This window comes from Streptomyces sp. NPDC056503 (assembly GCF_042794995.1).
Taxonomy (GTDB): domain Bacteria; phylum Actinomycetota; class Actinomycetes; order Streptomycetales; family Streptomycetaceae; genus Streptomyces.
Genome location: NZ_JBHTST010000012.1, coordinates 1 through 57,671, shown reverse-complemented (window position 1 = coordinate 57,671; position 57,671 = coordinate 1). Strand labels below are relative to the sequence as shown.

At 72.4% G+C, this 57,671-nt stretch carries 44 protein-coding genes and 1 riboswitch; of the genes, 23 read left to right on the top strand and 21 right to left on the bottom strand.

The features are described 5' to 3' along the window. Positions 1–24: 24 nt before the first annotated feature. Positions 25–3,333, bottom strand: coding sequence for a right-handed parallel beta-helix repeat-containing protein (locus ACFQ8C_RS06005; protein ID WP_383452712.1), 3,309 nt, complete (start codon positions 3,331–3,333; stop codon positions 25–27). Between the two features lie 468 nt (positions 3,334–3,801). On the opposite strand from ACFQ8C_RS06005, the gene ACFQ8C_RS06000 reads away from it, so the two are divergent. Next, on the top strand, positions 3,802–4,686 hold the full coding sequence (locus tag ACFQ8C_RS06000) for a DUF4436 family protein (protein WP_383452710.1): 885 nt from the start codon (positions 3,802–3,804) through the stop codon (positions 4,684–4,686). A gap of 6 nt (positions 4,687–4,692) precedes the next feature. Here the strand turns inward: ACFQ8C_RS06000 and ACFQ8C_RS05995 are convergent, their stop codons facing one another. Beyond that, complete coding sequence (locus ACFQ8C_RS05995; RefSeq protein ID WP_383452708.1) at positions 4,693–6,285, bottom strand: alpha/beta fold hydrolase; 1,593 nt, start codon at positions 6,283–6,285, stop codon at positions 4,693–4,695. Beyond that, the gene (locus ACFQ8C_RS05990) at positions 6,282–7,640 is read right to left on the bottom strand and encodes an alpha/beta fold hydrolase (RefSeq protein ID WP_383452706.1); all 1,359 of its coding nucleotides are present in this window, start codon (positions 7,638–7,640) and stop codon (positions 6,282–6,284) included. Before ACFQ8C_RS05990 ends, ACFQ8C_RS05995 begins: the two co-directional genes overlap by 4 nt. Before the next feature lie 1,911 nt (positions 7,641–9,551). Between ACFQ8C_RS05990 and ACFQ8C_RS05985 the strand changes: the two genes are divergently transcribed. Then, a complete protein-coding gene (locus ACFQ8C_RS05985; protein ID WP_383452704.1) occupies positions 9,552–12,014 on the top strand; it encodes a SpoIIE family protein phosphatase in 2,463 nt (820 codons plus the stop codon). A gap of 91 nt (positions 12,015–12,105) precedes the next feature. Here the strand turns inward: ACFQ8C_RS05985 and ACFQ8C_RS05980 are convergent, their stop codons facing one another. The 6 genes from ACFQ8C_RS05980 to ACFQ8C_RS05955 all read right to left on the bottom strand — a co-directional run bounded on the left by ACFQ8C_RS05980 (position 12,106) and on the right by ACFQ8C_RS05955 (position 19,044). After that, positions 12,106–12,822: a DUF2993 domain-containing protein gene (locus ACFQ8C_RS05980; protein ID WP_383452702.1), complete on the bottom strand. Its 717-nt coding sequence runs from the start codon at positions 12,820–12,822 to the stop codon at positions 12,106–12,108. 123 nt (positions 12,823–12,945) lie between these two features. Beyond that, positions 12,946–14,493 carry a protein kinase gene (locus ACFQ8C_RS05975; RefSeq protein ID WP_383452700.1) on the bottom strand — a complete coding sequence of 516 codons (1,548 nt, stop codon included), beginning with the start codon at positions 14,491–14,493 and terminating at the stop codon, positions 12,946–12,948. A 276-nt stretch (positions 14,494–14,769) separates the two neighbouring features. Further along, positions 14,770–16,329 carry an MFS transporter gene (locus ACFQ8C_RS05970; protein ID WP_383452698.1) on the bottom strand — a complete coding sequence of 520 codons (1,560 nt, stop codon included), beginning with the start codon at positions 16,327–16,329 and terminating at the stop codon, positions 14,770–14,772. Between the two features lie 12 nt (positions 16,330–16,341). Next, a complete protein-coding gene (locus ACFQ8C_RS05965) occupies positions 16,342–17,391 on the bottom strand; it encodes an amidohydrolase family protein (protein ID WP_383452696.1) in 1,050 nt (349 codons plus the stop codon). A gap of 232 nt (positions 17,392–17,623) precedes the next feature. Then, entirely contained in the window at positions 17,624–18,415 is a 792-nt protein-coding gene (locus ACFQ8C_RS05960; RefSeq protein ID WP_383452694.1) for a 2-keto-4-pentenoate hydratase, read from the bottom strand. Next, a complete protein-coding gene (locus ACFQ8C_RS05955) occupies positions 18,412–19,044 on the bottom strand; it encodes a TetR/AcrR family transcriptional regulator (protein ID WP_383452692.1) in 633 nt (210 codons plus the stop codon). The genes ACFQ8C_RS05960 and ACFQ8C_RS05955 overlap by 4 nt, the downstream gene beginning before the upstream one ends. A gap of 137 nt (positions 19,045–19,181) precedes the next feature. Here ACFQ8C_RS05955 and ACFQ8C_RS05950 point away from each other — a divergent pair, with 137 nt between their 5' ends. From ACFQ8C_RS05950 to ACFQ8C_RS05930, 5 genes are all read left to right on the top strand, one after another. Continuing rightward, on the top strand, positions 19,182–20,783 hold the full coding sequence (locus ACFQ8C_RS05950; protein ID WP_383452690.1) for a bifunctional 3-(3-hydroxy-phenyl)propionate/3-hydroxycinnamic acid hydroxylase: 1,602 nt from the start codon (positions 19,182–19,184) through the stop codon (positions 20,781–20,783). 8 nt (positions 20,784–20,791) lie between these two features. Then, positions 20,792–21,655: an alpha/beta fold hydrolase gene (locus ACFQ8C_RS05945; protein ID WP_383452688.1), complete on the top strand. Its 864-nt coding sequence runs from the start codon at positions 20,792–20,794 to the stop codon at positions 21,653–21,655. Beyond that, positions 21,652–22,659, top strand: a complete 1,008-nt coding sequence (locus ACFQ8C_RS05940) for a VOC family protein (protein WP_383452686.1) — start codon at positions 21,652–21,654, stop codon at positions 22,657–22,659. Before ACFQ8C_RS05945 ends, ACFQ8C_RS05940 begins: the two co-directional genes overlap by 4 nt. A 416-nt stretch (positions 22,660–23,075) precedes the next feature. Further along, positions 23,076–23,408, top strand: a complete 333-nt coding sequence (locus ACFQ8C_RS05935) for a DUF485 domain-containing protein (RefSeq protein WP_383452684.1) — start codon at positions 23,076–23,078, stop codon at positions 23,406–23,408. Beyond that, positions 23,405–25,045: a cation acetate symporter gene (locus ACFQ8C_RS05930; RefSeq protein WP_383452682.1), complete on the top strand. Its 1,641-nt coding sequence runs from the start codon at positions 23,405–23,407 to the stop codon at positions 25,043–25,045. The genes ACFQ8C_RS05935 and ACFQ8C_RS05930 overlap by 4 nt, the downstream gene beginning before the upstream one ends. Before the next feature lie 92 nt (positions 25,046–25,137). Here ACFQ8C_RS05930 and ACFQ8C_RS05925 read toward each other — a convergent pair whose 3' ends face one another. Beyond that, entirely contained in the window at positions 25,138–26,265 is a 1,128-nt protein-coding gene (locus ACFQ8C_RS05925) for an amidohydrolase family protein (protein ID WP_383452680.1), read from the bottom strand. Between the two features lie 293 nt (positions 26,266–26,558). Beyond that, positions 26,559–27,305 carry an IclR family transcriptional regulator gene (locus tag ACFQ8C_RS05920; protein ID WP_383452738.1) on the bottom strand — a complete coding sequence of 249 codons (747 nt, stop codon included), beginning with the start codon at positions 27,303–27,305 and terminating at the stop codon, positions 26,559–26,561. Between the two features lie 136 nt (positions 27,306–27,441). Here ACFQ8C_RS05920 and mhpD point away from each other — a divergent pair, with 136 nt between their 5' ends. The 3 genes from mhpD to dmpG are packed head-to-tail and all read left to right on the top strand — an operon-like array spanning position 27,442 to position 30,277. Then, on the top strand, positions 27,442–28,302 hold the full coding sequence (mhpD, locus tag ACFQ8C_RS05915; protein WP_383452677.1) for a 2-keto-4-pentenoate hydratase: 861 nt from the start codon (positions 27,442–27,444) through the stop codon (positions 28,300–28,302). Next, complete coding sequence (locus tag ACFQ8C_RS05910; protein ID WP_383452675.1) at positions 28,299–29,249, top strand: acetaldehyde dehydrogenase (acetylating); 951 nt, start codon at positions 28,299–28,301, stop codon at positions 29,247–29,249. The genes mhpD and ACFQ8C_RS05910 overlap by 4 nt, the downstream gene beginning before the upstream one ends. Further along, positions 29,246–30,277 (top strand): 4-hydroxy-2-oxovalerate aldolase, encoded by a 1,032-nt coding sequence (gene dmpG, locus ACFQ8C_RS05905; RefSeq protein ID WP_383452673.1) that lies wholly within the window; start codon positions 29,246–29,248, stop codon positions 30,275–30,277. The genes ACFQ8C_RS05910 and dmpG overlap by 4 nt, the downstream gene beginning before the upstream one ends. A 252-nt stretch (positions 30,278–30,529) precedes the next feature. Beyond that, positions 30,530–30,680, bottom strand: a riboswitch (cobalamin riboswitch). Positions 30,681–30,822: 142 nt separating this feature from the next. Here dmpG and ACFQ8C_RS05900 read toward each other — a convergent pair. Both ACFQ8C_RS05900 and ACFQ8C_RS05895 read right to left on the bottom strand, forming a co-directional pair. Then, a complete protein-coding gene (locus tag ACFQ8C_RS05900; RefSeq protein WP_383452671.1) occupies positions 30,823–32,346 on the bottom strand; it encodes an aldehyde dehydrogenase family protein in 1,524 nt (507 codons plus the stop codon). A gap of 112 nt (positions 32,347–32,458) precedes the next feature. After that, positions 32,459–33,688 carry a GAF domain-containing protein gene (locus ACFQ8C_RS05895; RefSeq protein WP_383452669.1) on the bottom strand — a complete coding sequence of 410 codons (1,230 nt, stop codon included), beginning with the start codon at positions 33,686–33,688 and terminating at the stop codon, positions 32,459–32,461. 350 nt (positions 33,689–34,038) lie between these two features. Between ACFQ8C_RS05895 and ACFQ8C_RS05890 the strand changes: the two genes are divergently transcribed. Then, complete coding sequence (locus tag ACFQ8C_RS05890) at positions 34,039–38,358, top strand: molybdopterin-dependent oxidoreductase (protein WP_383452667.1); 4,320 nt, start codon at positions 34,039–34,041, stop codon at positions 38,356–38,358. A 175-nt stretch (positions 38,359–38,533) separates the two neighbouring features. Here ACFQ8C_RS05890 and ACFQ8C_RS05885 read toward each other — a convergent pair whose 3' ends face one another. Further along, a complete protein-coding gene (locus ACFQ8C_RS05885; protein WP_383452665.1) occupies positions 38,534–40,483 on the bottom strand; it encodes a calcium-binding protein in 1,950 nt (649 codons plus the stop codon). Positions 40,484–40,969: 486 nt separating this feature from the next. Between ACFQ8C_RS05885 and ACFQ8C_RS05880 the strand changes: the two genes are divergently transcribed. The 4 genes from ACFQ8C_RS05880 to ACFQ8C_RS05865 all read left to right on the top strand — a co-directional run bounded on the left by ACFQ8C_RS05880 (position 40,970) and on the right by ACFQ8C_RS05865 (position 44,035). Next, on the top strand, positions 40,970–41,887 hold the full coding sequence (locus tag ACFQ8C_RS05880; RefSeq protein ID WP_383452663.1) for an ion transporter: 918 nt from the start codon (positions 40,970–40,972) through the stop codon (positions 41,885–41,887). Positions 41,888–41,980: 93 nt separating this feature from the next. After that, positions 41,981–42,709, top strand: a complete 729-nt coding sequence (locus tag ACFQ8C_RS05875; protein WP_383452661.1) for a helix-turn-helix transcriptional regulator — start codon at positions 41,981–41,983, stop codon at positions 42,707–42,709. Positions 42,710–42,741: 32 nt separating this feature from the next. Continuing rightward, positions 42,742–43,236, top strand: a complete 495-nt coding sequence (locus tag ACFQ8C_RS05870; protein WP_383452659.1) for a DUF3291 domain-containing protein — start codon at positions 42,742–42,744, stop codon at positions 43,234–43,236. Between the two features lie 10 nt (positions 43,237–43,246). Then, positions 43,247–44,035 carry a tetratricopeptide repeat protein gene (locus ACFQ8C_RS05865; protein ID WP_383452658.1) on the top strand — a complete coding sequence of 263 codons (789 nt, stop codon included), beginning with the start codon at positions 43,247–43,249 and terminating at the stop codon, positions 44,033–44,035. Positions 44,036–44,049: 14 nt separating this feature from the next. On the opposite strand, the gene ACFQ8C_RS05860 is transcribed toward ACFQ8C_RS05865, so the two are convergent. Both ACFQ8C_RS05860 and ACFQ8C_RS05855 read right to left on the bottom strand, forming a co-directional pair. Next, complete coding sequence (locus ACFQ8C_RS05860) at positions 44,050–44,508, bottom strand: hypothetical protein (protein WP_383452656.1); 459 nt, start codon at positions 44,506–44,508, stop codon at positions 44,050–44,052. A 268-nt stretch (positions 44,509–44,776) separates the two neighbouring features. After that, entirely contained in the window at positions 44,777–45,286 is a 510-nt protein-coding gene (locus ACFQ8C_RS05855; RefSeq protein ID WP_383452654.1) for a cupin domain-containing protein, read from the bottom strand. Between the two features lie 157 nt (positions 45,287–45,443). Here ACFQ8C_RS05855 and ACFQ8C_RS05850 point away from each other — a divergent pair, with 157 nt between their 5' ends. Continuing rightward, positions 45,444–46,199, top strand: coding sequence for an SDR family NAD(P)-dependent oxidoreductase (locus tag ACFQ8C_RS05850; protein WP_383452652.1), 756 nt, complete (start codon positions 45,444–45,446; stop codon positions 46,197–46,199). A 106-nt stretch (positions 46,200–46,305) separates the two neighbouring features. Then, positions 46,306–46,599, top strand: a complete 294-nt coding sequence (locus ACFQ8C_RS05845; protein ID WP_383452650.1) for a hypothetical protein — start codon at positions 46,306–46,308, stop codon at positions 46,597–46,599. Positions 46,600–46,771: 172 nt separating this feature from the next. Here ACFQ8C_RS05845 and ACFQ8C_RS05840 read toward each other — a convergent pair whose 3' ends face one another. Next, positions 46,772–47,395, bottom strand: coding sequence for a LysE/ArgO family amino acid transporter (locus tag ACFQ8C_RS05840; RefSeq protein ID WP_383452648.1), 624 nt, complete (start codon positions 47,393–47,395; stop codon positions 46,772–46,774). Between the two features lie 70 nt (positions 47,396–47,465). Here ACFQ8C_RS05840 and ACFQ8C_RS05835 point away from each other — a divergent pair, with 70 nt between their 5' ends. Then, a complete protein-coding gene (locus ACFQ8C_RS05835) occupies positions 47,466–48,377 on the top strand; it encodes a LysR family transcriptional regulator ArgP (protein ID WP_383452646.1) in 912 nt (303 codons plus the stop codon). Between the two features lie 77 nt (positions 48,378–48,454). Here the strand turns inward: ACFQ8C_RS05835 and ACFQ8C_RS05830 are convergent, their stop codons facing one another. After that, positions 48,455–49,258, bottom strand: coding sequence for an MBL fold metallo-hydrolase (locus ACFQ8C_RS05830; RefSeq protein ID WP_383452644.1), 804 nt, complete (start codon positions 49,256–49,258; stop codon positions 48,455–48,457). A 313-nt stretch (positions 49,259–49,571) separates the two neighbouring features. Here ACFQ8C_RS05830 and ACFQ8C_RS05825 point away from each other — a divergent pair, with 313 nt between their 5' ends. Then, positions 49,572–50,015, top strand: a complete 444-nt coding sequence (locus tag ACFQ8C_RS05825; protein ID WP_383452642.1) for a pyridoxamine 5'-phosphate oxidase family protein — start codon at positions 49,572–49,574, stop codon at positions 50,013–50,015. A gap of 9 nt (positions 50,016–50,024) precedes the next feature. Here ACFQ8C_RS05825 and ACFQ8C_RS05820 read toward each other — a convergent pair whose 3' ends face one another. Continuing rightward, positions 50,025–50,960 carry an aminoglycoside phosphotransferase family protein gene (locus tag ACFQ8C_RS05820; RefSeq protein WP_383452641.1) on the bottom strand — a complete coding sequence of 312 codons (936 nt, stop codon included), beginning with the start codon at positions 50,958–50,960 and terminating at the stop codon, positions 50,025–50,027. 140 nt (positions 50,961–51,100) lie between these two features. On the opposite strand from ACFQ8C_RS05820, the gene ACFQ8C_RS05815 reads away from it, so the two are divergent. Continuing rightward, entirely contained in the window at positions 51,101–51,838 is a 738-nt protein-coding gene (locus ACFQ8C_RS05815) for a VOC family protein (RefSeq protein WP_383452639.1), read from the top strand. A gap of 142 nt (positions 51,839–51,980) precedes the next feature. On the opposite strand, the gene ACFQ8C_RS05810 is transcribed toward ACFQ8C_RS05815, so the two are convergent. Then, positions 51,981–52,646 carry a 3-oxoacid CoA-transferase subunit B gene (locus ACFQ8C_RS05810; RefSeq protein ID WP_383452637.1) on the bottom strand — a complete coding sequence of 222 codons (666 nt, stop codon included), beginning with the start codon at positions 52,644–52,646 and terminating at the stop codon, positions 51,981–51,983. Continuing rightward, the gene (locus ACFQ8C_RS05805; protein WP_383452634.1) at positions 52,646–53,422 is read right to left on the bottom strand and encodes a CoA transferase subunit A; all 777 of its coding nucleotides are present in this window, start codon (positions 53,420–53,422) and stop codon (positions 52,646–52,648) included. Before ACFQ8C_RS05805 ends, ACFQ8C_RS05810 begins: the two co-directional genes overlap by 1 nt. A 363-nt stretch (positions 53,423–53,785) precedes the next feature. On the opposite strand from ACFQ8C_RS05805, the gene ACFQ8C_RS05800 reads away from it, so the two are divergent. The 3 genes from ACFQ8C_RS05800 to ACFQ8C_RS05790 all read left to right on the top strand — a co-directional run bounded on the left by ACFQ8C_RS05800 (position 53,786) and on the right by ACFQ8C_RS05790 (position 57,625). Continuing rightward, entirely contained in the window at positions 53,786–55,243 is a 1,458-nt protein-coding gene (locus tag ACFQ8C_RS05800; protein ID WP_383452632.1) for a 3-hydroxybutyrate oligomer hydrolase family protein, read from the top strand. Between the two features lie 115 nt (positions 55,244–55,358). After that, positions 55,359–56,153 (top strand): 3-hydroxybutyrate dehydrogenase, encoded by a 795-nt coding sequence (locus ACFQ8C_RS05795; protein ID WP_383452631.1) that lies wholly within the window; start codon positions 55,359–55,361, stop codon positions 56,151–56,153. Between the two features lie 101 nt (positions 56,154–56,254). Then, on the top strand, positions 56,255–57,625 hold the full coding sequence (locus tag ACFQ8C_RS05790) for an MFS transporter (protein ID WP_383452629.1): 1,371 nt from the start codon (positions 56,255–56,257) through the stop codon (positions 57,623–57,625). Positions 57,626–57,671: the final 46 nt, after the last annotated feature.

Sequence of the window (57,671 nt, the reverse complement as noted above, 5' to 3'; positions counted from 1 at the left end):
CGACCCCGGGGCGGCTCCCCCGGGTCAGGGCTCCCTGAGGTCCTGCGGCAGCAGCAGTCGCAGGTCGTCCAGGCTCGGTGCCGCCACCGAGCTGAGCCGACGGGCCTGCCGGGTCATCATGGCCTCGAGCGTCTGGCGCGCCAGACGGGCGTTGCCGAAGGTACGGCCGCGCGGGATCGCCTCGAAGTGGTCCCGCAGCTCGGAGGCCGTACCGGGAGCGCACTCGTACCCGTTGTCGACGGCGTGCCGGCGCACGATGGTGACCAGCTCGTCGGAGGAGTAGTTCGGGAACTCGACGTGCCGGGTGAAACGGGAGGCCAGACCGGGGTTGGAACCGAGGAAACGGTCCATCTCCTCCGTATAGCCGGCGACGATCACCACCACCTCGTCGCGGTGGTCCTCCATCAGCTTCAGCAGCGTGTCCACCGCCTCCTGGCCGAAGTCGGAGGATCCCCCGGCACCGCCGGGCGTCAGCGTGTACGCCTCGTCGACGAACAGCACCCCGCCGAGCGCCCGCTGGAAGACCTCCTTCGTCAGCTGCGCCGTGTGTCCCACGTACCGCCCGACGAGATCCGGCCTGGCCACCTCGACGAGCTGGCCGCGCGGGAGGACCCCGAGGGACGCGAGGAGTTCGCCGTACAGCCGGGCCACCGTGGTCTTTCCGGTGCCGGGCGGCCCGGCGAAGACCAGGTGGTTGCTGATGCGGGGCGCGGGAAGTCCCGCCGCGGCCCGGCGACGGGCCGTCGCCAGCAGGTTGACGAGGTCGCTCACCTCGCGCTTGACCGCCGTCAGACCGGTCAGCGCGTCCAGCCGCAGCAGCGGATCCTGTTCGCCGCCCTCCGCCGCCGCGGCCGGCGTGAGACCCACGTCCTCGGAGGTCAGCAGCGTCAGCTCCCGCTCGTCGACGTCACCGCGCGCGGCGAGCCGGGACGCCTGCCGGTCCACCATCTCCTCGAACACCTTCCGCGCGGTCCGGCCGTTGCCGAACCCGGCGTCGCGCGGCATCCGCTCGAAATGGGTGTGCAGCGCCGAACGCGCCTCGCCGTCCAGCTCGTAGCGGTGGGCGGCACACATCCGCTCCACGATGGTGACCAGTTCCTCCGACGTGTAGTCGGAGAACTCCACACTGCGGGTGAAACGGGAGGCCAGGCCGGGGTTGGAGGCCAGGAAGCCCGTCATCTCCTGCGGATACCCGGCCGCCACCACCACCACGTCCTCGCGGTGGTCCTCCATCAGCTTCACCAGCGTGTCGATGGCCTCACGGCCGAAGTCCGCGCCCGAACCGGCGGAGTCGGACAGCAGCGTGTACGCCTCGTCGACGAACAGCACCCCGCCCAGCGCCTTCTTGAACGTCTCCGTCGTCTTGATCGCCGTACCGCCGACGATCTGCGCGACGAGATCCGCCCGCGACACCTCCACCAGATGGCCGGAGCGCAGCACCCCGAGCGAGGCGAGGATCGACCCGTACAGGCGGGCCACCGTGGTCTTTCCGGTGCCGGGCGGACCCGCGAACACCAGGTGCCGGCTCATCGGCGGCGCCGGCATCCCCAGACCGGCCCGACGTTGCGCCATCCGGTTCAGGTTGATCAGCGTCAGGACCTGCTCCTTGACGTCGGCGAGACCGATCAGCGACTGGAGTTCGGCGACCGCGCCGCCCTCCGCGTCCTCGCCGCCGCCCACCACCACCGCCCCGCCCGGAAGCCGCCCGTCGCCCGCCGCCTTCGCGTCGGCGACACTGCCCCAGGCGTCCGGCGCGCCGTTGTCGACGCTGGTCAGCTGCTCCACCGCGAGCCGGTCCCCGGCCACCGACTGGCGCAGCCCGCTGCCCTTGTTGTCCCGTACGACACAGCCGATCACCGACACCGGATCGGCCCCCTCCACCCGTACCCCGTCGGCTCCCGAACCGGTCACCTCGCAGGAGTTGAGCGAGGCCCTGGCGCCCGCCGCGATCAGCACCCCGTACTCGCCCGAGTCCCCCACGCGCGACCGGGCCGCCGTCAGATCACCCTGCTCCTCGACCCGCACGCCCACCGCCGGGCAGTCGCTCACCTCGGTGTCGCGGAGGGTCACCGCGCCGAGCGCGCCCACCACCACCCCGGCGTCCTTCGCGGCCCGCACCCTGCCCTGGCCGACGTACAGGTTCGCGTGCCCGGACACGTGCAGGCCCGCGCCCTCGCACTCCTCGACCCGGCACTCCTCGAGACGGCCGCGACCGTCCGCGACGACCTCCACCCCGTGCCCCGCCGAACGCGCCACGGTCACGCGGCGCAGCAGCGGATTCGCGCTCGCCCTGACCAGCACACCGCTGCCGCCGCTGCCGCTCACCTCCAGGCGGTCGATCTCCGCGACGGAGTTCTCCTCCAGAAGCACCCCGATCCGCTCAGGGTCGCGGACGGTCGTCCCGGTGAGCACCGGGGAGGAGAAGTCGGTCACGCGGATCGCCGCGTCCCGGGCGGAGTCGAACACGCACTCCTCGAACAGGCCGCGGCTCCGCTCCGTCACCAGGAGCCCGTGCCCCGCGGTCCGGTCCGTACGGCAGCGGCGCAGGGTGGGCGCGGAACCGGAACCGACGACGAAGCCGTGCCCGGTGGTGTTCCGTACGGTCACCTCCTCCAGCAGGGTCGTACCCGTGGTGTTCACGAAGACGCCCACCACCGAGTCCGCCACCGTCGCACGCGCCACGGTGACGCTGCTCTCCTCCTCGGCGGCGACCCCCGGCTTGTCGGCGGCCGAGATCTCGCACTCCTCCACGCGCACGTGCGCGCGCCCGTTGGCCAGGACGCCGTTGCCGCGCGCGTCACGGAGACGGCTCGACCGCACCGACACCCGGCCCTGCTCGCCGGCGACGACGGCGGAGGTGCCGAGGTGCTCGACGACGCACTCCTCCAGGAGGCTCTCCGTCGCCGAAGTGCTCACCACGCCGGCGCCCTTGGGGTTCTCGACCCGGCACTGCCGCACCGCGAGCGAACCGGAACCACGCGCGAACAGGGCGGCCCACGAAGTCCCGTACACGTCGCACCGGTCGAGCAGGAGCTGCCCGTGCGGTACGTCCACCACCGGGAGTTCGTCGTCGTGGCCGCGCAGCACCAGGGAGTTCACCATGGCGGAGTCGCAGGCCAGGATCAGCGCCGAGCCGCGCCGGGGGGCCAGCTCGACGGTGCCCCGGCCCTCCGTCGTGGTCAGCGTCAGGGAGGTGGCGAGGGTCAGGTTCTCCTCGTAGCGCCCGGGAGCGACACTGATGACGGCTCCGGTGCGGGCCACCCGGAGGGCCTCCGAGATGGTGCGGCAGTCGCCCGTCCCGTCCTGGGCGACGGTGAGCAGCTGGCGTGACACGTTCTGACCTCCAGGGCGCCCCGATGTCGTTCCGCCGTGCAGCGTCCGTTCGCTCCGGGACATGTGGAACTGATGTGCCCATCATGCCTGTCGGGGCGGACGGCCCGCCAGCGCCTCCGGTCGTCAGGGGCGCCTCCCGGCGCGACGCGAGGGGAAGCCGGGCGGATGCCCAGGGCGTGAGCGTGGACGCCGTCCTGGGGCCGGGACGTCGTGTCGGCCGGCGTGCCCGGTGGCGGGCGCCCTGCCCGGCGCTGTCCGCTGCGACATCGACCTGGTGGAGCGATCCGACACACCCGCCCGGATGCGGGGGTTCACCGGCCGGGTCGGCGAGGATCGCCCTGCGGCCACCGCCCGCGTACCGGAGCATGCGGCTGCCCGCGACGATCGTGCCGGGCTTCGGCCGACCGGGCCGCGTCCCGGCGTCGGGCCGGACCAGGCCGTTCCCGTTCCCAGCCCGTCGGAGTCACCATGGCCCCACCCCCGGACCCGCCCCGCCCGCGCCGCTTCGGGACCTCGATCCTGCCGGTCCTGATCCCCCTCGCGATCCTGATGGTGGTGGCGGTGGGCGTGGGGTCGTGGCTGCAGTTCTCCGAGCGGCAGGCGATGGACACGGTCCACACGGTGGGCTCCCGAGCCGCCGACCGTGTGGACGTGGAGGCCACCGTCCAGCGCGTCGACGCCGCGGCCCGGGAGCTGGTGCTGCGGGTCCGGGTCACCCCACGGGGGACCCTCGCCGAGGAGGACGGGACCGCACCGGTGGCCGATCTCGTCCTCCAGACCTCCACGGCGACCCTCGGCGACCTGGCGTTCGAGGCGCACGAGCGGCTCACGACCAGGGACGTACAGGTCGCGATCACGGGGGGATCGATCAGCGACTACCCGTTCGACACCTACGAGACCGACGTCGAGTTCTGGGCGCTGCTGGGCGGCGAACAGGTCCCGGTGCGGATGCTGTTCTCCAACAACGACACGCTCTTCTCGGTCTCCGCGACCCCCACGGCCTCCCGGCAGGAGGCCGCCGTGGGGCTGTGGGTGTCGCGATCGGGCAGCCTGACCGTCTTCGCGGTCTTCATGATGATGGTGATGTGGGCGCTGGCGGCGTCCGTGGTCATCGGAGCCTGGTACCTGACGACCCGTCGCAAGGGCCTGGTCTGGCCCGCCCTCGCCTGGATGGCCGCCACGCTGTTCGCCCTTTCGGCGTTCCGCAACACCGCGCCCGGCACGCCTCCGATCGGCTGTGTGCTGGACTGGTTCGCGTTCCTGTGGGCCGAGACGATCATCGCGCTGTGCCTGATCGTCGTGGTGACCACCGGCGTCCGCACCACTCTCCGGACGGACGACGCCCCCACCTAGGACGGCCTACGGCGCGATCTCGAACGTGGGCGGCCGGAGCCCCGCGAGGCAACGCGTGTCCGGCGCGTCCGGACGGTCGAAGAACGAGACGGTCATCGTCTGCGCGCACGTCGAGTCGGCGAAGACCACGTGCGCGACGTACGGAACCGTCACGGCGATGGACCGGCTCAGCGTCCGGGCGGCGTACGGCCCGCTGCTCGGCGCGGTCTGGGAGTCGAAGCCGCCGGACAGGACGAGTGTCGGGATGTCGCTGCGCGTCACCTTCCGGATCGAGCGCGGCGCCGCAGGGATGTCCCAGGCACGGCAGTCCGCGTGCATCCAGCTGAGAAGCGGCGCGTTGGCCAGCACCGAGCGGGGGAACGACGGGAACGCGCGCCGCCCTGCCCGGATCACGTCGGCCTCACTCTCGAACGGCGTCCACTCGCTGCAGAAGACTCCGAAGACGAGACCGTGAGAGACCCTCCCGATGGCCTGCGGGCTGAGCTTTCCGCCCGCGTACTGCTCCGCGATCCGCTGCGGGTTGCCGTGGGCCAGTTCGTCGATGGAGCGGGGCACTCCGGCCGCGAGATGGCTGGCGAAGGTCAGCCAGTTCACCAGAAGTCCGCCGTCCAGCGTGACCTCCACCGGCTCCGGCCGGCCGGGAACCGTGACGGTGGTGGTGAGGGGTCGGGCTTCGAGCTCGACCACGAGGCGCTCGAAGGTGTCCTTGAGGTTGGGGTAGCGAGTGTTGCAGGCGGGCTGCTCCGCGCAGGTCTTGAAGATGCTGTCGAAGCCCTCTCGTGCGGCCTTCCAGGTCACGGCCCCGCCGGCCAGGGACGGCGGCAGGACGCCGTCGATACCGACCGAACGGATGCCCTTCGGGTGCAGGCGCATGTACTGGAGCGCCAGGTCGGTGCCGTACGAGATGCCGAACACGTTCCACTGCTTGATGCCCAGCGCCTTGCGCAGGTCGTCGTAGTCAGCGGAGCTCTCGGTGCCGTTGTAGGCGCCGAGGTCGGCCCCGCGGCTCACCAGCTGGTCGCGGCATCTCCGCGTCTCCTGGACGTGCAGACGCCCGGTCGACGGCGCGCCGAAGACGAGATCGAGGGAGTTCGCGACGAACTCGTCGACGTTCCGGCAGGTGAGCTGCGGGTCGGCCGAGTAGGTTCCGCGCTGGGACATGAAGATCACGTCGCGGTCGCGGTTCAGGCCGCCGGCGACCGCCATCGGGATCTCGGAGACCGCGTCGTCCCCCGGCCCGCCGGCGAGCCACACGATCGGGTCGGACGCGGGTCTCCTGCCGACCGCGGGGATGATCGCGACCGCGAGGCTGATCTTTCGCCCGTGGCGCCGGGAACGGTTCTCGGGCACGGTGAGCGTTCCGCAGTGGGCGCGCGCCAGATCGGGGATCGGGTCCGCCGTCCTCGGGCAGGGGCCCGGCTCGAAGTGGGCGCCGCCCGACGTCCGGGCAACCGTGCCGAGCGGCGCTCCGGTGCCGGACTCGGCCCGGGCGGGGAGCGCGGCGAGGCCGAGGACGAGGGCGCCGGCCGTGGCTCCGGCCAGCGCGGCCGGGAGCCGGCGCGCGGGGCGCCCGTGTCGGGGTGGGGTGGGGGACGTCATCGGGTCTCCGGTTCGGGGGTGAGGGTGAAGGGTGCCGGCGTGAGTCCTGCCACGCAGCCGGTGTCGGGCGCGGTCGGACGGGCGAGGAAGGACGCCAGGACGCGCTGCGCGCAGGGCGACTGCGGGACCACGAAGTGGCCGATCCCGGGGATCCGCACGGCGGTCGAGCGGGGCAGCGTACGGCCGGTGTACGGGCCCCAGCTCGCCCCCGTCTTCGCGTCGAAGGTTCCGGAGATGATCAGGGTCGGCACCGTGCTGGAGGTGGCCGTCCGCTGGATCGCGGTGCGGTCCGGGACGTTCCAGACGCGGCACAGGTCGTACTCGAAGGGGAGCTGCGGCGCGTGGGCTAGGACCGTGTCCGGCCAGCCGGGGAACGCCCGGCGCCCGGCCTCCAGGACGTCGGCCTTCGTGAAGCCCGGCGCCCATTCGCTGCACGCCACCGAGTGCGTCAGACCGTGGGCGAACTCGCCGATGGCGGGCGTCGCGCCGGCCGCCTGGGCCCGGGCGAAGCGCTCCGGGTTTCCGTGGGCGAGTTCGTCGAGTGCCGCGGGGACGTCGACGGACGGCAGGGCGCCGCCGTCGGTGACCAGCAGGTTGATCAGCGTGCCGCCGTCGAGGACGACCTTCACCGGGCTGCCGCCTCCGGGCGGCTGCACCGTCAGCCTCAGGGGGTTCGCCTCAAGGCGCCGGACCTGCTCGGTCAGCGTGCGGGAGAGGTCCGGGTAGCGGTTCTTGCAGGCCGGCTGGGCCTCGCATGCCGCGAAGATCGCGTGGACTCCCTCCTGCGCGCTGTCCCAGGCCCAGGGCAGGCTCACGATCTGCGGCGGCACGACCGAGTCGATCGTCACCGAGCGGATCCCCTCGGGGTGCCGGCGCAGATAGGTGAGGGCCAGGTCGGTCCCGTAGGAGTAGCCGTAGACGTTCCACTTCCTGATGCCGAGCGCCTTGCGCAGGTCGGCGAAGTCCGCGGCGTTCTCGGTGGTGTTGTAGTTGCTCAGCCGGATTCCGTCGGCCGTCAGACGGTCCCGGCACTCCTTCGCGGCGCGCACCAGGAGCCGCCCGGTCGAGGGCGCGTCGTAGGGCAGCCCGACGGCCTTCGCGTTGAACCGGTCCATCTCCGGGCAGGCCAGGTTCGGCTGCGAGTAGAGCGCGCCGCGCTGGGTCATGACGATCAGGTCGCGGTCCCGGTTCACGCCGGAGTCGATCAGGAAGGGGATGGCACTGATCGCCTCGCCGCCGGGGCCTCCCTCCATGAACACCACCGGGTCCCGCGCCGGATTCGTCGACGCGGCCGGAATGACGGCGACCGTGAGCTTGACGGTCCGTCCGCCGCGGTGGGACCGGCTCTCGGGCACCTCCAGGGTTCCGCAGTGCCCGGGGATCGGGTCGGGCGTGGTCGGGCAGGGACCGGGGACGAACCGTGCCGGACCTCCGGGACGGGGTTCGCCGGGGGGAGGTGACACGGCACCGCTCGGTGCCGTGCCGACCGCGCCCAGGAGTGCCAGACCGGCCGCGACGACCGCCATCCTGGCGGGCGACCGCCGGGCGAGTCGTGGTGCGCGGGACCGCGGCCTCCGCTTTCGTACGAGCCTGCCGCTCCCGCGAGCGAACGGCAGGCAGCCTGTTCCGATGTCGTGTTCCGCCATGTGGTCCCGTCTTTCTGAGGACCTCGGCCGCGCCGAGACCCGACGACGATGCAGCGCGGCTCCGCGCGTCCCGTTCGTCGGATGGCGGCCACCGCCAGGCCAGCGTCAGCCGCCGTCAGGACGTCCACCACCGGGGAGCGCCAGTCGGAGCAGTCCGTCCCGGCCAGGTCAGGGCCTGACGCGGCTCAGGAGCGGGAGCAGGCGATTCCCGTGGCGCTTCGGTCCGGAGGCGCTGAAGGCGTCGGTGCCGGACAGGGCGAAACCGTGGACGGCGCCGGGGCGGATCCCGGAGGCGCGGCCGACACCCGCGGCATCCAGGTCCCGGCCGCGCGAGGCGGGCCGGGCCCTGGAAGAGGTGCCCGAAGCGGAACCCGACGGGCATCCCCGCGCGGACCACGCGGCGATGCGGCCGGCGGAGGTCGTTCACCTCCGGCTTGGGCGGTGCCATCGCCCCGGACCGGGTGGGGCATGCCCAACTCCCGGACGGCGTACGGGAACAGGCCAACCGCCTCATCGAGCAGTCCGTGGAGGAGTGGGACCGCGGCGGCCGGGACCAGGCGCCTGTGCGGTGAGTCCGGAGTCCAGCGTCCGGCGTCCGGAGTCCGTTCCGCGACTGGTCCGGAAGTGCCGACCAGGCGTGGGATGCCGGCGGGACGAACGGGGAGCTTCGGCGTGAGGGCGACTCCTCCTCGCACGGGGCGAGCGAGAGGCGCCTGACGGGCGGAAGCCCGGGTCAGGCGCCTCTTCTTGTGCCCCTAGAAGAAGCCGAGCTCCTTCGGCGAGTAGCTCACCAGCAGATTCTTGGTCTGCTGGTGGTACAGGAGTTGCGAGGTGCTGGCCTGCGGAGATGTTGCCACTGACGCTCCCAGGCAGTGACGTGGTCCGGGAATGGTCCGGATCTTTGGGTGTGCTCGAAGATCCTTGGCGTCGTCGCGGAGCCGACGAGGCATCAGGCACCTCGAGAGGGCGACGCAGGTTGGGAGGAAGCCGACCAGCTCAGGGAGCCCTCCATTGCCCGTGACGTATCCGGACTCCAGTCGACGACTTGCGCGCTGCGCCCGGAGCGGGCGGAAGCGCACCGCTTCGAGCCGTAGGCTCTGCCGAATGGCCGCGTCTCGCCGAGGAGCATGACGTGGGGTGCGCCTGCGCTCACATGGGGTCACGTGGGCTGTCCGTGAGGCGCACGAGGTCGCGGGAGCACGCGCGACGCCGTAACGGCCGCTCCTGTCGCGGCGGCGGCCCCGTCGGATGCGGTGGGAGAAGAATCCGAGGGGGTTCGGTGCTCCACGGCACGTGGACCGCGCGCCGAAGGCGCGGTGCTGGATGACTCGGCCGGCGCGGCGACGGCTGGTCCTTCGGCCGACGTGACGGAAAGGCGGCCGCTGGCCGGCGCCCCCACGCTGCTGAACGTGGTTGTTCGTTCTGAGCCGACCTTCCGGCCTGGTCGCACCGCCGGTGCGATCCAAGGGGACCGCTCCCGCCCGGCCGTCGCTGACAGCGCGCCGGAGGCGAGTGTCGCAGCCCTCTCGTGGACCTCGGCCCACTGGGCGTGCAAGACGTGCTGAATGTCCGCTTCTCTTATGATGGCCAGAGGGTGAGGCCAGAAGTGGACTGATGCCGATGAGCGGACCCGTGAATGCCGAGGGGGCCAGTGCGGGAGAGGAAGGCCCGCCGCCGGATCCCTGTCCCGCCACCGCCTGGGTGGACCGGGTGGGCACCGTCCAGCTGTGGAGCGCGGAGGCGGAAGCCCTCCTTGGATACCCGGCGAAGGAAGTCTGCGGCACGCCGGCGGTGGAGCTGCTGACCACCCGCGGGGACCGCGAAGCGGCGCTGGCCGGGCGCGACCGACCTGAGGTCGGCCAGAGCTGGGACGGCATTCTCGGCCTGCGGCACCGCGACGGGCACGAGGTGAGGGTCGCGCTGCGCGTGCGCCCGCTCACGGACCGGGAAGGCCGGGCGGGATGGTCGGTCTCCGCAGGAGACGCTCGGCGGATCGAGCGGGAGGACGTCGACCGGGCGATGATGCGGGCCCTGTTCCAGCAGTATCCCGCCCCCATCGCCATCATGGACGACGAGTTGCGGTACCGGTTGCTGAACGGAGCGGCGGAGCGAGCCCTCAGCCACCCCGGGAACCGGCTCATCGGCCGGCACGTCGGCGCGGACACCTCCCACGTCGACTCCGGAACGATCGACCGGGTTCTGCGGCAGGTGCGAGAGACCGGTGAGCCCGTCCTCGGCCTTCCGGTGCGCGGAAGTCCCTCGTCCGGTCCGGACCGCGACCGGATGTGGTCGCTGTCCACGTTCCGGCTGACCGACCCGACCGACCGTCCCCTCGGCACGTGCCAGACGTACGTCGACATCACGGACGGGTACCGGGCCGAGCGGCGCCTGGAACTGCTGACCAAGGCCGGAGCGGGCATCGGTGCCAGACTGGACGTGACACGCACCGCCCAGGAGCTGGCGGACGTCCTCGTGCCGGCCCTCGGCGACGTCGCCTGGGTAGCCCTGTCCGAGGCCGTGCTCGAGGGGGACGAGCCCCCGAAGATGCTCGGCCCGGGGCAGTGGAATCTGCGCCGGATCGGCGTGGCCCCGCCGGGTGACGACTGGCCCACCGGTCTCCCTGCCGTGGGCGCGGTTCCGCCCGCGCTGCCGAACCACCCGCTTCTACGGAGAATCGGACAGGGCGAGACCGTCCTGCTGCCTGACCGGGACAGCGTGATCGCCGCAGCCGAGGGGCACTCGGAGCTGGCTCCTCTGTTCGTCCCCGAGCACGGCCACTCGGCGATCGCGGCTCCGTTGTTCGCCCGTGGCCTCGTCCTCGGCACCGTGGTCGTCTGGCGCACCCGCCGACCCGGCCCCTTCGGCCAGGAGGACGCCGACCTGCTGACGGAGATAGCCTCCCGGGCCGCACTCGGCGTGGACAACGCCCGCCGTTACACGCGCGAGCACCGGGCGGCCGTCGCTCTGCAGCAGCGCCTGCTCCCCGCGGCCACCACCGACACCCCCGCGGCGGAGACCGTGGGGTTCTACGTGCCGGCGGGAGGCGGAGCGGAGATCGGCGGCGACTGGTACGACGTCATAGCCCTCCCGTCCTTCCGCGTCGCCCTCGTCGCGGGTGACGTCACGGGACATGGTCTCCCCGCCACCGCCACCATGGGCCGACTGCGCACGGCCGTCGACACTCTGGCCGACCTGGAACTCGACCCGGACGAACTCCTCACCCACCTCGACGACCTCGTCCACCAACTCCAGGCCGAGGCACCCCATCAAGGGGACACCGTCGGCGCCAGCTGCCTGTACGCCGTCTACGACCCCATCACCTGCCAGTGCACCCTGGCCAGCGCCGGACACCCACCGCCCGTCGTGATCCGACCCGACGGCACCGTCGAATCCGTCGAGATCTCGCCCGGACCGCTGCTCGGTGTGGGCGGGCTGCCGTTCGAGGCGACCACGTTCGGCCTCGAGCCCGGCAGCATCGTCGCGGTGTACACCAAGGGCGTCATCTACCGCGACGACCACGATCCCGACGCCGGTCTGCGACGGCTGACCGACCGTCTCGCGCGGTTCGCCGGCCCCGGCCGTGGCCTGGACGGCGCGGGACACGAGCTTCTCCGCAGCCTGGGCGACGTTCCGGCCCGCGACGACATGGCCCTGCTCCTGGCACGCACGCGTGCCATCGACCCGGGGAACACCGCGACCTGGGAATTCCCCGCAGACGCCTCCGTCGTCGCCGCCGCGCGCAAGGCGGCGGCCGGGCAGTTGACCGCGTGGGGACTGGAGGAGGTGTCCTTCACCACCGAGCTGGTCGTCAGCGAACTCGTCACCAACGCCGTCCGGTACGCGGGCGGTCCCATCGGCCTGCGCCTCATCAGGGAGAACGTGCTGGTCTGCGAGGTCAACGACCCCAGCAACACCCAGCCGCGGCTGCGCCGGGCCCGTTGGTCCGACGAAGGGGGCCGAGGCCTGTTCCTCATCGCCCAACTCACCACCCGCTGGGGCAGCCGCTACACCCGGAGCGGAAAGACCATCTGGACCGAGCAGCCCCTCGCCGCCGATCTCGGCCTGCTCGACTTGCCGCCTTGATCACGGACGGTACGCCGGCCTCCGCGCGGCCGGCTGGTCCGCTTTCCTGGACTGCCTGCGAGGTCTCCGTCACAGCGGCCGGGGCCGGGTTCTAGGCGATGCGGGGCTGCAGCCCGACATCATGCCCGGTCATGAGGGCGACGATGCCCTGGTCGGTGACGGCCACGGACCGGAGCGCGAGCCCTTCGGGCAGGTTGTCGAGCGGGGCCTGACGCTCCAAGGCCTTCTCCAGCAGGGTGCGTGCGGCAGGAGGCACGTTCTCGGAGAGCCGGACGTCGTCGACTCCGATGGCTCTCGAGCCGGCGACGCCGAGGTGCGCGGAGGCCGAGACCTGTCCAAGCAGCGGGACCTGAGTGGTCGCCACCACCTGGTCGTTGCCGTTGCCTCGGTTGATGTCGACCCCGTAGAAGGTCGAGAGGTCTTCGTACGTGATGGTCGCCGTGACCTCGGCCTCGTCGGCCCGCTCCCGTCCGCCCTGCTCTTGGCGTATTCCGCGCAGATGGATGGCGAGATCCTGAATGGTCAGGACGCGGCCGTTCAGGGCGGCTGGAACCTGTGCGGCGTCGATGTCCGCCTCGGTGATCACCTTTCGAGCCAGCTGAAGTGACACGGGAAAGCCGTTCACATGCACCTGGGGAGCGGAGTCGAGGCCGATGTCGCGCCGAACCGAGTCGGCGATGCGGTCCTGCGCGTACTGCGTGGCCACCACCTCGCCGCCAGCGGCGGCGAGCAGCGCCAGGGCCGCCGCGATCGATACGTTCCGGCGACGCGTGCGCCGCATTGCCCGGCCGTTCTCTGGTCCGTTCATGTTCTCTCCTTCTGGAGACCTCGCGGCCTTGCGCCGCGCGTCTACGCGAGCCGTCACTGAATCTGATCGCCCATCAGGCGAGTGCCGCGGGACCTGACGGTTGGTCGCGGCGGCGTCGGCCTGTCAGCGGTGGATCGGCGGTCGGCGGATCACCGGGCCGGTGCCGGCGGTCGTAGGCGACGCCGAGGCGCTGGGGCTGCTGCTGCTTGCGGCGCTGGCGCTGCTGCTTGCCGATCCGCTCGTTGGAGTGGCACTAGTGGGTGCCTCCGTATCGGTCCGGGTGGCGAGGAGGACGGTGTCGCCGCGGTTCAACTGCGTACCGGCAGACGGGATGGTTGCGATCACGGTGCTGGTGCTGACGCCACTGGAGCGCGGAGTGAGTGCGATGTTCAGGCCCAGCTCGGCCAGGTCTGCTCTGGCTTGTGCGAGGGTCTTCCCGACCAGGTTTCCGGGGACGGCGACCGTCGGAGTCATGGGCTCCGTCGACGCGTGAGGGCTCGATGCGTGAGGGTTCATCGGGCCGGCGCCGCTGCTGGGACGGGTGGTGCCTTCCAGGCCACCGGCGGAGGGCTCTGGCTCAGGCGACGGGCTTACGGAGGAGGAAGGCGAGGACTGTGTGCCGGGACCGGTGGCGTGCGTCGCGTCCGGAGCCGCAGCGATGACAGCAGTGACGACTGCGCCTGCGCCGAGGAGGGCCAACGCCGCGAGTGCCGTCCGTTGGGGACCGCGGGACCCCCTGGAGGGTCTGAGCGCCGTTGTCGCCCCTTCCTCCGGGAAGGTCGGCACTCCCGCGAGCGTAGTGTCCTGAGAAGGCACGAAGTCGTGACTTCCGGGGGCGAGCAATGCGGCACGCATGGCCGCCGCGTCGGCGAACCGGTCGTCGGGGCTCTTGGCCATGGCACGGGCAAGAGCCGCCTGGACGTGCCGGGGCAGTTCCACCCCGAGGTCCCGCGGGGCCGGCGGGTCCGCGTACATGTGCTGGTAGGCGATGGCGATCGGGCTGTCCCCGGTGAAGGGCCGGCGGCCGGTGAGGAGCTCGTAGAGCATGCAGGCGGTCGAGTAGAGGTCGGAGCGGGCGTCGACGGGCCGGCCCTGGGCCTGCTCGGGGGACATGTACGCGGTGGTGCCGACCGAGATGCCCGTGCCGGTCACGCTCTTGTCGTGCCCATCGGAGATGTGGGCGATCCCGAAGTCCATGACCTTGACCAGTCCGTCGGCGGTGATCATGACGTTGGCCGGCTTGATGTCCCGGTGGACCAGCCCGGCCGCGTGGGCGCAGGCGAGTGCTTCCAGCGTTCCCGCGACCCAGGCGACCGCTTCCTGCGTCGAGGGCGGGGCCGACCTCAGCCGTTCGGCGGCGGTGTGTCCGGTGATGTGCTCCATGACCAGGAACGGACGCGGGGGCGCTGTCGGAAGCCAGCCCGCGTCGTAGACGGCCGCGACGCATGGATGGTTGAGGGAGGCGGCCGCGCGGACCTCGCGCTGGAAGCGGCTCTGGGCGACGTCGTCGAGGGCGAGCTGTGTGTGCATCAGCTTCACGGCGACCGCGCGGTGCAGGACCAGGTCGTCGGCCGACCAGACCTCGCCCATGCCGCCGCGGCCGATCATCTCGCGCAGCGCGTACCGGTCGCCGATCAGGCCGGCCCACGCGTCGTAGAGGGGGTACTGCATGACGGGTACCTGCGGTCCTTCGAGTGGTCGGGCTGACGGGGAGGGTCGCGGTCGGGTTCCCGGCAGGCATGGACTGCCAGAAGCCGCGTGGGGCCGCCTCCCACTCGGCAACGGGAGGGGCCGCACGGGTCCACCGACTCTCGTGCGGTGCCTTGGACAGTGCCATCGGGGTGAACGAGAGCGGCTGAGGTGCGCCCTTGCCGCAGCCTGCGGCGCCGTTCGGCGCCGAAGGCCCTGTGCGACCAGAGGTCCGCGGGACATCTGGTCGCCGGCAGTTCAGTCCGACGTCGGTGGTGTCTTCGGCGCGCGGAACAGGCACCCGACGGCTGCGGCGAGAACGATGACGCCGACGGCGACGAGCGAGGCGGACAGGCCGTCCATGAAGGCGGACTTGACGCCGTCCGCCAGGGCCGCGCCCCGGGCACCGAGCTGGTCGGCGACGTGCAGGCCCGCCGCGGCGGAGTCGCGTGCGGCCTCGGCGGCTTCGGCGGGGAGCTGGTCGAGGGAGTCGGGCAGGTTCGAGCGGTAGTGGCTGCCGTAGATCGAGCCCATGAGGGCGATGCCGACGGCCGAGCCGACCTCGCGGGTGGTGTCGTTCATCGCGGAGGCGACTCCCTGCTGGCCGCGGCCGAGCGAGCCGGTGATGGCAGAGGTGCCCACGGCCCCGGACAGGCCGATGCCGAAGCCCGCCAGGACGAGTCCGCCGAGGAACGGCAGGTAACCGGAGCCGACGTCGAGCCGGGAGATGACGAACAGGCCGGCGCTCAGCAGGAGCAGCCCGACGGTCATGGTGGCCTTCATCCCGGCCCGTCGCACCAGGTGAGGGGTGGCCTGGGAGGTGGGCAGGACGACGACCGCGACGGGTACGAGGGCCGCGGCGGCCTTGAGCGGGCTGTAGCCGAGGATGAGCTGCAGGTACTGCAGGCCGACGAAGAAGAACCCGAAGACGGCCATGAACTGTACGAGGACGACGATCGCGCCGGCCCGGAAGCCGCGGATGCCGAACAGGGCGGGATCGAGCAGGGGGTGCTCACGCCGCAGGCCGAGCCAGGCGTACGCGGTGAAGGCCAGGACCGTGACCACGAGGGCGGCGATCACGACGGGCTCCGTCCAGCCCCGCTCGTTGCCTTCGATGATGGCGAAGACGAGGGTGCCGATGCCGACAGCGGTGCAGACGGCCCCGGGAACGTCGGGTGGGGAGGGGTGCTCGTCCTTGGTGTCGGGCGACAGGAGGAGGGCGGCGACGGCGGCCACGAGGGCGGTCGCGGCGCTGGCGATGAAGATCGACCGCCAGGAGAACCACTCCAGCAGGGCCCCTGCGGCGAGCATGCCGATGATGGCTCCGGCGGCCGCGAATCCTGACCAGGTGGCAACGCCCTTGACGCGCTGCTCGGGAGGGAAGGCGGCGGTGATCGTGGACAGGGTGCCCGGCATGATCATCGCGGCGCCCAGGCCCATGACGACTCGCCAGACGATGAGCGTGGTGGTGGAGTCGGCGAAGGAGGCGGCCAGGGAGGCGATGCCGAAGACGACGGTGCCCGCGACGAGGACGTTGCGGCGCCCGATGCGGTCGCCGATGGCGCCGAGCGGCAGGACGAGAGCGGCCAGGGCGACGGTGTAGCCGTCGGCGATCCAGGTCAGTGAGGCGTTGGTGGCCGACAGGTCGATGGCGAGGTCGGGCAGGGCGAGGTTGAGCGCGGAGACGGAGGCGACGACGAGGACCAGGGACAGGCACATGGCGAAGAGGACGCCGTTGTGGCCGGCCCGGCCGGTCGCGACGGCGTCCTGCCGGTCTTCGGGCTGGTTGTCGGAGGTGCGGTGGGGGCTGGTGGACATGAGGAACTCGTCTCAGTCGGTGCCGGGCTGGAGCAGTTTGAAGACCAGGCGCGCGGCGGTGCGCTGCGCCGCGTGGCGCAGGCGCACCGGGGCCGACAGGGCCGGGGGCGGCGTCGGGGGAGTGGCGGCCAGGCGGGGGAAGAGCGCTTCGGCGTTGGTGCGGTTGACGGCCGTGAGCGTGGCCGCGTCGACGTTGCCGTCGAGGCCGCCCGCGAAGTACTGCCCGGCGGGAGTGGGGGCGAAGGGCCAGTCGCTGCCGAAGAGGACGTGGCCGGGGCGGGCGAAGGCGAGCAGGGTGGGCAGGGCGGCAGGGCTGGAGGACAGGGCGGTGTCGAAGTAGAAGGAGCGGAAGTCGTCCAGTACGTCGAGCGGGCTGCGCGCGGTGTCGTTGGCGATGGTGAGAGCCATGCGGTGTGAGGAGTACGGCACGAAGCCGCCGGCGTGGCTGAGGATGAACCGGATGTTCGGGTAGCGGCGCGGGATGCCGTTGCGGACCAGGAGATAGGTGGCGCGGGTGGTGTCCAGAAGGAAGTCGGCGGCGAAGGCGGGAATGCCGTCGACCGGGGGAGCGGGCAGCTCGGCCGGGTGTATGAAGACCACCGCGCCGCGGTCGTCCAGCATCCGCCACAGCGCGTCCTGGCCGTCCACGCCGAGGTAGGTGCCCCGGCTGTTGGCGAGCAGGGTCACGCCGTCGGCGCGCAGCTCGTCCAGTGCGCGCGCGGCCTCGGTGGCCGAGGCGTCGGCGTCGGGCATGGGCAGGGTGGCGAAGAAGCCGAAGCGGCCGGGGTGGTCGGAGACCAGGGCCGCGGAGTGGTCGTTGAGGCGTCGGGCCAGGTCGGCGGCCTCGGCGGGTTCGGTGAGGAAGCCGGTGCCGGGAGTGGAGACGGAGAGGATCGACGTGGTGGTGCCGAGCAGGTCCATCAGGTGCAGGGCGGACTGGGGGTTCCAGGCGGGCAGGGCGCGGCCGCCGGCGTCGGCGATGCCGGCCTCGGCGAGTTCGTCGCGGTAGAAGTCGGGCACCACATGCTGGTGGACGTCGATGCGCTGTGCCGAAGGGGACATGAAGCGGCCTTTCATGCGTTCTACGGGTTATGGCGGGGAGTTCTTCCGGCCGGTGACCGTGCACTGCCGACCCGGACGGCGCGCTGGGCATCGGTGTCCGGGGAGGCGAAGGAGCCCGGTTCGGCGGTGGCGCCAGGGCCTTGGGGCGACCGGAAGGAGAGATCGGGGGGAGAGCGGATGTTCAGAGAGTCGCCGGTGTGGTTCGCGACGTCTCAGAGTGGGCGGGCCGTCGTCAGATGAAGGACACCGACACGGAGCCGAGGGCTCCGAAACGTGCCTCTGCCTTCTGGCCGGCGCCGATGAAGGGGGCTGTGGTGATGGCGCCGGGCAGGATCACGTGCCCGGGGTCCAGCCCTTTGCCGTAGGCGGTGAGAGCGTTGGCCAGCCAGGCGACTGCGGCGGCCGGGTGGCCCATGACCTCATGGCTGCTGCCGGTTGCCACGCGGCTTCCGTCGACGAGCAGGTCCACGTTCACCGCCGCGAGGTCGGGTGCGTACGCCATCGGCGTCCAGGAGCCGCAGACGAGTCCCGCGGAGCTGGCGTTGTCCGCGACGGTGTCGGCCAGGGTGATCCGCCAGTCGCGGATGCGGCTGTCGACGATCTCCAGTGCGGGCGCGACCGCATCGGTCGCGGCCAGTACGTCACTGAGGGTTATGCCGGGGCCGTGCAGCGGCCGGGCGAGGCGGAAGCAGATCTCGGGTTCGACGCGTGGGGCACAGTATCGGGCGGCGCGTACCGTCCCGCCGTCGCGGTGGACCATGTCGTCCAGCAGATGCCCGAAGTCCGGCTCGTGCACGCCGAGCAGTTTCCGCATCGAGGCCGAGGTGAGACCGACCTTGTGGCCGATCACCGTCGAGCCGGTGGCCAGGCGGTGGGAGATGTTGTCCTGCTGGACGGCGTAGGCGTCGGCGAGATCGAGAGCGGGCCACGTCGTGGTGAGCGGTTCGACCGGTGCCGTGCGGCGTTCGGCCTCGCGGAGAAGTCGGGCGGCCTCCACGCGTCGCCGGGTGGCCGCCGGCCTCATGTCCTGCTCCTGGCCGCCATGCGCGTCGCCGCCTCGTAGACCAGCTGGGCGTGCAGTTCGAACATCGCCACGAGGTCGACGTCGTCACCGTTGATCTCCCGCTGGACGAAGAGCCCGTCGGCGCCCGCGACGGCGTAGGTCGTCAGGGCGTGCACGGAGTCCTCGTCGAGGTCCGGGACGAGTGCCTGGGCCATTTCGGCGATCTTCGCGCGCGCGATGTCGCGGACCTGGAGGAACACCGTCCGGCCGCGGGGTTCGGCGGGACGCCGTTCGAGCGCGAGCATCAGGCCGAGACGGAGGAAGTCGGGGGCGTCGATCAGCGACTTGCCCACGTGTCCCGCCATGGCGGTGACCCGTTCCAGCGGGGTCCCCGTCTCTTCGCTCGGAAGCTCCACGGCGGCGAGCCACGTTTCGAAGCTGCGCTCGATGACCGCGGCGATCAAGTCGTCCTTGTCCTTGAAATGCCAGTAGATCGAGCTGGCGGGCAGTCCGCATTTGGCGCTGACGGCCGCGATCGACGTGCCTTCGTATCCCCGCTCGCCCGCGATCTCCACGGCGGCGTCGAGGATGCGTTGCCGCGACTCCACTCCGTTCGCGCGCTTCTTGCGGGTCGTCTGCGGCTTCGTCATGGCAGGTGCCCCTCTGGTGTGCGCTTCTCGCCGGCTGCTTGACCCTATCCGGCAATGAGCCTACCGTAGCACTCGTTCCAATTGGAGTGAACGCTACGGTAAGAATCCTGCAACATGATCGACAGTGAGGTGGCCTGATGAGCGAGACCGCGGCCGGGGCGGATGCCGAGGACAGTGCCTACGACGTGGCGGTGATCGGTTACGGGCCCACGGGCGTGACCGCGGCGAACCTGCTGGGTGCGATGGGGCTGCGCGTCGTCGTCCTGGAACGGGACGCCGAGATCTTCACGCGCGCCCGAGCCATCTCCACCGACGAGGAGGTCGTCCGCATCTGGCAGCGGATCGGCCTGGCCGAGCGCCTCAAGCGGGACATGCTGACGGAGCGGCCGGTGGACTTCGTCGACGCCGACGGCCGTACGTTCCTCAGCGCCTCCCCCACCTCACGCGGCCACGGCCACCCACCGCAGATGTTCATCTACCAGCCGGTGCTCGAACAGGTCCTGCGTGACGGTGTCGACCGCTACCCGAACGTGAAGATCCTGCTGCGCCACGAGTGCCTGCGCCTGCGCCAGGACGCCGACGGGGTGGAGCTGACCGTGGTCGGCACGGCCGACGACTCGGTCCACCGGCTGCGCGCCTCCTACGTGATCGCGGCCGACGGCGGCTCCAGCCTCACCCGCGCGCAGCTCAACATCGGGTACGAGGGGCGGACGTACGAGGACCGCTGGATCGTCATCGACACCAAGATGCTCAAGCCCTGGCCCGACCACGACAAGCTGCGCTTCCACTGCGACCCGGCCCGCCCGGCCGTCGACTGTCCGACCCCACTGGACCACCACCGCTACGAGTTCCCCCTCCTGCCCGGAGACGACGAGAAGCAGCTGGTCACCGAAGACGCCGTGTACCGGTTGATCTCCCGGTACGGGATCGGCCGCGACAGCATCAAGGTCCTGCGCGCCACCGTCTACAGCCACCACGTCCGGTTCGCCTCGCGCTTCCGCGTCGGCCGGGTGTTCCTCGCCGGCGACGCCGCGCACGCCATGCCGCCGTGGATCGGCCAGGGCATGGCCGCCGGCGTGCGGGACGTGGCCAACCTCTGCTGGAAGCTGAACTCCGTCCTCCACGGTGAACTGCCCGAAAGCGTCCTCGACAGCTACGAGACCGAACGCAAACCGCACGTCAGGGAGGTCACCAAGCGAGCGGTGTTCGTCGGCCGCATGATCACCGAAAGACGGCGCCCGGTCGCCCGCGTCCGCAACGGCGCCCTGCGGGCCCTGGACCGCATACCCGGCTTCGGCGACTGGCTGCAGGACTCGAACTGGATCCCCGTGGCCCACTACGACGCCGGCCTGCAGGCCGGCCCGCGCACCAAGGCGACCGGGCACCAGATTCCGCAGCCCTGGGTGACCGGTCCCGACGGCGAACGCGTACGGCTGGACGACGCGCTCGGCGGCCGCTGGCTACTGCTGTCTCTCGGCCGGCCCACCTCGCAGCCCGCGTGGGAGCGCCTCGGCGTCGAGTCGCTGGCAGTTCTGCCGGTGGGCTCGCGCCCGGCCGACGGCGCGGTCGTCGACAGCGACGGCGTCCTGCTCCCCTGGCTGACCGAGCACGGTGTCACCACAGTGGCCCTGCGCCCCGACGCCTACGTCTACGCCGCCGCCCCCGCCGGTGACCGGCTTCCGCCGCCTCCGGCCGGATTCGCCCCCGCGTCACGGCCGGCCACGACCACCGCTCAGTGAGGACCACCATGACCACACCCACCGAAGTCCCCGCGATGCAGGAGCACCTGCTCGACGTCGACGGCAAGAAGATCTTCGTCGCCGAGACGGGTCGGGGCGCCCCCGTCCTGCTGCTGCACGGCGGCGGCCCCGGAGCTTCCGGCGTCTCCAACTACAGCCGCAACATCGCGGAACTGTCCCAGGAGTTCCGGGTCATCGTGCCCGACCTCCCCGGCTACGGCCGCAGCAGCAAGGGCATCGACCTCGCCGACCCCTTCGGCGCCCTGGCCACCGGCATCCGCGGCGTGCTCGACCAGCTCGGTCTGAAGAAGGCCCACTTCGTCGGCAATTCCTACGGCGGTGCCTGCGCCCTGCGTCTCGCCCTCGACACCCCCCAGCGGGTCGACCGCATGGTGCTCATGGGCCCCGGCGGCATCGGCACCACCCGCGCGCTGCCCACGCCTGGCCTGAACAGCCTGCTGGACTACTACACGGGGGACGGGCCCTCGCGGCCGAAGCTGGAGAAGTTCATCCGCGACTACCTGGTCTTCAACGCCGCCCACGTGCCCGACTCCGTCATCGACGCGCGCTACCGGGACAGCATCGACCCCGAGGTCGTCGCCGCCCCGCCGCTCAGGCGCCCGAAGTCGCTCGGCGCGCTGTGGAAGATGGACTTCACCCGCGACAAGCGCCTGAACCGGCTGGCTGTGCCCACCCTGGTGCTGTGGGGCGCCGCGGACAAGGTCAACCGGCCGTCGGGTGGCCGGATGCTGGCCGAGCGCATGCCCAACTGTGACCTGTACGAGGTCGCCAACACGGGGCACTGGGTGCAGTGGGAGCGTGCCGAGCTGTTCAACCGGCTCTGCGCCGACTTCCTGGCGGACCGCCGATGAACACCACGCCCTCGGTCTTCGGCTCCGTCCACCTCGGCTACGTCGTCGTCGAGTCCGACCGCTTCGCCGACTGGCGCCGGTTCGGCACCGACGCCATCGGCATGCACCACGACGACATCTCCCGTGACGTGATGCGCTTCCGCCTCGACGACCACGAGTGCCGCTTCCTGATCCGGCGCGGCCCCGCCGAGGACGTGGTCGCGATCGGCTGGCACATCGACGACCACGCCTCCTTCGAGGAGATCGAGGCCCGCGTCCGCGCCCACGGCGTTCCCGTCGTGCGGGGCTCCGACGAGGAGGCGGCCCTGCGCGGCGTGGAACGCCTCCTGCGTTTCCCCGGCCCCAAGGGCATCGCGCAGGAGATCTACACCACTCCGCTCATCTCGTCCGAGCCGCTGCGGATGCTCGCCTCCGGCTGGGTCACCGGCGACTCCGGCATGGGACATGTCGCGATCACCTCCGCCAAGCCCACCCTGATGCGCGGCTACTACCACACGGTCTTCGACGCCCGCCTGACCGACTACATCGACGAGACGATCAGCGGCGTCAAGCTCAAGATCCGTTTCCTGCGCGTCAACGAACGCCACCACTCCATCGCGATCGCCGCCCTCCGCGGCCTGCCGATCGACCCGATCCGCACCCGCGTCCAGCACCTCAACATCCAGGCCGACAGCCTGGACGACCTGGCGCAGAGCTACGAGCGCGTACACGAACTCGGCTTCGACATGGCCCTGTCGGTGGGCCAGCACACCAACGACAGGGAACTCTCCTACTACGCCCGCACTCCCTCGGGCTTCGAGTGGGAGGTCGGCTGGAACCCCGTCGTCATCGACGAGAGCACCTGGGAGCCCTCCACCCACCAGGGCATCAGCATCTGGGGCCACAGGCCCGTCGGCCAGACGATCGTCGACAAGCTCGACCAGTTCCGGCTCGGCGCCCGTTCCCTCGTCCGGCCGGAGAGGACCGTCCCCGCCCTCAGCGGCGACGGCATCCCCGACGACTGACCCGGTACGGTCACTCCGCCGCCCGGCGGGGTGACCGCACTCGCTCGATCCCGGGCAGCGCGGCGGAACACCGCCGCCGGCCCTCTCGCCCGGTCGCGCATCCCTCGCACTGGGGTTTCCACGGGCACCTGGCCTCACGGCCCGATCACGGGCGAACTCCTGCGGGTCCGGCGATCCCGGACGTCTGCGGTTCCTCGTGCCTGCCCGTCGCCGTCCCGCACTGCTCGGTCCGTCCGGCACACCGCCCGTCGCGCTTCCCGTCACGGGACGCCGGGAACCGTGATGCCGGGCCCCGGTGAGTGACCACCCACCTCGCGAGAGGACCCCGACCCATGTCCGTTCCGCCTCCCAGGCCCGACAGCGGGCCCCCACCATACGACCGGCCCCATGAGGCTGCCGCCAGCGCCCCGCAGGAAGTGCCTCGCGCGCTTTCCGAAGCGCGTCGGCGGTTCCTGGCGGTCAATGGCGCCGCCTTCCTGGTCTCCGTAGCGCTGTCCGGCACACTCGGCGAACTGTTCGCCACCCGCCTGGCGAGCAGGATGCCTCTGGGCATCGTGTTCGGTGCTCTGCAGCTGGCCGTTCTGCTGCTGTCCTCATGGTGGTACGACCGCACGCTCAGCCGCCACGCCGATCCGCTCGTCGACCTGATGCGACATCGTGCCGAGCTCGTGCACCCGTCGCTGCCCCAGCCGGGTCCGGCAGGGGCCATGTCCCGAGGGCCGTACTCGCCGCAGGGGAGGCGGAGATGACCGAGCCGTCGCTCGCCGCGGCGTTCACGTCGGTCTCGGGCGGTTCCGACGACCGGACGATGGTGCTGATCGGCTTCCTGGCGTTCATCGTCCTGTCCCTTTTGTTGTGCGTTCTGGCCGGCCCCGAGGACGACACCGCGGCCGACTTCTACACCGGCAACCGGTCACTGACGCCGGTGCAGAACGCGCTGGCGCTCACCGGGGACTACATATCGGCCGCCACGCTCCTGGGCGTGTCCGGCCTGGTGGCCGTGGTCGGATACGACGGCATCTCCCTGGCGGTCAGCAGCTGCCTGGCCGTCGGGGTGTTCCTGCTCCTCGCCGGTCCGCTGCGCAATGCCGGCCGCTACACCCTGGGCGACGTCTTCGCGCTGCGTTCGCCGGGGTCGTCGTCCCGTATCGCCGCAGCCACGGCCACCTTGGCCGTCTGCCTGCCTTTTCTCGTCCTCCAACTGGCCGGAGCCGGCAGCGCCACGGCGCTGCTGCTGGGACTGACCAGTCTGGGGGCCGAACAAGCGTGCACCGTCTTCGTCGGAGCGCTGATGATCTGCTACGCGGTGCTCGGCGGCATGAGAGGGACGAGCCTCGTCCAGATCGTCAAGGTGGCCGTGGTGTTCACCACCATGGTGCTCCTCGCCCTTCTGGTCCTGCGGCACCACGGCTTCGACCCGGGCGCCCTGCTGACCGCGGCCGAGCGGGGGAGCGGGCTTCACGACCGCTACTTCGAACCCGGTCACGCCCTGGGGGACAGTGCGGTCGGCCGCCTCGACTTCCTGAGCCTGCAACTGTCCGTGGTCCTGGGCGGCGCGTGCATGCCGCACGTCCTGATGAGGATCAACTCGGCCGCCGACGGCGCCGCCGCCCGCCGAGCGACCCGCTACGCCATCGCCATCATGGCCGTCTTCTTCCTCTGCGTCGTCATCGCGGGACTCGGTGCCGCCGGCATCGTGGGAGGCCAGAAGATCCGTGCCGTCGACAGCAGCGGCCAGACGGCCCTTTTCCTCCTGGCCGGGGAGCTGGGAGGCGGTACCTCGGGACTTGCGGGCAGCGTGCTGTACACCGCTGTCGCGTGCTCCGTCTTCGTCACCGTACTGGCGGTGGTCGCCGGCATCGCCCTGAGCGCCGCGGCCGCCCTGGCGCACGACCTGCACGCGCACGTGGCACGCGGGGCGCGCATGTCCGAGCGTCGGGAATTCCGATCGGCCAGATGGGCCGTGGGAGCCGTGGGCGGGATCGGCATCTTCCTGGCGGCGATGGCCCAGGGGCGGGACCTTCAGTCCCTGACCTATCTGGCACTCGCTCTGGCCGCCTCCACGGTCCTGCCCGCCTGTCTGTACGGACTGTTCTGGAGCCGGTACAACCGGACCGGGCTGCTGTGGACCGTGTACGGCGGTATCGTCTGCACGACCGCCCTGTACGTCTGCTCCCTCTCCTTCTCGGGCGCGCCCACCTCGCTGCTGTCGGGACACGACTTCCACCTCATCGGGATGCAGTCGACCGCCGTGATGGCCATTCCCGCGGGTTTCCTGCTCGGGTGGGTGGGCAGCGCCGTAGGACGGCGCGGACGGCCGGTGGAAGAAGCCGGGGCGGACCTCCGCTGGCGCGAACGGGTTCTCGTCGGAGTGCGAGAGCAATGACGTGTGCCGCGGCCCGGTAGTGAGGCCGGGCCGCGGCACACTCCGCGCACCCACTTACGGCAACAGGACGGGCTCACCGTTGCCGGGCCGGCTCAGGCCGGCTTGGCCCCGATCCTGGCGGCCAGTGCGGGGAACTGGGCCAGCGCGTTGGAGCGCTCGACAGCCAGTCGCTCAGCAGGCGAGAAGGTCTCGTCCAGCTGTGGGGCGGGGTCTCCTGCCGCGAGGAACAGAGCGCTGGTGAACGGCCAGTCGGTGGCGAAGAGAACGCGCTCCGTTCCGGCCAGCTCGCGCACGGATTTCATCGCCTGGGGTGCTGGGGACAGGGCGGTGTCGTAGAAGATCTCGCGGAAGTGCGGGCTGCTGTCGTCCAAGCCGGCGGCCCCCACCTGCTGCGCGATCGCCGGGGTCAGGGTCAGCAGGCTGGTGCGGTAGGAGATGTAGGGCAGGGTGCCGCCGGCGTGCGCGGCCAGCCACCGGATGCGCGGGTACCGCTGGTAGACGCCCTTGTAGAGCATGTTGACCAGTGCGCGGGTGGTGTCGAACGTGAACTCGTACAAGAACGGCGGCAATCCGAGGTCCGGATAGCTTTGCGGGGTCGAGGGGTGGACGAACACCATGGCGCCCAGGTCGTCGAGCGCCTTCATCAGCGGGGCGAACACGGGATCGCCCAGGTACTTTCCGCCGTAGCTGCTGAAGATGCCCACGCCGTCCATCTTCAGGTCTCGTACGGCTCGTCGAACCTCGGTGACGGCGTGGGAGACGTCCTGCTCGTCGACGGTGCCGCCCAGGGGCAGGACGGCGAATCCGCCGAAGCGGCCCTTCAGGTGCGCGGACGTCGTGTGGACCAGGTCCCGGCTCGTGTAGGTGTTCAGGCGCTGTGCCATCGCCACCCGGTCCGCCGCGGAGGACAGGTAGGTGACGCCCGGCTCGGAGACGGAGACCACCTGGGTCTGGATGCCGTAGCGGTTCATGAAGTTCACCGCGAGGTCCGGGCTCCACGGGGGGACCGGCACGCCTCCGATCTCGGTGATGCCGTGCGCCGCCAGGTCCCGGCGGTAGAAGTCCGGAATCAGATGACAGTGCACGTCGATGCGGTCTCTGCCGCGGCGTACCGGAGCGCCGGAGGAGGCGCTGCCGGTCGCGGTCGCCGGCCAAGCGCCGAGGGCCGTCGCGGTGGCTCCCAGGGGCAACGCCGCCTTGAGCAGTCCGCGCCGTCTCATGCCGCGTGGTTCGGCTTGTCCTGGAGCAGCCATGAAAACACCTCACCGAAGGGGGGAATGGGGGGAAGGTGCGTCCGCTGGAGGATCCACGCGGACACCGGGCAGCCACGGGTGGCCGACGCGACAGCGGGAGCCGCACCGGCTTCTTGTAGTGTTCACTACAGCGGCTGGAATGACCGCTACGGTAAGAGGGGCGGGGGTGGGCGTCAAGAATCGCGGCAGTGGTGATTCGAGGACGCGCGGGCGGCCTTCCGGGCCGGCCTGTCGCCCCGGACCGGTCGCCCGGTGCCGACTCAGGAAGAGGTGCCGCCCGCCGAACCGCCAACCGAGCGCAGCACGCGGGACAGGCCCAGAGCGGCTGTCCGTACGGCGGGCGCCAGCTGGGCGGGGTGGAACCGGCCACGCGGCACGGCGACGGACAGGGCGGCCACCGCCGTCGCCCCGTCGAAGACGGGCGAGGCGATGCAGTTGACGCCGAGGGCGGCCTCCTGCTCCTCGTATGCGAGACCGGAGACCTGGATCTGCTCCAGGGCGGTACGCAGCCGTGCCGGATCGGTGACCGAGTGCGGGGTGAGACGGGGCAGGGGCCCGGCCAGCACCTCGTCCGCCAGCTCGGAGCCGGAGAAGGCCAGCAGCGCCTTGCCGACGCCCGTGCAGGTCAGGGGGAGACGTCCCCCGATGCGTGAGGGCAGCGTCAGGGTCTGGTGGCCGTGGATCCGCTCGACGTAGACCACATCGTGCCCTTCTCGAATGCCGAGGTGCACGGTCTCGTGGGTTGCCTCGAAGAGGTCCTGGAGGTAGGGCAGCGCGGCCTCTCGCAGGTCGAGCCGGCGTGGCACCAGTGAGCCCAGCTCGAAGAGCTTGCCGCCGAGCCGGTAGGTCTCTCCGGTGCGTTCGAGCAGACCGAGGCGCACCAGGTCGGCGCAGAGGCGGAACGCGGTCGTCTTGGTCAGTCCCGTACGGGCGGTGATTTCCGTGAGACGGAACGTACCGCCGTCCGGACGGAAGCAGTCGAGGACGGCAGCCGCCTTGTCGAGCATGTTCCCCTGCGCGCTGTTCCGTGTCATGGAACGTATTTTGCCGCCGTGTGAACCGTACGCCTATACCTGTGGTGGATCGACGGACGGCCCCGCCGCCTCTCCGACACCCCGCCACTCTCCGCCTGGAGGTACCCGTATGTCCGCACCGCCGCACTCGTCCCCGCCGGTGGCGACCGTGAGCCCTCTCGAGCCCACCGACGCCGTGAACCGGGCGGCCGCCGTCCTGGAGGAGGCCACCCGCACCGGCGTCCCGTGCGCCCCGGTGCGCTCGCTCCTGCCCGAAGCGGACGTCGAAGCCGCGTACGCCGTACAGCGTCTGCACGTGGAACGCGGGATCACCGCCGGGCGGCGGCTGGTGGGCCGCAAGATCGGCCTGACCTCGCCAGCAGTGCAGCTCCAGCTCGGCGTGGACCGGCCGGACTTCGGTGCGCTGTTCGCCGACATGGCGGTGCCCGAGGGACGCCCGATCGCCCCCGGCCGACTCCTCCAGCCGAAGGTCGAGGCCGAGGTCGCCCTGGTCCTCGGCACGGACCTGCCGCATCGTGACCCGACCCTCGCCGACCTGCTGCGCGCCACGGCGTTCGCGCTGCCCGCGCTGGAGATCGTCGACAGCCGCATCGCCGACTGGGACATCACCATCGTCGACACCGTCGCCGACAACGCTTCCTGCGGCCTGTACGTCCTGGGCGGCACCCCCGTCCCCCTGGACCGCGTCGACCTGCGGGCCGTGACGATGACCCTCGCCAAGAACGGCGAGACGGTCTCCGAGGGCACCGGAGCCGACTGCCTGGGCAGCCCCCTCACCGCCGCCCTCTGGCTCGCCTCCACCCTCGCCGGGCTCGGCGACCCGCTGCGGGCCGGCGACATCGTCCTGACCGGCGCGCTCGGCCCGATGGCCGTCGCCGCCGAGGGAGACGAGTTCACCGCGCACATCGAAGGGCTCGGCACGGTCACGGCCACGTTCGCGTCCGCCGCCACGGAAGGGGCCGCAGCATGAGCACGAAGGTCGCCGTCATCGGGTCGGGCAACATCGGCACCGACCTGATGATCAAAATCCTGCGGCTCTCCGACTCCCTGGAGATCGCCGCCATGGTCGGGATCGATCCCGACTCCGACGGCCTCGCCCGCGCCCGCCGGCTGAAGGTCGCCACCACCCACGAGGGCGTCGACGGCCTGGTGAGGCTCGACGAGTTCGCGGACGTCGAGATCGTCTTCGACGCCACTTCGGCCGGTGCGCACCGCCACCACGACGAGGTACTGCGCGCGCTGGGACGCAGGGTCGTGGACCTGACGCCCGCCGCGCTCGGCCCGTACGTCGTCCCGCCGGTCAACGGCGACGACCACCTCGACGCACCGAACGTCAACATGGTCACCTGCGGCGGCCAGGCCACCATCCCGATCGTGGCCGCCGTCGGGGCCGTGACGCCCGTCCACTACGGCGAGATCGTCGCCTCGATCTCCTCCCGTTCGGCCGGCCCCGGCACCCGGGCCAACATCGACGAGTTCACCGAGACGACCTCGTCGGCCATCGAGAAGGTGGGCGGCGCCGCCCGGGGCAAGGCGATCATCGTCCTGAACCCGGCCGAACCCCCGCTGATCATGCGCGACACCGTGTACTGCCTGGTCGGCGAGTGCGACGACGCCGCGGTGACCGCTTCCGTGGAGGAGATGGTCGCCCGGGTCCAGGCGTACGTGCCCGGATACCGCCTCAAGCAGAAGGTCCAGTTCGAGCGCGTCGCCGCCGACGACCCCCTGCGCTCGCTGCTGCCCGCCGGCACGCGGTCCACGGGCGCCGCGAAGGTCTCGGTCTTCCTGGAGGTCGAGGGCGCCGCCCACTACCTGCCCGCCTACGCCGGGAACCTCGACATCATGACCTCGGCCGCCCTGCGCACCGCCGAGCGCATGGCCGCCGCACAGCCCTTCACGGAGGTGGTCCCCCGATGACCGCGAACCAGCCGCCCGCCCTGTACGTACAGGACGTGACCCTGCGGGACGGCATGCATGCCGTACGCCACCGCTACACCGTCGACCAGGCCCGCACCATCGCCGCCGCGCTGGACGCCGCCGGGGTCGGCGCGATCGAGATCGCCCACGGCGACGGCCTGTCCGGCTCCAGTATCACCTACGGCGTCGGCGCGCACACCGACTGGGAGTGGATCGAAGCGGTCTGCGACGGCGTTCGCCACGCGGTGCCCACCACGCTGCTCCTGCCCGGCATCGGCACCCTGCACGACCTGCGGCAGGCCCACGCCCTCGGCATCCGCTCGGTCCGCGTCGCCACCCACTGCACCGAGGCGGACATCTCCGCCCAGCACATCGCGGCCGCCCGCGACCTGGGCATGGACGTGGCCGGGTTCCTGATGATGTCCCACATGGCCGAACCCGCCGAACTGGCCCGCCAGGCCAAGCTGATGGAGTCCTACGGAGCCGAGTGCGTCTACGTCACCGACTCCGGCGGCCGCCTGACCATGGACGGCGTCCGCGATCGCGTCCGCGCCTACCGCGACGTCCTCGCACCCGACACCGGAATCGGCATTCACGCCCACCACAACCTCGGCCTGGGCGTCGCCAACTCCGTCGTCGCCGTGGAGAACGGCGTCACCCGCGTCGACGCCTCCCTCGCCGGCCAGGGCGCCGGAGCCGGAAACTGCCCGCTGGAGGCGTTCATCGCGGTCGCCGACCTGATGGGCTGGGAACACGGCTGCGACCTGTTCCCCCTGATGGACGCCGCCGACGACGTCGTACGCCCCCTGCAGGACCGCGAAGTCCGCGTCGACCGCGAGACCCTCACCCTCGGCTACGCGGGCGTGTACTCCAGCTTCCTGCGCCACGCCGAGGCCGCCGCCGGACGGTATGGCCTCGACACCCGCGCGATCCTCGTCGAGGTCGGCCGACGCAAGATGGTCGGCGGCCAGGAAGACATGATCACGGACATCGCCCTCGACCTCGCGGCGGCCGGCTCCGCCGGCTGACCGGGAGCGGCCGGCCGATGCCCCGTGGGGCCGTTCGGTGGAAACGGCGTCACCGACGCCAGGGGCGGATTCGGCAGGGGGTGGGTAAAACCCGGTCGACGTACTCGCTGCCGGGGGACACATCAGGGCCGGCGGAACGCGCGGACCATGGCACGGGAGAACTCCGTGCACGCCGCTCGCCGTGTACGCCGACCCGCCCACGAGGTCACCGGAACGTCCGCGCGCGGAATCGTCCGCGTGCGGGCAACGGGCAGGTCTTCGGGCTCGTGGGCACGCCCTCCTCGTGGAGGACACCTACTGGCCGTCGCTTCTCAGGACCGTTCTCCGGACCCAGTGCGTATGACGGCGGTCGTTCCCGCTCACCGCTGCGGGGCAGTCCCGGATTCCCACCGGGTTCCCTCTTGCGACGCATCCCGCCCGGCGGACGGAGCGAACCAGCCGCAGCCGCCACCCTACGGCTCGCCGCCGGCGGGGCGGGCCCCGCCGCACCACCGGCGGGAGGCGCCTGCCGGGCCTGAACCCGGGGCAGGCGTCTCTCTGTGTTCCTAGAAGAACCCAAGCTTCTTGGGACTGTAACTCTGCAGGATGTTCTTGGTCTGCTGGTAGTGCTCCAGCATCATCTTGTGGGTCTCTCGGCCGATGCCCGACTGCTTGTAGCCGCCGAAGGCGGCGTGGGCCGGGTAGGCGTGGTAGCAGTTGGTCCAGACGCGGCCCGCCTGGATGGCGCGGCCGGCGCGGTAGGCGGTGTTCGTGTCGCGGGTCCAGACGCCGGCGCCGAGGCCGTACAGGGTGTCGTTCGCCGTGCGGATCGCGTCGTCGAAGTCCGTGAAGGACGTCACCGCCACCACCGGGCCGAAGATCTCCTCCTGGAAGATCCGCATGCGGTTGTCGCCCTCGAAGATCGTCGGCTGGATGTAGTAGCCGCCCTCCAGATCCCCGCCATGGCCCACCTGCTGACCGCCCGTCAGGATCTTCGCGCCCTCCTGCTGACCGATCTCCAGGTAGGAGAGGATCTTCTTCAGCTGCTCCGCCGACGCCTGCGCGCCGATCATCGTCGCCGGGTCCAGCGGGTGGCCCGCCACGATCGCCTCGGTGCGGGCGACCGCCGCCTCCATGAACTCGCCGTAGCAGCCCCGCTGCACCAGCGCCCTCGACGGACACGTACAGACCTCGCCCTGGTTGAGGGCGAACATCGTGAAGCCCTCCAGCGCCTTGTCGCGGAAGTCGTCGTCCGCCGCCCACACGTCGTCGAAGAAGAGGTTCGGCGACTTGCCGCCCAGCTCCAGCGTGACCGGCTTCAGGTTCGCGGAGGCGTACTCCATGATCAGGCGGCCAGTCGCCGTCTCGCCGGTGAAGGCGATCTTCGCCACCCGGGGCGAGGAGGCGAGCGGCTTCCCGGCCTCCTCGCCGAAGCCGTTCACGATGTTCAGCACGCCCGGCGGCAGCAGGTCCGCGACCAGGCTCAGCCAGTAGTGCACCGACGCCGGCGTCTGCTCCGCCGGCTTCAGCACCACCGCGTTGCCCGCCGCCAGCGCCGGCGCCAGCTTCCACACCGCCATCAGGATGGGGAAGTTCCACGGGATGATCTGCGCCACGACCCCCAACGGCTCGTGGAAGTGGTACGCCACCGTGTCCTCGTCGATCTCGCTGAGCGCCCCCTCCTGAGCCCGCAGCGCCCCCGCGAAGTAGCGGAAGTGGTCGATGGCGAGGGGGATGTCGGAGGCGAGGGTCTCCCGGACCGGCTTGCCGTTGTCCCAGGTCTCCGCGACCGCGAGCGCCTCCAGGTTCGCCTCCATCCGGTCGGCGATCCGCAGCAGCACCGCCGACCGGTCGGCCGCCGGGGTGCGCCCCCACGCCGGGGCGGCCGCGTGCGCCGCGTCCAGGGCGCGCTCCACGTCCTCGGCGGTGCCGCGGGCGACCTCGGTGAACGGCTTGCCGTCGACCGGACTCGGGTTCTCGAAGTACCGGCCGCCGGCCGGGGCGACGTACTCGCCACCGATCCAGTGGTCGTAGCGCGGCTGGTACGCCATGAGGGCGCCCTCGGTACCGGGTGCGGCGTAGCGGGTCATCGGCAGACCTCCCTGCGGGTCGGACGGATCCCGGCCGCCGGGGCCCACCGGGCGGCGGGCGTGCGCGAGCGGCCGGACTCGACGAGGGCGCCCGTCGTCCCGACCGGCGCTCTCACCGCCGAGTGTGGGGGAGGGGACGTTGCAACCCCGTTGCACCGGCGGACAGTTCGGCCTCCAGGGCGTCGAGCCGCGCTCGTACGGGCGCCGCCTGCGCCGCCGGCACCGCCGCGCACAGCGCCCGCCACACCTCCAGGTCCTCCTCGCCCCACGCGCTGTACGCCCAGTCCGCGAGCAGCAGCGGATCCGCCCGCGCCACCAGCGCCGCCCGCATCCTGCCCGCCAACCGCTCCCGCAGGCGGACCACCCCGGGCGCGGCCGACCCCGGCAGCAGCGGGCCCGCGTACTCCCCGGCGGCCGCCGCGACCGCCCCCGAGGCGAGCCGTCGGTCCACCGCCGCGAAGTCCGCGTCCACCGGCACGGCGAGCCGGTACGGACGCGAGCCCAGCAGCCCGGGACCGAGCAGCGCCCGCAGCCGTGACAGCTCCGCCCTCAGCGTCACCGGAGTGACCGACCCGTCCTCGTACAGCAGGGTCAGCAGCTCCTCTCCGCCCACGCCCTCCGGCCGGTGCGCGAGGACCACCACGATCTCGCTGTGCCGCCGGCTCAGCCGCAGCCGCCGCCCGTCCACCACGAGCAGCGCCTCGTCCCGGCCCAGCGCGGTCAGCCCCGGCCGCCCCGGCGCCGGCTCCGGGGCGAGCAGCGCCAGCTGCGCCTCGGCCGCCCGCGCCACCGCCCGCACCAGCCCGAGACTGTGCGGGTGGGCGAGCCCCGGGCCGCCGGTCAGGTCGACCGCGCCGAGCAGCCGCCCGCTGCGCGGATCGTGCAGCGGTGCCGCCGCACAGGTCCACTCCCGCACCGGCGGCCGGAAGTGCTCGGCCGCCACCACCTGCACCGGCCGGTCGACGGCGAGCGCCGTCCCCGGCGCGTTCGTCCCCGCCGAGGCCTCCGCCCAGCAGGCGCCGGCCACGAAGTTCATCCGCCGCGCCTGCCGCAGCGCCGCCGGATCCCCCTCCACCCACAGCATCCGGCCGCCCGCGTCGCACACCGCGAGCAGGTGCCCGCCGTCCCGGGCGTCCGCGCCGAGCAACTCCCTGATCACCGGCATCACGGCTGCCAGCGGATGCCCCGCCCGGTAGGCGGCCAGCTCCTCCTCGTCCAGCTCGGTCGGCGCCGCCCCCTCCCGGCTGACCCGCGCCCGCTCGGACCGCCGCCACGACTCCGCCACCACCGCGCGCGGCCCCCTCGCGGCCCGCCCGCTCCACCGCGTCGTCGCCTCGCTCACATCGGCCTCCCCATCGAGGACGTACGGCTCCCAGGCGCACATCGTCGTGCCCCCGTCGACCCCCGACAAGAACCCGAAACGAGCCGCACGGGCAGCCGTCCCCGTCGCGCCGCGGGTCTCCCCCTCCCCCCCCGGAACCGGATCCCGGATCCCGGATCTTGGTGCCCGGATCTTGGTGCCTGGATTCAGGATCCAGGATCCCGGGGCCTCACCGCGGGCCGCGAAGCGACGTGCGGGCCGTGTAACCCGTGACGCCCGAAGAGTGTGATCGTTCGGAAACCGGGCCTTCCTACCGTCTCTGACGTGGGAGGTTTCCCACGTCGGAGACAGTGTCGGTGGGAGGGGTGCCCGTGGGGTCGCCGGAAGCGGGGGACGGGTCGGTGCGTACGGCCTGTTCGTACTGTGGGGTCGGATGCGGCATCGTCCTCGACATCGCGAGGGACCCGGCGACGGGACGCCGAGGAGCCGTGAAGGCGTCCGGCGACAAGGCCCACCCCGCCAACGCCGGGCGGCTCTGCACGAAGGGGGCCACAAGCGCCGACATGATGGCCGCCCCCGGGCGGGCCGCCATGGCACTGGTACGCGCGGAGCGCGAGGAGGCGCCCGTCGAGACGGACGTCGACACCGCCGTCGCCGACGTGGCCCGGCGCTTCCGCGCCGTCCTGGACGAGCACGGCCCCGACGCCCTGGCGTTCTACGTCTCCGGCCAGATGTCCCTGGAAGCCCAGTACCTGGCCAACAAGCTGGCCAAGGGCTTCGTGGGAACCCATCAGATCGAGTCCAACTCCCGCCTCTGCATGGCCTCCGCCGGAACCGGATACAAACTGTCGCTCGGCGCGGACGGGCCGCCCGGTTCCTACCAGGACCTCGACCACGCCGACGTCTTCCTGGTGATCGGCTCCAACATGGCGGACTGCCACCCGATCCTCTTCCTCCGGATGATGGACCGGATCAAGACGGCCGGGGCGAAGCTGATCGTCGTCGACCCCCGCCGCAACGCCACCGCCGACAAGGCCGACCTCTTCCTCCAGATCAGGCCCGGCACGGACCTCGCCCTGCTCAACGGCCTGCTGCACCTGCTCGCCGAGAACGGCCGGCTCGACGAGGGCTTCATCGCCGAGCACACCGAGGGCTGGGACGCCATGCCCGCCTTCCTCGCCGACTACCCGCCCGCCCGGGTCGCGGAGATCACCGGCATCCCGGAGGACGACATCCGCCGCGCCGCGCACTGGATCGGCGAGGCCGGCGCCTGGACGAGCTGCTGGACGATGGGGCTCAACCAGTCGACGCACGGCACCTGGAACACCAACGCGCTCGTCAACCTGCACCTCGCCACCGGCGCGATCTGCCGCCCCGGCGCGGGCCCCTTCTCGCTCACCGGCCAGCCCAACGCCATGGGCGGACGGGAGATGGGCTACATGGGACCGGGCCTGCCCGGGCAGCGGTCGGTGCTCGTGGACGCCGACCGCGCCTTCACCGAGGAGCTGTGGGACCTCCCGGCGGGCTCGCTGCGCAAGGACGTCGGACACGGCACGGTCGAGATGTTCGAACGGATGGCGGCCGGAGACATCAAGGCGTGCTGGATCATCTGCACCAACCCGGTGGCCTCCGTCGCCAACCGCAAGACCGTCATCTCCGCCCTCGAAGCGGCCGAATTCGTCGTCACCCAGGACGTGTTCGCGGAGACCGAGACGAACGCCTACGCCGACGTCGTACTCCCCGCCACCCTGTGGGCCGAGTCCGACGGCGTCATGGTCAACTCCGAGCGGAACCTCACCCTGGTCCGGGGCGTCGTCGACCCGCCCGGCCAGGCCCTCCCCGACTGGCAGCTCATCGCCGGCGTCGCCCGCGCCATGGGATTCGTCGAGGCGTTCACGTACGCGTCCGCCGAGGAGGTCTTCGAGGAGCTCAAGCGGGCCTGGAACCCGCAGACCGGCTGGGACCTGCGCGGCGTCTCGTACGAGCGACTGCGCGCCACCCCCGTGCAGTGGCCCGCCCCCACGGCCGACGGCCCCGACCGCAACCCGATCCGCTACCTCAACGACGGCGTCAGCCAGACCCTGCGGAAACACGCGGACGGCACCCGCCCCCGCCTCGCCTTCCCGACGCCCAGCGGGCGGGCCCGCTTCTTCGCGCGCCCGCATCTCCCCGCCGCCGAACTCCCCGACGACGACTATCCGTTCGTCCTCAACACCGGCCGCCTCCAGCACCAGTGGCACACCCTCACCAAGACCGGCAAGGTCGCCAAGCTGACCAAGCTGAACCCCGGCCCGTTCGTCGAGGTCCACCCGGACGACGCGGCGGCCCTCGGCGTCGGCGAGGGCGACCACCTGGAGATCGCCTCCCGGCGCGGCCGCGCCGTCCTGCCCGCGGTGGTGACCGACCGGGTCCTGCCGGGCACGTGCTTCGCCCCCTTCCACTGGAACGACCTCTTCGGCGAGTACCTGAGCGTCAACGCCGTCACCAACGACGCCGTCGACCCCCTCTCCTTCCAGCCCGAGTTCAAGGCGTGCGCGGTGAGCCTGGCGCGGACGGCGGCCCCGGTGCCCGTGAGGACCCCGGCGGCCGGGTCCGGGTCCGAGCCCGTCTCCGTGAACGGGCCGGCACCCGTCTCCGCGATCGGACCGGCATCCGTCTCCGCCGCCGGACCCACGTCGATCTCCGTGGTCGAGCGGGCGACGACCCTCGCCGCCCTGCTCGGCGTCGCGGAGCTCGTACCGCCCCCGTTCACCGAGCCGGAGCGCAGCTATCTCGCCGGCTACCTCTCCGGACTCTCCGCCGCCCCCGCCGACGGCCGGACGCCGGTCCTGCCGCCCACCGCCCCCTTCTCCCCGGACCACGGCCTCTGGGTCGACGGAGTCCTGGCCGGGATGTTCTCCCGGACGGACGCGTCGTCGGCGCTCCCGTCGCCGCCGCCCTCCGCTCCGACGCCGCAGGAGGACGGAGCCCGTCCGCCGACGCCGTCCGTCCGGCGGCTCCTCGTCCTCTGGGCCTCCCAGACCGGCACCGCCGAGGAGTTCGCGGAGAAGGCCGCCGGCCGGCTCGCCGAGGCCGGACACCGGCCGGTGCTCCTCCCCATGGAGAGCGCCGACCCCGCGGAGTTCGGCACCGATACGGACCTGCTGGTGGTGACCAGCACGTTCGGGGACGGCGACGCCCCCGACAACGGCACGGCCTTCTGGGAGGCGCTGAACCAGCCCGACGCCCCGCGCCTCGACGGCCTGCGCTACTCCGTCCTCGCCTTCGGGGACTCCGCGTACGACGACTTCTGCGGCCACGGACGCCGGGTGGACGAGCGCCTCGCCGAACTCGGCGCGGGCCGCCTCCTGCCGCGTACCGACTGCGAACCCGACCACGAGGAGACCTCCGTGGCCTGGCTCTCCGCGCTCCTGCCCCTGCTCCCGACCGCGTCGGCACCGCCGGAGCCGTCGGCCCCGCACGCCCGCACCCCCGTTGCCACCGTCACCACCGCCACCCCGGTCACCACCGCCACCGCCGTCACCACCACCGCACCGTCCGCGGGCGCGACCGCGCGGCCGGCGTACTCGAAGGCCTCGCCGTTCCCGACCCTCCTCGTCGGCAACCGGCTGCTGAGTCTGCCCGGCTCCCAGAAGGAGGTGCGCCGGTTCTCCTTCGACACCCGCGGCGGCGAACTCGCCTACGAGGCGGGCGACGCCCTCGGCGTCTGGCCGGCCAACAGCACGGAACTGGTCGCGGAGTGGCTCGCCCTCACGGGCCTCGACCCGTCCGAACCGATCGCCGCGGGCGGCGACGGGGGAGCGGAGACCCTGCCGCTGGCGGAGGCGCTGCGGACCCGTCTCGACATCAGCCGCATCACCCCGGACCTGCTCAGGTTCGTCGCCGAACGCACCGGCAACCAGGAGCTCAAGCGGCTGCTCCGCCCGGGCCACAAGGACGAACTGGCCAAGTGGAGCTGGGGCCTCCAGGCGGCCGACCTCATCGGCTCCCACCCGGTCCGCGCCTCGGCCGCTGAGTGGACGGGGGTCCTCAAGCGCCTCCAGCCACGCCTGTACTCGATCTCCTCCAGCCCCCTCGCGCACCCGAGCGAGGTCAGCCTCACCGTCTCCGTCGTCCGGTACGCCAACGACCGGGGCCGCGACCGTACGGGAGTCTGCTCCGCCTATCTGGCCGACCACGCCGACGACGGCCCGGTCCAGGTCTTCGTGCAGCGCTCCCCGCACTTCCGCCCGCCCGCCGACCCCGCCGCCCCCTTGGTCATGGTCGGCCCGGGCACCGGGGTGGCCCCCTTCGCGGGCTTCCTCGAGGACCGCCAGGCCCGTGGCCACACGGGCCGCAACTGGCTCTTCTTCGGCGAACAGCGCGAGGCCACCGACTTCTACTACCGCGAGGAACTCGAAGGCCATCTGGCGTCCGGCCACCTGGACCGCCTCGACACCGCCTTCTCCCGCGACCAGCGCGCCAAGGTCTACGTCCAGGACCGGATGCGCGAGCAGGGCGCGGCCCTCTGGTCCTGGCTCCAGGACGGCGCCCACCTCGCGGTCTGCGGCGACGCCGCCCGGATGGCGAAGGACGTCGACCGGACCCTGAAGGACATCGTCGCCCGCCACGGCCGCATGACCGAGGAGGAGGCGGCCGCTTACGTGAAACAGCTGGCGACGGAGAAGCGCTACGTCCGCGACGTCTACTGACATCGGCTGCCGGACCCGCTGCCGTCGAGCCGTCACGACGGCGGTCCGGCAGCGCGACGGGTCCGGCACGGGGCGGGCGCGACACGGGGCGGGCGCGACACGGCGACGGATCCGCTGTCACAACGGAGCCGTCGCCGTGGAGTCGTTCACCCGCGCAGGGGCGGAACCCTGGGGATCAGGGACAGCTGACGCGCGCGTCGCCCGGATCCGTCGTGCAGGTGTCCGTGTTGAGCCCGCCGTTGGCCGTGTCGTTGCCGCTGACGCCGTCGACCGTGTTCAGCGTGTCGTTGCCGTAGGTGCCGAGGAGCGTGTCGGTTCCCGTCCCGCCGATCAGGGTGTCGTTGTGGTAGCCGCCGTCCACCCGGTCGTTGCCGGGACCGGCGTGGACCGTGTCGTTGCCGAAGCCCGCGTTGACGGTGTCGTTGCCGCTGAGGGCGCAGATCACGTCACCCCCGTACGTACCGTTGAGGGTGTCCGCGCCGCTGGTCCCGATGATCGTGCACCCGCGGGTGTTGTTCACGGTCGTGGTGCGGGTGGCGGTGTTGTTGCCCGGCACCGGGTCGGTCGGGGTCGCGGTGACCGTCGCCGTGTTCGTGAGGGTGCCGGTGCGCGAGGGCTCGGCGACGATCGTCACCGTGGCCGTGGAGCCGGACGGGCTGCCGGAGGGGTTGAGCGTGCCGATCGCGCAGGTGACCCGGCCCGGCACGGTCGAGCAGGTGCCCCGGTCGGTGGTGGCCGACAGGATGGTGGCCGTGCCCGTCAGGGTGTCGGTGAGCTGGACGTTCGTCGCCGCGGTCGTGGTGCTGTTGTTCGTCGCCCGCACGGTGTAGGTGACGGTGTCACCGATGGCGGCCGTGGCCGCCCCGGTGTTCGTCACCGACACGTCGACGCCGGCCGGCGGCTCGATGCCGCCACCGCCGAGGTAGCGGGCCAGGCCCCGGTGTTCCTCGAAGCTGCTGGCCGTACCGGCGAGTCCGGCGGCGACGATCTTGCCGTCCGTCTGCAGTGCCACGCTCGCGGCCGCGTCCCCGGTGCCCCCGAAGTCGGTGGTCACCCGCCCGTCGCCGCTGAAGCCCGGGTCCAGGCCGCCGCCGGTGTTGTACCGGGCGAGCGCGAAGTCGCCGCCGTACCGGCCGGCCGCGACGATCCGGCCGTCGGCCTGTACGGCCACGTCCGCGGCGCCGCCGTCCTCGGGACCGAAGGAGGTGGTGACCCGCCCGTCCCCGTCGAAGGTGGTGTCCGGCGCGCCACCGCTGGTGAACCGCGACACGAGGAACGCGTTGCCCTCCCGGCCCGCGACCACGATCCGGCCGTCGCTCTGCAGGGCCACGCCCGCTCCGGAGCCGGAGCCGGTGGTCACCCGTCCGTCGCCGTCGAAGCTCGTGTCGAGGCTGCCGTCGGCGAGGTACCGGGTCAGGGCGAGTCCGTTGGCGCTCCCGGCGGCGACGATCCTGCCGTCGCCCTGCAGCGCGAGGTCGCTGACGCCCTGACAGCAGGTGGGACCGAAGGAGGTGGTGACCCGCCCGTCCCCGTCGAAACCCGGATCCGGCACGCCGGAGGAGTCCCAGCGCACCAGCGACCACACTCCGAAGCTGGACCCACCCGCGACGATCTTCCCGTCGGGCTGCACCACGACCGCCTCGGCGGTCTCGATCGCGTCGACGTCGATCTCGGTGAGCACCTTGCCGCCCTCGCCGAAAGTGGTGTCGAGGCTCCCGTTCGGGAGGTAACGGGCCGCGGCCCACGCGCCGTTGCCACCCCAGTCGGTGGACCCGCCGACCGCGACGATCTTGCCGTCGGCCTGGAGCGCCACACCACGGCCCTCGTCGTTGTTCGCGCCGACGAAGTCGGTGGTGACGACACCGTCGCCATCGAACGTCGGGTCCAGACTGCCGTCGGCGTTGTACCGCGTCAGCGTGAAGTCGCCGGAGGTCTCGTTGGAGTACCCGTACCCGATGGTGACGATCTTCCCGTCCGGCTGCACGACCATGCCCTCGGCCCCCGCGAAGCCTCCCAGGTCGGTCACGACCCTGCCGTCCTCGTGGAACGCGGGGTCCAGATCCCCCGGCGCGGCCATCGCCACCGCCGGTAGTCCGAGGGCGAGGGCCACCACGGCGGCACTCACCGCCCCCGCACGACCGGCCCCGGGCCAAGAGCTTCTCAAGGACATGCGCGATCACTCCGTCCGTCGATCCTGAGCCCCCACCCTCCAGGCCGCCGACGGCCGGCCCCCGGCACGACGGGCCGAACTGCGCCTACTGGACGGCCCCGCACCACCCCCAGGGGTGAGCACCCGGCCGCCTCCCCGGCCCGGCGACGGCGGCGGCCCGACGGTCCGCCCCTCGCGCGCGGACCGGAGTTAACGATCTTGGGCGGGGCCGGTCACGGACCGGACGGCTCGGAGGGGACCCAATGCGCGGTCTTTCCCCGCGGCGGATGAATCGTTCAGCCTTTTCGCGTCCACCCCGCAGCCTGACGTGTTCCGGGCACGTTAGGTCAACAGGAAGCCCACTCCCACCCCGCCCGCCATTCCCGCCCCGTCCGCCCCGTTCCGTATCCCGTCGTGCCCGCACCGACGCCACGCTCTGCGCAAGTGCCCCCGGAGACCCTCATGACCACCGCCCCGGCTCCCACCCGGGTCCGGATCGCGGCATCCTGCCGCTCCGTGACCGAGGCCCCCGCCTTCTCCTTCGCCGTCCTGACCGTGATCCTGCTCAACGCCGTCCTCCTCGGCGCCGAGACCTACCGCGGCTTCGCCGCCGAGCACGCCGCACAACTCCGAGGGGCCGAGCACGGCTGCCTCGCCTTCTTCACGCTGGAGATGCTGCTGCGCCTCGGCGCCCACGCCGACCGGCCCAGGGAGTTCTGGCGCGACGGCTGGAACGCCTTCGACCTGATCGTCGTGGCGTGCGCGTACATCCCCTTCGTACGGGAGAACTCCACCGTCCTGCGGCTGCTCCGCCTGGTGCGCGTGCTCCGCACCGCCCGGTTCCTGCCCCAGCTGCGGATCCTGTTCATCGCCGTCTCCCGCAGCCTGCCCGGCACCGTCAGCTTCCTCTTCGTCGGCGCCGTCATCCTCTACGTCTACGCCATGGTCGGCTGGGTCTGCTTCGGCTCCCACGACCCCGCCCACTTCGGCTCCCTGGGCCGCGCCCTGCTCACCCTCTTCCTGCTGATGACGCTGGAGGGCCTGCAGGACGCCATCTACAACGGCCTGGCCATCTCGCGCCTGAGCATCCTCTACTACGGCTCCTACGTCCTGCTGGCCTCCTTCGTCCTGGTCAACGTGCTCATCGGGGTCGTCCTCAACAGCCTGGACGAGGCGCGCGAACTCGACAGCGCCGCGCTCGACAAGACAGGCCCCGACAAGACCGGCCCCGACGAGGCCGCGGTCGACGGCACCGGCCGGGCCGACCTCGCCGAGCGCATCGCCGGCATGCGCCAGTCCCTCGACGTCCTCGAACAGTCCCTGGGCGCCGCGCACCCGCCCGCCTCACGCGATCAGGAGCGCATGACGACGATCGCCTGACCGGTCGCCCGACCGATCGCCCCCGGCCCCGTCCCGTCGGACACCGTGCCCGGCCGTTCTATCTCCAACTTTCGTTGTCATTAGAATGGTCCGATGGAGGACATCGACGCAATCGCGGTGCTGCAGGATCCGGTACGCCGCCGCCTGTACGAGTACGTCGTGGCGCAGGGCCGCGACGTGGGGCGCAACGAGGCCGCGGAGGCGGCGGGCGTGGCGCGCACGCTCGCCGCGCATCATCTGGACCGTCTGACGGGGGCCGGGCTGCTGGAGAGCGGCAGTCGCCGCCTGACGGGCCGTTCGGGGCCGGGGGCGGGCCGCCCCGCCAAGGTGTACAAGCGGGCGCCGGGCGAGCGGTCGGTGTCGCTCCCCGCCCGGGACTACCGCACCGCCGCCGAACTCCTCGCCGAGGCCGCCGAACTGGCCGGCCTGGACGCCGGGCTCTGCGAGGCCGCGCGCCGCCGGGGCGAGGCCCTGAGGGGTGCGGCCGCGCCCTGCGGGAGCCTTGAGGAGGCCATGGCGACACTGGCCGCGCGGGGCTACGAACCGCACCTCGAAGGCGCCGGAGGTGCCGGAAGCCCCGAGGGCGCGGCGGTCGCCGAGTCGTCGGCGCCGGTGGACGCGGTGGCGCCCGCCCCCGTCCTCCGTATGCGCAACTGCCCCTTCCACGCCGTCGCGGAACGCTTCCCGCCCCTCGTCTGCGGAATGAACCTGGCGCTCCTGGAAGGGCTGTTGGGTGCGCCCGGCCCGGTGCGTGCGCGTATGGACGCGCGGCCGGGGGAGTGCTGCGTGGTGGTCGAACCTTCTAAAAACAACGATCATTGACATAGAAAAGGGCGCCGTGCTGGGATGAGGTCATGACCGCATCCACGCCCGCCGCCGCCCATCACCTCGCCGAGCTCAACGTGGCCACGCTCCGCCACCCCCTCGACGACCCCCGCATGACGCCGTTCGTCGAGATGCTCGACCCGGTCAACGCCGCCGCCGACGGCGCTCCCGGTTTCGTGTGGCGGCTCGTGGAGGACGGGACCCCCGACGCCACCGGCCTGCGCCCGGCCGACGAGGACGTCATCGTGAACCTCAGCGTCTGGGAGAGCCGGGAGGCCCTGTGGGACTTCACCTACCGCAGCGGGCACCTGGAGGTGATGCGGCAGCGCCGCGCGTGGTTCGAGCGCCACGTCGAAGCGCACATGGCCCTCTGGTGGGTCCCCGCCGGCCACCGGCCGACCGTCGAGGAGGCCTTGGAGCGACTGGCGCACCTGCGGGCGCACGGACCGTCCCCGCGCGCCTTCACCTTCGCCTCCGCCCACACGGCGGCCGAGCGCCTCGGGGGCGGGGCAGGCGCCCTCTAACCTTCTGGTCATGGAACACGTGGAAGCAGGACGGAGGGCGGCGGCAGGTGACTGGACAGCCGCCGGGCACGCCTTCGTGCGAGCGGCGATGGACGGCAGCGAAGAGGGTGCCGAACTCGCCGTGGGGATCACGGGCGAGCTCGTCCCCCTCGCCGACGCGGGCTCGGCGGATGCGGCGGCGCTGCTCGCCGGGATCCTCCTGGAGTACGCCGACGAGTCCGCGCTGCCCAGGGTCGTGGCGTATGCCCGCGCGTCGGCCGAGGCGGGCCACCCGGCGGGGCAGCGCACGTACGGCCACCTGCTGGCGAGCGGCCTCGGGGTCGCGGAGGACCTGGCCGGTGCCGAAGAACTGTTCCGGGCGGCGGCGGAGGCCGGCGACCCGCACGCGGCGTTCAACCTGGGCCGGTTGACCGACGACCTCGACGAGTCCCTGGCCATGCTGCGGGCGGCCGCCCGTCAGGGCATCGACGTCGCCGGCGCGGTCCTCGCCGATCGGCTGTCCTCCCTCGACCGGGACGAGGAGGCCCTCCAGTGGTACCTGTGGGCCGCCGAACGCGGCCACACCGGCGCCATGAACGCCGCCGCCTGCTGGTACCGCGACGGTTTCGGCACCGTGCCCGACCCGGTGCAAGCGGTCCGCTGGTTCCTCGCGATGCTCGCGTACGGGGACGGGGACGGCGTCCACGAGGCCATCCGGCTCGTGCGAGGGGGCGCACTGGACGAGGAGGGCATCCGTACGGCCGGCCGGCTGGCCGGGGACCCGGCGGCGGCCGAGAGCCTGCTGTCGTTCCTGCCCTGAACCCCGTCGCGGTATCAGGGGGTGGGCCGGACCTCCAGGGACCGGTTCCCTTCGGCGTCTCCGATCCTCACCGGCACGGGGCCCTCCGGCAGCGGCACCCGGTACTTCGGACGCCTCTCCGGCTCGTCGACGAGCGGATGGGCGTCCCGGACGCCGCGGGCGCGCGGCGTGCAGCTGTCCACCATGAAGGAGCCGTCGCCCGACCGCTCCGTGTCGACCACGAAGAAGCCGGTCGGCAGGGGCTCGTCGACGGTGAACTCCATCGAGCCGGTGCCCTCCCGGACGAACTCCGGAAAGTCCTCGCCGAAGAGCGCGGCGGCGGGCGACGGCTCCCTGCCCGCGCGGACGGGACGCCGCGCCTTGGCCGGGCGGGGCACCCCGGGTGCCGAGGCCGGAAGCCGCGCCGGGGTCCCGCCCGCGATGCCGTGGTCCTCCGCGAGCCCGGCGAGCCCGGAGCCGCACCCCTGCCCCACCGCGCGGAACCGCCACGCGCCGCTCCTCGCTCCGTACCCGTCCGACGAACCGCACCGCCCCGGAGGCGTGTGCGCGCCGGTCACGGAAGACGAGGTCGCCGTCGTCCCTGACGCGGCCCGCCGCGTCCAGGGGCAGCGCGGCGGCGTCGACCTCCGGCGCTCCGGTACCGCGCGCAAGCGTGGTCCGGGGCGTGGGTGAGGGGCGGGTGTCCGTGCGGCGCGGTGCGAGACGGTCCCGCGTGCCCGGGGTCGCGCGCCCCGGGGCGAATCACTCGGAGGACTCCAGGGCGGCGCGCCAGGCGGGGCTGTCGACGTAGTGGTTGTCGAACCGCTCCGCCGAATCGGCGATCTCCTTGAAGTCCGCCTCGCCGCGCATGACCCGGCCGAGCAGCCGCAGGTAGTCGAAGCGGCCCATGCCGGGGGTGAAGACGAAGAGGACGTCCGCCTCGCAGCCGGGAGCCGCGGCGAAGGCGTGCGGGGTGTGCGGCGGTACCGCGAGGAAGTCGCCGGCGCCGAGCACCGTGACCTCCTCGCCGACGAGGACGCGCAGGGAGCCGCTGATCACGAAGAACAGCTCGGTCGCCTTGGTGTGGAAGTGGGCGGGTGCGCCGACGGCTCCCTCGGCGAAGGTGGACCGGTAGCTGGTGAAGCCGTCGGCGGTGCCGTCCGAGTCGGCGAGGAGCGTCATCACGCTGCTCGGGTCGGCGCAGGTCTCGGCCTCGTCGTGCCGGGTCAGCACGGGCGGGAACGGCGCGGTGGCCGGAATGTTCTCGATCATGGTGCGACTTTACGATCTTGAACGCGGCCATGCCAACGGCCTCGGAGGGCGAAGCCGTTGCGGGGCCGCGCGTGCGGCCGGTCGCGAAGGTGGTGGTGGCAGACCCAGGATCACCTCGCACTGCCGCGGCCGGGCCCCGGCGCACAGCATCGTCGGCATGAAGCGATTCACCGGCCGCACCGTCCTGATCACCGGCGGCACCTCGGGCATGGGCCTCGCCACCGCCCGCCGCCTCCTCGACGAAGGCGCCCACGTCGTCATCACCGGTCGCGACGCGGCCCGGCTCGACAGGGCGGCGGCGGAACTCGCCGCCGGAGAGCGCCTGTCGACGGTCGTCTCCGACGTCGCGGACCTGGCCGACCTGGACACCCTCATGAGCCGTGTCGAGAACTGGCGAGGTGCTCTCGACGCCGTCTTCGCCAACGCGGGCACCGGCGTCTTCAAGCCCGGCGCCGAGATCACCGAGGCCGACTTCGACCACGCCTCGGCGGTCAACTTCAAGGGCGTCTTCTTCACCGTCCAAAAGGCCCTTCCCCTGCTGAAGGACGGCGGCGCGATCGTCCTCAACGCCTCCTGGACGCTGCACCGCGGTCTGCCCGTCGCCTCCGTCCACTCCGCCACGAAGGCCGCCGTCCACAATCTGGCCCGCACCCTCGGCTCCGACCTGGCCCCCCGTGGCATCCGCGTCAACTCGGTCAGCCCCGGCTTCATCGACACCGAGATGTACCGGGCCGCCACCGCCGGTCCCGAGGCCGACGCCCGCAACGCCGCGCAGGTCCCGCTCGGCACCATCGGCCACGCCGACGACGTCGCCGCCGCGGTCGCCTTCCTGGCCTCCTCCGACGCCGCCTACATCACCGGCCAGGACCTGGTCGTCGACGGCGGTCTGACGGGCTCCTTCCCCCACCCCTGAGACCGCAGCGGCGATCATCGCTCTGTGAGTTCGCATGATTACCTACCGCTATGATCACGGGCGTCGCCGCCGCGGTCGTGCGGCGGACCGAGAGAGGGGCACACGGATGGCCATCATCGTCACCTTCGACTTCCCGGGCGCGGGGCAGGAGCTCTACGACACGGTCATCGACCGGATGACGGACGGCAGGGGCTTCACCCGGTTCGCGGACCTGCCGGTCGTGGGTCTCGTCTCCCACGCGGCGGGCACGGCCGACGGCGTCTTCCGGGTGACCGAGGTCTGGGAGAGCCAGGAGGCCCTCGAAACCCACGCGAAGGCCTTCGGGCCGATCCTGGCCGACCTCGGCCATGCCGACGTCCGGCCGACGATCATCCCGGCCTACAACGTCGTCATCGCGTAGGGCGGTCCAGCCGAGGACGAGCACGGCAGGCCTCCCCGCCCGGGCCTCCGCCGCCACGGTGACCGTGGGCGGGGCGGGGGAGGCCGCCGAGGGGCCGGGTCCCCGGCCCGCCGGTGGCGCCCGGCCGGACGTTCCCCGGGCGCGCGGTAGGCGGGGGACCGGGGGCGGGGCGTCACACGGTGCGGGTCAGCAGCATGACGCCCATCGCGAGCATCATGACCGCCACGAGGCCGTCGAGGACGCGCCAGGCGGCGGGGCGGGACAGTACGCCGCCGAGGAGGCGGGCGCCGTACCCGAGGCCGGCGAACCACATCACGCTGGCCAGCATCGCCCCGAGGCCGAACACCCAGCGCAGCGAACCGCGGTCGGCGGCGACCGAACCGAGCAGCAACACGGTGTCGAGGTAGACGTGCGGGTTGAGCCAGGTCATGGCCAGGCAGGTGAGGACCGCGGCCCGGACGGAGCCCGCGGAGGCGCCCTTCACCTGGAGCGCCTCGCCCGCGGGGCGCAGCGCGCGGCGTGCGGCGAGGACGCCGTAACAGATCAGGAAGGCGCCGCCGGCCAGGCCGGCCACCGTGAGGCCGAAGGGCCACGCGGTGACGACGGCCCCGAGGCCGGCCACGCCCAGGGCTATGAGGACCGCGTCCGACACGGCGCATATCCCGACCACCGCCAGGACGGCCTGGCGCCGCACGCCCTGGCGGAGGACGAACGCGTTCTGCGCGCCGATGGCCACGATGAGGGACAGGCCCGTACCGAATCCGGCGACGGCCGCCGGGATGATGCCGCTGTTCATGTGAACCGACGTTAATGATCACCGTCGCATCAGTACAGCTAAGGATTCTTACCCAACCTAAGCTGGGCTTATGAAAGAGCTTCCCCACGATCAGGTGCGCACTCTGCTCGCCGTCGTCGACGAGGGCACCTTCGACGCCGCCGCGGCGGTCCTGCACGTGACGCCTTCCGCGGTGAGTCAGCGGATCAAGGCGCTGGAGGAGCGCACCGGGCGGGTGCTGCTGATGCGGACGAAGCCGGTCCGGCCGACGGAGTCCGGACAGGTGGTGGTGCGGTTCGCGCGCCGGCTGGCCGCGCTGGAGCGGGACGCGCGGACGGAGCTGGGGATCCCGGGCGGCGCCGGTCCGGCCCGGCTTCCCCTCGCGGTGAACGCGGACTCCCTGGCCACCTGGTTCCTGCCCGCGCTGACGCGGGTGCCGCAGTCCCCGCCCATCTGCTTCGAGCTGCACCGCGAGGACGAGACCCACACCGCGGAGCTGCTGCGGGAAGGGCGGGTGATGGCGGCGGTGACGTCCTCGGCGGAGCCCGTGGCGGGCTGCACCGTGCGCCCCTTGGGGCTGGCGCGGTACCTGCCGGTGGCGACCCCTCGGTTCGCGGCACTCCACCTGGCGGGCGGACCGCTGGAACGGCGCCTGCCCGACGCGCCGGTCGTCGTCTTCGACCGGCGTGACGAGTTGCAGGACCGGTTCGTCCGGTCCCTCGCCCGGGACGGGACGGTCGCCGGCAGCCTGCTCCGGCACCAGGTGCCCACCTCGGAGGGCTTCCGCGACGCGGTGGCCGCCGGTCTGGGCTGGGGCCTGGTCCCGGAAGCGCAGGCGGAACCGCTGCTCCGGTCGGGAGCCGTCGTGGAACTGGCGCAGGGGAGGCGGGTGGACACGCCGCTGTACTGGCAGCAGTGGAAGCTCGACGTGCCGGCGCTCGCGCTGGTGGCGGAGACCGTCGTCGCCGCGGCGGCCGAGGCCCTCCACCGCGGGCGTCCCTGAGCCGCCGGGGAGCCGGGCCCGGGTCGTCGGCTGTCGCGCCGCCCCGGGGGCCGAGGGCTCCCGGGGGCGGCCGGTGGTCAGCGGGTGACGAAGGGTTCGGTCAGGTGCGGTGTCGCGAGGTGGAGGGTGTCGGCGGCCCGGCCGTTCAGCACCCGGTCCCTGGAGGCCCTGGCCCGCGCGGGGTCCATCTCGTGGGCGTAGGCGAGGTCGGGGTGGAGCAGCTGGATCGCGTGCACCAGCAGGTCGCCGGTGACGGCGACCCGTTCGCGCCCGGAGGAGACGAGCACGCTCTGGTGCCCGGGGGTGTGGCCGGGAGTGGCGACCACGTGCTCCCCGCCGCGCAGGGAGGTGTCGCCGTCGAGCGGCCGCAGCCGATCGGCCTTCCGGAGCGGGTCGATCAGGCTGGACCGCAGCTGCGGGTTGATCTCCTCGATCGCGTCGAGTTCGGCCTGCTGCAACAGGTACTCGGCGTTCGGGAAGAACGGCCGCGCCTGGTCGCCGCCGACGACGGCCCAGCCCACGTGGTCGGTGTGGAGGTGCGTGAGCACCACGGTGTCGACCTCGGAGGGTTCGATACCCGCGGCGGCCAGTGATTCCGGGAGCGCCCCGGGCACCGGCGCCCACGAGGCCGCCGGGCCGTCGGCCGGGCCGATCCCCGCGTCGACCAGCGTCACGCCCCGGTCGCCGCGGATCGCGAACGCGCGGAACTGGAGTCGCCAGCGTCCGTCGGCGTACCGCGCGCCGGGGTCGAACCGGTCGGCCGCCGCCCACTGCTCGGCGGTGGCGTCGGGGAACGCCTCCGACCTGGGGGAGAAGAAGGGACCTGTGCCGTCGGTGAGCGCGATGACCGTGTACGGGCCGACATCGATGGAAGGAGGCATCCCACAGATGGTGCCACCGCCGGGCGTCCCGCGCTCAAGCAGGGTGCCCGGAGGGCGACTTGCGCGCCGACGGGCCCGGGCGGCGGCGGCCGCGGCGGGCGTTCGGCGCCCGGTCCCGTCGGCGACGGCTCGCCCCTTCCCGAATTTAGGACCTCGATAGATGGTCTGCAACGAAACTATCGGCTAAGGTCTTACCTGTGAGTCCCCGAAGGGCGGCTCGCCGGGGAGGCTCGTCGCGGTGGGCCGTTCCCGTCCGTGCCGCAGGGCGTCCGGCCCCGCATCCTCCGCTCCGACCGACGAAAGGCTGACCGTCATGAGCTCGCACACCGTCACCGAGGCCGCTCCCCGCACGACCAGGAACGACGGCCCGGCGCCCCGGGCACTCTCCGACCGGGAGCTCTCGGAGCTGTTGGGCCGACAGCGGTTCGGCGTGTTGGCGAGCGTCCGCGGCACCGGTCACCCGCACCTGTCGACCGTCCTCTACGCGTGGAACCCCGAGGAGCGCGTCCTGAGCGTCTCCTCCACCGCCGACCGTCTCAAGGTCCGCCAGCTGCGACGCGACCCGCACGCGGCGCTGCACGTCAGCGGCCCGGACGTCTGGTCGTTCGCCGTGGCGGAAGGCGAAGCGGAGATCGTGGACCCGGCCGACCGGCCGGCTCCCGGAGAGGAGCCGCTGCTGCCCGACCGGCGCGTGACCATCCGGATCCGCGTCACCCGGCTGTACGGGACCGCCCTCGACATCCCCGCCCAGGACTGAGGGGGCGTCTCAGGGGCGTGCGGCGAGCGACTCCGCCAGGTGGTCGGCGAACCCGGTCAGCCAGTCCGGCCGCGGTCCGCCGCGAGCGAGGCGAAACCCGTGGCGGCGCCCCCAGAACGACGCCTGGACGGCGTGGAACTGCGCCCATCGACGGACGCGTTCGCGGTCGAGTTCCGCTGCCTCGGCGAAGACGTCCACGACGCGGTCGGCGGCCTTGCGCAGGTCGTCCGCTCCGAGGAGGCTCAGCGCGCGCGACTTCAGCAGCGTGCCGCCGTCGTAGGCCGGATCTCCCGCGTATCCCTTCGGGTCGACGGCCAGCCACGGCTCCCGGTCGGCGCGCAGGATGTTCCGAGGGTGCAGGTCGCCGTGGACGAGAGTGTCCGGCTGGTCCCGGCCCAGCTCCCGGACGGTGTCCAGGGCGGTGTCCAGCGCATGACGCGGCAGCGCGTGCGGCAGCTCCTCGGCGTCCGCCCGCAACCGCTCCTCCCAGGCGTCCGCCCGCGCGGACAGCCGGGGCAGGCCGGGAGGCGCGGGGACGGCCAGGCGTCGATGGAGTCGCCCCGCGACCGTCGCCACCTCGTCCTCGTCCCCGACCTCGGCCAAGGTCGACGACCGGGCCCGCTCCAGCAGCATCGCGAACCGCTCGTCGTCGCGTTCGTGGAGCAGGACGGCGCCGCATCCGCCCCACGTGACGAAGGCGTCCGGTTCATGGACGTTGCCGGGATGAGGGAACGACACCTTCAGTACCGCGTCGCCCCCGGTGGTCCGCCGCCGTACGGGGACGATGACGCCGACACCCCCGTGCATGACCTCGCCATCCGGCACGCACGACCAGCGATCGAGCAACTCCTCGACGATACCGGGCAGTTCGGCGAGCCATGCCGCCCCGGCCCGCCCCTCGCGCTCGACGGTGCCCCGCGCGAACTCCTCAGGCGTAGCGATCATCCCGGAACCCTACGCGACCGCCCGCCGCGTCCACCGAAGCCCAGGCCGCGCCCCCCGAAGCCCAGGCCGCGTCCCCCGAAGCCCAGGTCACACACGCCACGCCTGCCGCCCGGACCGCAGGCCGCTCCTATGATCGACGCATGGCCACCAGACTCGTGCAGATCAACATGAAGGCCCAGGACGACGCCGCGCTCGGCAGGTTCTGGGCGGAGGCGCTCGGCTGGGGCGTCGGCAGCGAGGCACCCGGGGTGACCAACCTCGAACCCGTGGGGTTCGCCTATCCCGATCCCGCGGCCGTCTGCATCGACATCATCGCCGACCCGGAGCCGAAGACGGTGAAGAACCGGGTGCATCTCGATCTCGCCACCACCTCCGCCGCCCATCAGGCGGAACTGGTCGCGCGCCTGGAGGACCTCGGAGCGACGCGCGCCGACGTGGGCCAGGGCGACGTCCCCTGGACGGTCATGGCCGACCCCGAGGGCAACGAGTTCTGCGTTCTGGAGCCTCGCCCCGTCTACCGGGGGACCGGGCCGATCGCCGCGGTCGTCGTCGACTGCGCCGACCCGCGGGTGATGGCCCGGTTCTGGGGCGAGGCGATGGACTGGACCGTGCGCGAGGTCACCGACCATCACGCCAGCATGCGCTCCGCCAAGGGGGTCGGTCCCTACCTGGAGTTCCTCCGCACCCCCGACCCCAAGAGCGTGTGGAACCGCGTCCACCTCGACGTCCGTCCGTACGCCGGGGACGACCCGGCGGCGGAGGAGGCCCGGCTGCGGGCCCTGGGCGCCACCGAACCCGACTACGACCGGTCCGCGGTCTCCTGGACGGTTCTCGCCGACCCGGAAGGCAACGAGTTCTGCCTCCTCGCCCCTCGCTGACGGGCCGACAGGCTGACGGGACGGTGTGGGCACCCGCCCGGAGGCCGCCGAGGAGCCGGGACCGTCGGCCGCCCCGCGGGCGGTGCGGGGAGGTCCGCCGGGCCGGTGGCTGTCCGGGACACCGGGCCGGCGGAGGACCGGTTCAGGCGGTCGAGCCGACGCCCCGCGCCACGTCCCGCGGCACGCGCAGCGGCGCCGCGGTGGCCGCGACGACCTCCTCGGCGGTGACGCCGGGAGCGAGTTCGGCCAGGACGAAGCCGTCGGGGGTGACGTCGACGACGGCGAGATCGGTGATCACGCGCTGGACGACGCCGCGCCCGGTCAGGGGCAGGCCGCAGGTGTCGACGAGCTTGGGGGTGCCGTCCTTGGCGGTGTGCTCCATGAGGACGACGACCCGGCCGGCGCCGTGGACGAGGTCCATCGCACCGCCCATGCCCTTGACCATCTTGCCGGGGATCATCCAGTTGGCGAGGTCGCCCGAGGAGGAGACCTGCATGGCGCCGAGGACGGCGGCGTCGATGTGCCCGCCGCGGATCATCCCGAAGGACAGCGCCGAGTCGAAGAACGAGGCGCCGGGGAGCGTCGTGACCGTCTCCTTGCCCGCGTTGATGAGGTCGGCGTCGAGCTCGTCCTCGGTGGGGTACGGGCCGACGCCGAGGATGCCGTTCTCGGACTGGAGCACGACCTCGATGCCGGGCGGGAGGTGGTTGGGGATGAGCGTCGGCAGCCCGATGCCGAGGTTCACGTAGCTGCCGTCGGTCAGCTCCAGGGCGGCGCGGGCCGCCATCTGCTCGCGGGTGAGGGCCATCAGGCGTCGCCTTCCTGTCGGACGGTACGGCGCTCGACGCGCCGCTCGGCGGCGGGGTCGCCGGGGGTGACCCGGACCACGCGCTGGACGAAGATGCCGGGGAGATGGACCTCGTCGGGGTCGAGCTCGCCCGGTTCGACGAGGTGGTCGACCTCGGCGATGGTGATCCGCCCGGCCATGGCGGCCAGCGGGTTGAAGTTGCGGGCCGAGGAGCGGAAGACCAGGTTGCCGTGCCGGTCCGCGATGGTCGCCCGCACCAGCGCGAAGTCCGTCGTGATGCCCTCCTCCAGCAGATGCGGGCGCCCGCCGAACTCCCGCGTCTCCTTGGCCGGCGACGCCACCGCGACCGAGCCGTCGGCCGCGTACCTCCACGGCAGCCCGCCCTCGCCGACCTGCGTTCCCGTACCCGCGGGGGTGTAGAAGGCGGGGATGCCCGCGCCCCCGGCCCGCAGCCGCTCGGCCAGCGTGCCCTGGGGGACGAGCTCGACCTCCAGCTCCCCGCTCAGGTACTGGCGGGCGAACTCCTTGTTCTCCCCGACGTACGAGCTCGTCATCCGGGAGATCTGTCCGGCGGCGAGCAGCAGGCCGAGCCCCCAGTCGTCCACACCGCAGTTGTTCGACACGACCCGCAGGCCCTCGGTGCCGCGCTGCCACAGCGCGTCGAGGAGCGTGCCCGGTATCCCGCAGAGCCCGAATCCGCCCACGGCGAGCGATGCCCCGTCGGGGATGTCGGCCACCGCCTCAGCCGCGCTCGCGACCGTCTTGTCCAGACCCATGAGGATCCCTTCCCTCGGGCAGCCGGACGACCTCCCAGGTCGGAACCGGTGCCGGTACCAGCGACATGCACGGAGCCTAGGAAGTGGGCGACGGGGCCGACCATGGCTGCCGTCCACACACCACCCCCCTCCGGTATGGCGGTTACCACTGCCCTCGCGTGCCGACCCGATGGCGTGGCACCGGAACGGAGGGGTGGTGTCCGCGCCCACCGCCGGGCCGTGGACGGTGGGCCGCACAGCCATGTCCGCCGGCCGGTGGGCGGCATAGCCTCCCGCAGTCCCATCCCGGGATTTCTCCCCGCGGGTCCCGTCCGACGGGCCCCGCCCCGGGAGTTCGACCCGCGAGCTCGGAGGTACGCACCGATGCGTAGTCGTCCCACGTTCCGTTCCTCACCACGTCCCTGGCGGCGAGGCGCGCAGGCGGCACTCGCCCTGGCCGCCCTCACCGTCACCACCGCCCCCGCGTCGGCCGCGTCCGCCGTCCCCGCCGCGCCGGGCGCCCACTGCGCCCGCCAGGCGCAGATCCGCGTCCCCGGCGCCGAGCACCAGCAGAGCGTCTGCCTCGACGAACTGACCACGGCGGGCACCGTCGCCTCGGGCCACACCGACCCGGCCGACTGGGCGGGGCTGACGCCCAAGGACCTGGCCGTTCCCAGCGGGGTGCCCGGCATCCAGATCGACGGCTACTTCCCCGACACCTCCACCACCAACACCAACCACGGCTGGCAGCACGACGCCCAGTTCGTGATCCGGCTGCCCGACCGCTGGAACGGCGGTCTCGTCGTGGCCGGCACCCCGGGCAACCGCGAGCAGTACGCCAACGACCGGGCCATCGCCGACTGGGTGCTGGCCCGGGGGTACGCGTACGCCGCCACCGACAAGGGCAACACGGGCCTCGCCTTCCACCGCGACGGCAAGGCCCCCGGCGACGCGATCGCCGAGTGGAACGACCGGGTCACCCAGCTCACCCGCGCGGCCGGAGCGGTGGTGGCGCAGCGCTACCACCGTCCGCCGGCCCGCACCCTGGCGACCGGGATGTCCAACGGCGGCTATCTGGTGCGCTGGCAGCTGGAGAACCACCCCGAGCTCTATGACGGCGGGGTGGACTGGGAGGGCACCCTCTGGCGGAGCGACGGCCCCAACCTGCTCGACTTCCTGCCGAAGGCCCTGCGCGCCTATCCCGTGTACGCGGCGGGCGGCGAGGGCGCGGAGCGGGCGCGGGAGGAGCTGCACGCCGCCGGCTTCCCGGCCGACACGGAGTTCCTGTGGCCGTACCACCACAAGGTCTACTGGGACCTGACCCAGCGCGTCTACCGCGAGGAGCTGGACCCCGGCTTCGACGGCGCGACCGAGGCGGGCACCCCGTACTGCCTGCCGGGCACCCCCGCCTGCGACGCCGACTACGACTACGCGGCCCGGCCCGCCGAGGTCCGGCGGGCCGTCGAGAAGATCGCCCTCACCGGCCGGATCGGCAAGCCCCTGATCACGCTCCACGGCACACTCGACACCCTGCTCCCGATCGGCCGGGACTCCGACGTCTACGCCCGCATGGTGCGCGAGGCGGGACGCGGCGCGCTGCACCGCTACTACCGCGTCGAGGGCGGCACCCACACCGACTCGCTCGTCGACGCCTTCCCCGACAGGCTCCGGCCGCTCACGCCGTGCCACCGCACGGCCTTCACGGCCCTGGAGGGCTGGCTCGCCGCCGGGCACCGTCCGCCCGCGTCCGGCACCGTTCCCCAGCCCGTCGGCCAGGACCCGGTGAGCCTGGCGAACATGTGCTCTCTCGACAGCGCGAAGGCCGTCGGCACCGCGTCCTGAGCGCCGCAGCCCCCTGGCCACGGCGATCCATGGTGTCCCACACCATGGAATCGCCCGGCACTATGGCGGACTCGTACATGGGCCGAGGCGAAGGGTCTCCCTACTGTTTCGGCCCATGACGAACACAATTCCCACCCCGGACCGGCTGCTGTCATCCGCCGCCGCGCACGACCTGAGCGGTCGCACCGCGCTGGTGACGGGCGGCGGCAGCGGCATCGGCCGGGCCTGCGTCCTCGCCCTGGCGGGGGCGGGGGCCTTCGTGCACGTCGTCGACCGGGACGCCGACTCGGCGAAGGCCGTCGCCGAGCTCGCCGGAGGCCGGGCGCAGGTGGCCGACCTCGCCGACGCGGGCGCTGTCGACCTCCTCCCGGCCGAGATCGACATCCTCGTCAACAACGCCGGCCTCCAGCACGTCGCCCCGCTCACGGAGTTCCCCCCGGACCGGTTCGAGCTGATCCAGAAGGTGATGGTCACCGCCCCCTTCCTGCTGATGCGCAGGACGCTCCCGCACATGTACGCCCGCGGCTGGGGCCGTGTCGTCAACGTCTCCAGCGTCCACGGGCTGCGGGCCAGCGCCTACAAGTCCGCCTACGTCGCCGCCAAGCACGCCCTGGAGGGCCTCAGCAAGGTCGCCGCGATCGAAGGCGCCCCCCACGGGGTCACCAGCAACTGCGTGAACCCCGGCTACGTCCGTACACCGCTGGTCGAGGGCCAGGTCCGCGACCAGGCCGCCGCGCACGGCATCAGCGAGGGCGACGTGCTGACCAACGTCATGCTGGCCCGCTCGCCCGTCAAGCGCCTCCTGGAGGCCGAGGAGGTCGCCGCCGCCGTCCTGTGGCTCTGTGGCCCCCACTCCGGCTACCTCACCGGTACCTCCCTGCCGCTCGACGGCGGCTGGACCGCCGGCTGACAGCCCACCCGCTCCCCCCGCTCCATCCGCTCCGCCCCCGCGCTCCACCGTTCCCGCACGCTCCACCCCCGTCCCATCCGTACGTGAAACCGGTGAATCCCATGTCTGACACCACCACCCAGCCGAGAGGCCGCATCGGCCGCATCGTCGCCGCGAGCCTGATCGGCACCACCATCGAGTGGTACGACTTCTTCCTCTACGGCTCGGCCGCCGCGCTCGTCTTCAACACCCTGTTCTTCCCCAGCGCGGACCCGCTGGTGGGCACGCTGATCGCCTTCATCACGTACGCCATCGGTTTCGCCGCCCGCCCGCTCGGCGGCATCGTCTTCGGCCACTTCGGCGACAAGATCGGCCGCAAGAAGCTGCTGGTGCTCAGCCTCCTGATGATGGGCGGCGCGACCTTCGCGATGGGCCTGCTGCCCACGTACGAGTCCATCGGCGTGTGGGCGCCGATCCTGCTCACGGTGCTGCGGCTCGTCCAGGGCTTCGCCCTGGGCGGCGAGTGGGGCGGGGCCGTCCTGATCGTCTCCGAGCACGGCGGCGACAAGCACCGCGGCTTCTGGGCCTCCTGGCCCCAGGCCGGCGCCCCCGGCGGCAACCTGCTCGCCACGGGCGTCCTGTCCCTGCTGGCCGCCGTCCAGTCGGACGCCGCCTTCCAGTCGTGGGGCTGGCGCATCCCCTTCCTGCTCTCCGGACTGCTCGTCATGATCGGTCTGTGGATCCGCGTCTCGGTCTCCGAGTCCCCGGTGTTCCTGGAGGCGCAGGCCAAGGCGGAGGCCGCCGCCGCGGCGGGCGTCAAGGAGGAGGCCCCGGTCGTCGAGGTCTTCAAGCGCAGCTGGCGTGAGGTCCTGTCGGCCATCGGCACCCGCTTCGGCGAGAACATCTCGTACTACATCCTCACCTCCTTCCTCCTCGTGTACGTGACCGTGCACCTGGAGCTGCCGAAGAGCACCGCCCTGAACGCCGTCCTGATCGGCTCGGCCGTCCACTTCGTCACCATCCCGCTGTGGGGCGCGCTCTCCGACCGGATCGGCCGGCGCCCGGTCACGCTGATCGGTTCGGCGGGCATGGCGGTGTGGGCGTTCGCCTTCTTCGGGCTCGTCGACTCGAAGTCGTTCGCCGTGATCACCCTCGCCGTCACGGCGGGTCTGCTGCTGCACGGCGCGATGTACGGACCGCAGGCCGCCTTCATCTCCGAGATGTTCGACACCAAGGTCCGCTACTCGGGCGCCTCCATGGGCTCCCAGCTGGCCTCGATCCTCGCCGGTGCCCTCGCCCCGATCATCGCGGTCGAGCTCCTCAAGGACTACGGCAGCTCCACGCCCATCAGCGTCTACCTGTGCGCGGCCGCCGTGATCACCACCATCACCGTCGCCGTCACCCGCGAGACCCTCGGCCGCGACCTCACCCGCGACGGCCGGGCCGAGCGGAACGAGGCGGTCCCCGCCGTCGGCGCCGCGGACCGGGCGTAACACGGCCGGAGCGCGGGGCCCGCGCGTCCGCCGCACGCGCCGGCGG

Coding starts and splice junctions, on each gene's coding strand:
- ACFQ8C_RS06000 (WP_383452710.1), top strand. CDS start 3,802: ATGGCCCCACCCCCGGACCCGCCCCGCCCGCGCCGCTTCGGGACCTCG.
- ACFQ8C_RS05995 (WP_383452708.1), bottom strand. CDS start 6,285: ATGACGTCCCCCACCCCACCCCGACACGGGCGCCCCGCGCGCCGGCTC.
- ACFQ8C_RS05985 (WP_383452704.1), top strand. CDS start 9,552: ATGAGCGGACCCGTGAATGCCGAGGGGGCCAGTGCGGGAGAGGAAGGC.
- ACFQ8C_RS05980 (WP_383452702.1), bottom strand. CDS start 12,822: ATGAACGGACCAGAGAACGGCCGGGCAATGCGGCGCACGCGTCGCCGG.
- ACFQ8C_RS05975 (WP_383452700.1), bottom strand. CDS start 14,493: ATGCAGTACCCCCTCTACGACGCGTGGGCCGGCCTGATCGGCGACCGG.
- ACFQ8C_RS05970 (WP_383452698.1), bottom strand. CDS start 16,329: ATGTCCACCAGCCCCCACCGCACCTCCGACAACCAGCCCGAAGACCGG.
- ACFQ8C_RS05965 (WP_383452696.1), bottom strand. CDS start 17,391: ATGTCCCCTTCGGCACAGCGCATCGACGTCCACCAGCATGTGGTGCCC.
- ACFQ8C_RS05960 (WP_383452694.1), bottom strand. CDS start 18,415: ATGAGGCCGGCGGCCACCCGGCGACGCGTGGAGGCCGCCCGACTTCTC.
- ACFQ8C_RS05955 (WP_383452692.1), bottom strand. CDS start 19,044: ATGACGAAGCCGCAGACGACCCGCAAGAAGCGCGCGAACGGAGTGGAG.
- ACFQ8C_RS05950 (WP_383452690.1), top strand. CDS start 19,182: ATGAGCGAGACCGCGGCCGGGGCGGATGCCGAGGACAGTGCCTACGAC.
- ACFQ8C_RS05945 (WP_383452688.1), top strand. CDS start 20,792: ATGACCACACCCACCGAAGTCCCCGCGATGCAGGAGCACCTGCTCGAC.
- ACFQ8C_RS05940 (WP_383452686.1), top strand. CDS start 21,652: ATGAACACCACGCCCTCGGTCTTCGGCTCCGTCCACCTCGGCTACGTC.
- ACFQ8C_RS05930 (WP_383452682.1), top strand. CDS start 23,405: ATGACCGAGCCGTCGCTCGCCGCGGCGTTCACGTCGGTCTCGGGCGGT.
- ACFQ8C_RS05925 (WP_383452680.1), bottom strand. CDS start 26,265: ATGAGACGGCGCGGACTGCTCAAGGCGGCGTTGCCCCTGGGAGCCACC.
- ACFQ8C_RS05920 (WP_383452738.1), bottom strand. CDS start 27,305: ATGCTCGACAAGGCGGCTGCCGTCCTCGACTGCTTCCGTCCGGACGGC.
- mhpD (WP_383452677.1), top strand. CDS start 27,442: ATGTCCGCACCGCCGCACTCGTCCCCGCCGGTGGCGACCGTGAGCCCT.
- ACFQ8C_RS05910 (WP_383452675.1), top strand. CDS start 28,299: ATGAGCACGAAGGTCGCCGTCATCGGGTCGGGCAACATCGGCACCGAC.
- dmpG (WP_383452673.1), top strand. CDS start 29,246: ATGACCGCGAACCAGCCGCCCGCCCTGTACGTACAGGACGTGACCCTG.
- ACFQ8C_RS05900 (WP_383452671.1), bottom strand. CDS start 32,346: ATGACCCGCTACGCCGCACCCGGTACCGAGGGCGCCCTCATGGCGTAC.
- ACFQ8C_RS05880 (WP_383452663.1), top strand. CDS start 40,970: ATGACCACCGCCCCGGCTCCCACCCGGGTCCGGATCGCGGCATCCTGC.
- ACFQ8C_RS05875 (WP_383452661.1), top strand. CDS start 41,981: ATGGAGGACATCGACGCAATCGCGGTGCTGCAGGATCCGGTACGCCGC.
- ACFQ8C_RS05870 (WP_383452659.1), top strand. CDS start 42,742: ATGACCGCATCCACGCCCGCCGCCGCCCATCACCTCGCCGAGCTCAAC.
- ACFQ8C_RS05865 (WP_383452658.1), top strand. CDS start 43,247: ATGGAACACGTGGAAGCAGGACGGAGGGCGGCGGCAGGTGACTGGACA.
- ACFQ8C_RS05855 (WP_383452654.1), bottom strand. CDS start 45,286: ATGATCGAGAACATTCCGGCCACCGCGCCGTTCCCGCCCGTGCTGACC.
- ACFQ8C_RS05850 (WP_383452652.1), top strand. CDS start 45,444: ATGAAGCGATTCACCGGCCGCACCGTCCTGATCACCGGCGGCACCTCG.
- ACFQ8C_RS05845 (WP_383452650.1), top strand. CDS start 46,306: ATGGCCATCATCGTCACCTTCGACTTCCCGGGCGCGGGGCAGGAGCTC.
- ACFQ8C_RS05840 (WP_383452648.1), bottom strand. CDS start 47,395: ATGAACAGCGGCATCATCCCGGCGGCCGTCGCCGGATTCGGTACGGGC.
- ACFQ8C_RS05835 (WP_383452646.1), top strand. CDS start 47,466: ATGAAAGAGCTTCCCCACGATCAGGTGCGCACTCTGCTCGCCGTCGTC.
- ACFQ8C_RS05830 (WP_383452644.1), bottom strand. CDS start 49,258: ATGCCTCCTTCCATCGATGTCGGCCCGTACACGGTCATCGCGCTCACC.
- ACFQ8C_RS05825 (WP_383452642.1), top strand. CDS start 49,572: ATGAGCTCGCACACCGTCACCGAGGCCGCTCCCCGCACGACCAGGAAC.
- ACFQ8C_RS05820 (WP_383452641.1), bottom strand. CDS start 50,960: ATGATCGCTACGCCTGAGGAGTTCGCGCGGGGCACCGTCGAGCGCGAG.
- ACFQ8C_RS05815 (WP_383452639.1), top strand. CDS start 51,101: ATGGCCACCAGACTCGTGCAGATCAACATGAAGGCCCAGGACGACGCC.
- ACFQ8C_RS05810 (WP_383452637.1), bottom strand. CDS start 52,646: ATGGCCCTCACCCGCGAGCAGATGGCGGCCCGCGCCGCCCTGGAGCTG.
- ACFQ8C_RS05805 (WP_383452634.1), bottom strand. CDS start 53,422: ATGGGTCTGGACAAGACGGTCGCGAGCGCGGCTGAGGCGGTGGCCGAC.
- ACFQ8C_RS05800 (WP_383452632.1), top strand. CDS start 53,786: ATGCGTAGTCGTCCCACGTTCCGTTCCTCACCACGTCCCTGGCGGCGA.
- ACFQ8C_RS05795 (WP_383452631.1), top strand. CDS start 55,359: ATGACGAACACAATTCCCACCCCGGACCGGCTGCTGTCATCCGCCGCC.
- ACFQ8C_RS05790 (WP_383452629.1), top strand. CDS start 56,255: ATGTCTGACACCACCACCCAGCCGAGAGGCCGCATCGGCCGCATCGTC.